The sequence below is a fragment of the Uruburuella suis genome (assembly GCF_004341385.1).
Classification (GTDB): domain Bacteria; phylum Pseudomonadota; class Gammaproteobacteria; order Burkholderiales; family Neisseriaceae; genus Neisseria; species Neisseria suis.
Genome location: NZ_SLXE01000012.1, coordinates 1 through 57,472 on the forward strand (window position 1 = coordinate 1; position 57,472 = coordinate 57,472).

The 57,472-nt window shown below is 55.6% G+C and carries 51 protein-coding genes, 4 tRNA genes and 1 riboswitch; of the genes, 28 read left to right on the forward strand and 27 right to left on the reverse strand.

What is annotated here, in order from left to right:
* Window positions 1-474: 474 nt before the first annotated feature.
* The 4 genes from EV680_RS05590 to EV680_RS05605 all read right to left on the reverse strand — a co-directional run bounded on the left by EV680_RS05590 (window position 475) and on the right by EV680_RS05605 (window position 2,093).
* Window positions 475-551: transfer RNA gene (locus EV680_RS05590), tRNA-Asp, on the reverse strand.
* A gap of 11 nt (window positions 552-562) precedes the next feature.
* A tRNA-Val gene (locus EV680_RS05595) sits at window positions 563-638 on the reverse strand.
* Window positions 639-826: 188 nt separating this feature from the next.
* Window positions 827-1,423 (reverse strand): GTP cyclohydrolase II, encoded by a 597-nt coding sequence (ribA, locus tag EV680_RS05600; protein ID WP_132953762.1) that lies wholly within the window; start codon window positions 1,421-1,423, stop codon window positions 827-829.
* On the reverse strand, window positions 1,416-2,093 hold the full coding sequence (locus EV680_RS05605) for a hypothetical protein (RefSeq protein WP_132953763.1): 678 nt from the start codon (window positions 2,091-2,093) through the stop codon (window positions 1,416-1,418). Before EV680_RS05605 ends, ribA begins: the two co-directional genes overlap by 8 nt.
* Window positions 2,094-2,357: 264 nt before the next feature.
* Here EV680_RS05605 and EV680_RS05610 point away from each other — a divergent pair.
* Together EV680_RS05610 and EV680_RS05615 are read left to right on the forward strand one after the other, a co-directional pair.
* A tRNA-Leu gene (locus tag EV680_RS05610) sits at window positions 2,358-2,442 on the forward strand.
* Between the two features lie 318 nt (window positions 2,443-2,760).
* Window positions 2,761-3,840 carry an ATP-binding protein gene (locus EV680_RS05615; RefSeq protein ID WP_132953764.1) on the forward strand — a complete coding sequence of 360 codons (1,080 nt, stop codon included), beginning with the start codon at window positions 2,761-2,763 and terminating at the stop codon, window positions 3,838-3,840.
* Window positions 3,841-4,426: 586 nt separating this feature from the next.
* Here the strand turns inward: EV680_RS05615 and EV680_RS05620 are convergent.
* The 7 genes from EV680_RS05620 to EV680_RS05650 all read right to left on the reverse strand — a co-directional run bounded on the left by EV680_RS05620 (window position 4,427) and on the right by EV680_RS05650 (window position 13,524).
* Window positions 4,427-5,788, reverse strand: a complete 1,362-nt coding sequence (locus EV680_RS05620) for a PFL family protein (protein WP_132953765.1) — start codon at window positions 5,786-5,788, stop codon at window positions 4,427-4,429.
* A gap of 12 nt (window positions 5,789-5,800) precedes the next feature.
* Window positions 5,801-6,073: an ACT domain-containing protein gene (locus EV680_RS05625; RefSeq protein ID WP_132953766.1), complete on the reverse strand. Its 273-nt coding sequence runs from the start codon at window positions 6,071-6,073 to the stop codon at window positions 5,801-5,803.
* Window positions 6,074-6,186: 113 nt separating this feature from the next.
* The gene (locus EV680_RS05630) at window positions 6,187-7,137 is read right to left on the reverse strand and encodes a tetratricopeptide repeat protein (protein WP_132953767.1); all 951 of its coding nucleotides are present in this window, start codon (window positions 7,135-7,137) and stop codon (window positions 6,187-6,189) included.
* Between the two features lie 462 nt (window positions 7,138-7,599).
* Window positions 7,600-8,802, reverse strand: coding sequence for a tryptophan synthase subunit beta (gene trpB, locus EV680_RS05635; RefSeq protein ID WP_132953768.1), 1,203 nt, complete (start codon window positions 8,800-8,802; stop codon window positions 7,600-7,602).
* Window positions 8,803-9,224: 422 nt separating this feature from the next.
* Window positions 9,225-9,854 (reverse strand): phosphoribosylanthranilate isomerase, encoded by a 630-nt coding sequence (locus EV680_RS05640; RefSeq protein WP_132953769.1) that lies wholly within the window; start codon window positions 9,852-9,854, stop codon window positions 9,225-9,227.
* Window positions 9,855-10,181: 327 nt separating this feature from the next.
* Window positions 10,182-10,997 carry a tRNA pseudouridine(38-40) synthase TruA gene (gene truA, locus EV680_RS05645; RefSeq protein ID WP_132953770.1) on the reverse strand — a complete coding sequence of 272 codons (816 nt, stop codon included), beginning with the start codon at window positions 10,995-10,997 and terminating at the stop codon, window positions 10,182-10,184.
* A gap of 487 nt (window positions 10,998-11,484) precedes the next feature.
* Window positions 11,485-13,524 carry a motility hub landmark protein FimV gene (locus EV680_RS05650; RefSeq protein WP_243650342.1) on the reverse strand — a complete coding sequence of 680 codons (2,040 nt, stop codon included), beginning with the start codon at window positions 13,522-13,524 and terminating at the stop codon, window positions 11,485-11,487.
* A gap of 309 nt (window positions 13,525-13,833) precedes the next feature.
* On the opposite strand from EV680_RS05650, the gene EV680_RS05655 reads away from it, so the two are divergent.
* The 7 genes from EV680_RS05655 (at window position 13,834) to EV680_RS05685 (ending at window position 18,246) form a co-directional block, all read left to right on the forward strand.
* Window positions 13,834-14,370 carry a septation protein A gene (locus EV680_RS05655; protein ID WP_132953772.1) on the forward strand — a complete coding sequence of 179 codons (537 nt, stop codon included), beginning with the start codon at window positions 13,834-13,836 and terminating at the stop codon, window positions 14,368-14,370.
* A complete protein-coding gene (locus EV680_RS05660) occupies window positions 14,370-14,660 on the forward strand; it encodes a YciI family protein (protein ID WP_132953773.1) in 291 nt (96 codons plus the stop codon). Before EV680_RS05655 ends, EV680_RS05660 begins: the two co-directional genes overlap by 1 nt.
* Complete coding sequence (locus EV680_RS05665) at window positions 14,657-14,929, forward strand: BolA family protein (RefSeq protein WP_132953774.1); 273 nt, start codon at window positions 14,657-14,659, stop codon at window positions 14,927-14,929. Before EV680_RS05660 ends, EV680_RS05665 begins: the two co-directional genes overlap by 4 nt.
* A gap of 34 nt (window positions 14,930-14,963) precedes the next feature.
* A complete protein-coding gene (locus EV680_RS05670) occupies window positions 14,964-15,839 on the forward strand; it encodes a peptidylprolyl isomerase (protein WP_132953775.1) in 876 nt (291 codons plus the stop codon).
* 12 nt (window positions 15,840-15,851) lie between these two features.
* Window positions 15,852-16,619, forward strand: a complete 768-nt coding sequence (locus EV680_RS05675) for a peptidyl-prolyl cis-trans isomerase (RefSeq protein ID WP_132953776.1) — start codon at window positions 15,852-15,854, stop codon at window positions 16,617-16,619.
* A 326-nt stretch (window positions 16,620-16,945) separates the two neighbouring features.
* The gene (locus tag EV680_RS05680) at window positions 16,946-17,275 is read left to right on the forward strand and encodes a rhodanese-like domain-containing protein (RefSeq protein WP_132953777.1); all 330 of its coding nucleotides are present in this window, start codon (window positions 16,946-16,948) and stop codon (window positions 17,273-17,275) included.
* A gap of 479 nt (window positions 17,276-17,754) precedes the next feature.
* Entirely contained in the window at window positions 17,755-18,246 is a 492-nt protein-coding gene (locus EV680_RS05685; RefSeq protein ID WP_132953824.1) for a DUF302 domain-containing protein, read from the forward strand.
* Window positions 18,247-18,318: 72 nt separating this feature from the next.
* On the opposite strand, the gene gtfA is transcribed toward EV680_RS05685, so the two are convergent.
* A complete protein-coding gene (gtfA, locus tag EV680_RS05690) occupies window positions 18,319-19,767 on the reverse strand; it encodes a sucrose phosphorylase (protein ID WP_132953778.1) in 1,449 nt (482 codons plus the stop codon).
* 458 nt (window positions 19,768-20,225) lie between these two features.
* On the opposite strand from gtfA, the gene EV680_RS05695 reads away from it, so the two are divergent.
* The 3 genes from EV680_RS05695 (at window position 20,226) to serB (ending at window position 22,416) form a co-directional block, all read left to right on the forward strand.
* Window positions 20,226-21,284 (forward strand): NAD(P)H-dependent flavin oxidoreductase, encoded by a 1,059-nt coding sequence (locus EV680_RS05695; protein WP_132953779.1) that lies wholly within the window; start codon window positions 20,226-20,228, stop codon window positions 21,282-21,284.
* A 106-nt stretch (window positions 21,285-21,390) separates the two neighbouring features.
* Window positions 21,391-21,466, forward strand: a tRNA-Glu gene (locus EV680_RS05700).
* Window positions 21,467-21,591: 125 nt separating this feature from the next.
* Window positions 21,592-22,416, forward strand: coding sequence for a phosphoserine phosphatase SerB (serB, locus tag EV680_RS05705; protein WP_132953780.1), 825 nt, complete (start codon window positions 21,592-21,594; stop codon window positions 22,414-22,416).
* A gap of 79 nt (window positions 22,417-22,495) precedes the next feature.
* Here the strand turns inward: serB and EV680_RS05710 are convergent, their stop codons facing one another.
* Together EV680_RS05710 and EV680_RS05715 are read right to left on the reverse strand one after the other, a co-directional pair.
* Complete coding sequence (locus EV680_RS05710) at window positions 22,496-23,110, reverse strand: glutathione binding-like protein (protein WP_207894297.1); 615 nt, start codon at window positions 23,108-23,110, stop codon at window positions 22,496-22,498.
* Between the two features lie 162 nt (window positions 23,111-23,272).
* Entirely contained in the window at window positions 23,273-23,737 is a 465-nt protein-coding gene (locus tag EV680_RS05715) for a universal stress protein (protein ID WP_132953781.1), read from the reverse strand.
* Between the two features lie 149 nt (window positions 23,738-23,886).
* Between EV680_RS05715 and EV680_RS05720 the strand changes: the two genes are divergently transcribed.
* The 4 genes from EV680_RS05720 (at window position 23,887) to pncB (ending at window position 27,934) form a co-directional block, all read left to right on the forward strand.
* Entirely contained in the window at window positions 23,887-24,663 is a 777-nt protein-coding gene (locus tag EV680_RS05720; RefSeq protein ID WP_132953782.1) for a tRNA threonylcarbamoyladenosine dehydratase, read from the forward strand.
* The gene (locus EV680_RS05725; protein WP_132953783.1) at window positions 24,660-25,526 is read left to right on the forward strand and encodes a segregation and condensation protein A; all 867 of its coding nucleotides are present in this window, start codon (window positions 24,660-24,662) and stop codon (window positions 25,524-25,526) included. Before EV680_RS05720 ends, EV680_RS05725 begins: the two co-directional genes overlap by 4 nt.
* 125 nt (window positions 25,527-25,651) lie before the next feature.
* On the forward strand, window positions 25,652-26,578 hold the full coding sequence (locus EV680_RS12085; RefSeq protein WP_243650343.1) for a PaaI family thioesterase: 927 nt from the start codon (window positions 25,652-25,654) through the stop codon (window positions 26,576-26,578).
* A 138-nt stretch (window positions 26,579-26,716) separates the two neighbouring features.
* A complete protein-coding gene (gene pncB / locus EV680_RS05735) occupies window positions 26,717-27,934 on the forward strand; it encodes a nicotinate phosphoribosyltransferase (RefSeq protein WP_132953784.1) in 1,218 nt (405 codons plus the stop codon).
* Window positions 27,935-28,020: 86 nt separating this feature from the next.
* Here the strand turns inward: pncB and EV680_RS05740 are convergent, their stop codons facing one another.
* The 3 genes from EV680_RS05740 to gabT all read right to left on the reverse strand — a co-directional run bounded on the left by EV680_RS05740 (window position 28,021) and on the right by gabT (window position 32,283).
* Window positions 28,021-29,223 (reverse strand): aromatic amino acid transport family protein, encoded by a 1,203-nt coding sequence (locus EV680_RS05740; protein ID WP_132953785.1) that lies wholly within the window; start codon window positions 29,221-29,223, stop codon window positions 28,021-28,023.
* Between the two features lie 327 nt (window positions 29,224-29,550).
* Entirely contained in the window at window positions 29,551-30,984 is a 1,434-nt protein-coding gene (locus EV680_RS05745; protein WP_132953786.1) for an NAD-dependent succinate-semialdehyde dehydrogenase, read from the reverse strand.
* A gap of 39 nt (window positions 30,985-31,023) precedes the next feature.
* Window positions 31,024-32,283: a 4-aminobutyrate--2-oxoglutarate transaminase gene (gene gabT, locus EV680_RS05750; RefSeq protein WP_132953787.1), complete on the reverse strand. Its 1,260-nt coding sequence runs from the start codon at window positions 32,281-32,283 to the stop codon at window positions 31,024-31,026.
* Window positions 32,284-32,467: 184 nt separating this feature from the next.
* Here gabT and EV680_RS05755 point away from each other — a divergent pair, with 184 nt between their 5' ends.
* Both EV680_RS05755 and dsbD read left to right on the forward strand, forming a co-directional pair.
* On the forward strand, window positions 32,468-33,241 hold the full coding sequence (locus EV680_RS05755; protein ID WP_132953788.1) for an IclR family transcriptional regulator: 774 nt from the start codon (window positions 32,468-32,470) through the stop codon (window positions 33,239-33,241).
* Between the two features lie 169 nt (window positions 33,242-33,410).
* A complete protein-coding gene (gene dsbD / locus EV680_RS05760) occupies window positions 33,411-35,201 on the forward strand; it encodes a protein-disulfide reductase DsbD (protein WP_132953789.1) in 1,791 nt (596 codons plus the stop codon).
* Window positions 35,202-35,264: 63 nt separating this feature from the next.
* Here dsbD and EV680_RS05765 read toward each other — a convergent pair whose 3' ends face one another.
* Together EV680_RS05765 and murI are read right to left on the reverse strand one after the other, a co-directional pair.
* On the reverse strand, window positions 35,265-35,513 hold the full coding sequence (locus EV680_RS05765; RefSeq protein WP_132953790.1) for a DUF1289 domain-containing protein: 249 nt from the start codon (window positions 35,511-35,513) through the stop codon (window positions 35,265-35,267).
* Between the two features lie 95 nt (window positions 35,514-35,608).
* Window positions 35,609-36,418 carry a glutamate racemase gene (murI, locus tag EV680_RS05770; RefSeq protein ID WP_132953791.1) on the reverse strand — a complete coding sequence of 270 codons (810 nt, stop codon included), beginning with the start codon at window positions 36,416-36,418 and terminating at the stop codon, window positions 35,609-35,611.
* 259 nt (window positions 36,419-36,677) lie between these two features.
* On the opposite strand from murI, the gene tsaE reads away from it, so the two are divergent.
* Window positions 36,678-37,151, forward strand: coding sequence for a tRNA (adenosine(37)-N6)-threonylcarbamoyltransferase complex ATPase subunit type 1 TsaE (gene tsaE / locus EV680_RS05775; protein WP_132953792.1), 474 nt, complete (start codon window positions 36,678-36,680; stop codon window positions 37,149-37,151).
* Window positions 37,136-38,437: an N-acetylmuramoyl-L-alanine amidase gene (locus tag EV680_RS05780; RefSeq protein WP_132953793.1), complete on the forward strand. Its 1,302-nt coding sequence runs from the start codon at window positions 37,136-37,138 to the stop codon at window positions 38,435-38,437. The genes tsaE and EV680_RS05780 overlap by 16 nt, the downstream gene beginning before the upstream one ends.
* Window positions 38,438-38,789: 352 nt before the next feature.
* On the opposite strand, the gene EV680_RS05785 is transcribed toward EV680_RS05780, so the two are convergent.
* The 3 genes from EV680_RS05785 to EV680_RS05795 form a co-directional block, all read right to left on the reverse strand.
* Window positions 38,790-39,224, reverse strand: coding sequence for a DNA polymerase III subunit chi (locus tag EV680_RS05785; RefSeq protein WP_132953794.1), 435 nt, complete (start codon window positions 39,222-39,224; stop codon window positions 38,790-38,792).
* A 30-nt stretch (window positions 39,225-39,254) separates the two neighbouring features.
* Window positions 39,255-39,824 (reverse strand): flavin reductase family protein, encoded by a 570-nt coding sequence (locus EV680_RS05790; protein WP_132953795.1) that lies wholly within the window; start codon window positions 39,822-39,824, stop codon window positions 39,255-39,257.
* 110 nt (window positions 39,825-39,934) lie between these two features.
* Window positions 39,935-41,350, reverse strand: coding sequence for a leucyl aminopeptidase (locus tag EV680_RS05795; protein WP_132953796.1), 1,416 nt, complete (start codon window positions 41,348-41,350; stop codon window positions 39,935-39,937).
* A gap of 146 nt (window positions 41,351-41,496) precedes the next feature.
* On the opposite strand from EV680_RS05795, the gene lptF reads away from it, so the two are divergent.
* The 6 genes from lptF (at window position 41,497) to betT (ending at window position 50,060) form a co-directional block, all read left to right on the forward strand.
* The gene (gene lptF / locus EV680_RS05800; RefSeq protein WP_132953797.1) at window positions 41,497-42,609 is read left to right on the forward strand and encodes an LPS export ABC transporter permease LptF; all 1,113 of its coding nucleotides are present in this window, start codon (window positions 41,497-41,499) and stop codon (window positions 42,607-42,609) included.
* Window positions 42,606-43,676, forward strand: coding sequence for an LPS export ABC transporter permease LptG (gene lptG, locus EV680_RS05805; RefSeq protein ID WP_132953798.1), 1,071 nt, complete (start codon window positions 42,606-42,608; stop codon window positions 43,674-43,676). Before lptF ends, lptG begins: the two co-directional genes overlap by 4 nt.
* A gap of 161 nt (window positions 43,677-43,837) precedes the next feature.
* Window positions 43,838-45,301, forward strand: a complete 1,464-nt coding sequence (gene betB, locus EV680_RS05810; RefSeq protein WP_132953799.1) for a betaine-aldehyde dehydrogenase — start codon at window positions 43,838-43,840, stop codon at window positions 45,299-45,301.
* 10 nt (window positions 45,302-45,311) lie between these two features.
* Window positions 45,312-46,064 (forward strand): hypothetical protein, encoded by a 753-nt coding sequence (locus EV680_RS05815; RefSeq protein WP_132953800.1) that lies wholly within the window; start codon window positions 45,312-45,314, stop codon window positions 46,062-46,064.
* 71 nt (window positions 46,065-46,135) lie between these two features.
* Entirely contained in the window at window positions 46,136-47,821 is a 1,686-nt protein-coding gene (betA, locus tag EV680_RS05820; RefSeq protein ID WP_132953801.1) for a choline dehydrogenase, read from the forward strand.
* A gap of 229 nt (window positions 47,822-48,050) precedes the next feature.
* Window positions 48,051-50,060: a choline BCCT transporter BetT gene (gene betT / locus EV680_RS05825; protein WP_132953802.1), complete on the forward strand. Its 2,010-nt coding sequence runs from the start codon at window positions 48,051-48,053 to the stop codon at window positions 50,058-50,060.
* Between the two features lie 118 nt (window positions 50,061-50,178).
* Here betT and EV680_RS05830 read toward each other — a convergent pair whose 3' ends face one another.
* The 5 genes from EV680_RS05830 to EV680_RS05850 all read right to left on the reverse strand — a co-directional run bounded on the left by EV680_RS05830 (window position 50,179) and on the right by EV680_RS05850 (window position 54,927).
* A complete protein-coding gene (locus EV680_RS05830) occupies window positions 50,179-51,192 on the reverse strand; it encodes a hypothetical protein (RefSeq protein WP_207894298.1) in 1,014 nt (337 codons plus the stop codon).
* A gap of 114 nt (window positions 51,193-51,306) precedes the next feature.
* The gene (locus tag EV680_RS05835) at window positions 51,307-52,710 is read right to left on the reverse strand and encodes a sodium:proton antiporter (RefSeq protein WP_132953803.1); all 1,404 of its coding nucleotides are present in this window, start codon (window positions 52,708-52,710) and stop codon (window positions 51,307-51,309) included.
* Window positions 52,711-53,068: 358 nt separating this feature from the next.
* Window positions 53,069-53,428 carry a YbaN family protein gene (locus EV680_RS05840; protein WP_207894299.1) on the reverse strand — a complete coding sequence of 120 codons (360 nt, stop codon included), beginning with the start codon at window positions 53,426-53,428 and terminating at the stop codon, window positions 53,069-53,071.
* Entirely contained in the window at window positions 53,428-54,018 is a 591-nt protein-coding gene (locus tag EV680_RS05845) for a DUF1415 domain-containing protein (protein ID WP_132953805.1), read from the reverse strand. The genes EV680_RS05840 and EV680_RS05845 overlap by 1 nt, the downstream gene beginning before the upstream one ends.
* A 423-nt stretch (window positions 54,019-54,441) precedes the next feature.
* A complete protein-coding gene (locus EV680_RS05850; RefSeq protein WP_132953806.1) occupies window positions 54,442-54,927 on the reverse strand; it encodes an Lrp/AsnC family transcriptional regulator in 486 nt (161 codons plus the stop codon).
* Between the two features lie 345 nt (window positions 54,928-55,272).
* Window positions 55,273-55,359, forward strand: a riboswitch (glycine riboswitch).
* Between the two features lie 149 nt (window positions 55,360-55,508).
* On the opposite strand from EV680_RS05850, the gene gcvT reads away from it, so the two are divergent.
* Together gcvT and gcvH are read left to right on the forward strand one after the other, a co-directional pair.
* Window positions 55,509-56,609, forward strand: a complete 1,101-nt coding sequence (gene gcvT / locus EV680_RS05855) for a glycine cleavage system aminomethyltransferase GcvT (RefSeq protein WP_132953807.1) — start codon at window positions 55,509-55,511, stop codon at window positions 56,607-56,609.
* A gap of 365 nt (window positions 56,610-56,974) precedes the next feature.
* On the forward strand, window positions 56,975-57,361 hold the full coding sequence (gene gcvH / locus EV680_RS05860; protein WP_207894300.1) for a glycine cleavage system protein GcvH: 387 nt from the start codon (window positions 56,975-56,977) through the stop codon (window positions 57,359-57,361).
* Window positions 57,362-57,472: the final 111 nt, after the last annotated feature.

Below are 57,472 nucleotides of genomic sequence, written 5' to 3' on the forward strand. Positions count from 1 at the left end.
TGGAGAACCATCCTCAACGGGTGGCTGCGTATTTTAGAGATCCGAAGGTGAAGTATGCTGCATAAACATTTCAATATTTAATTGCCGAATCAATAAGCATTAATTCATTCTTTACGAAAGCAATATTGGCCAATATAAAATTATTTCAGCAGCGCCCTATTTCTGAGCGCAACCACGCCGCGCTTTTGCATTTTCGCCAACACAAATAGGCCGTCTGAACATTCAGACGGCCTGTTTGATAATCACGAAATCCTACCCACCCTAAACAACCTTATTGAAACAACCTTATTGCATTGACCTGCCTTGCCGTGCGGATTGCACTATCTGCGGCCCGCCGCCTTGCAGACGCGCTTTTGCGCTTAAAATCTTACGCGCGGATGAATTGTGAATAGCCCCTAGCCAGCGTTTTCGCACAAATCATCCAACCAAAATAAAAAAAAGCACCGAAAAATCGGTGCTTTTTTTTATTTTGGTTGGCGGAGTGGACGGGACTCGAACCCGCGACCCCCGGCGTGACAGGCCGGTATTCTAACCAACTGAACTACCACTCCGCACAAAAAAATGGTGGGTGATGACGGAGTCGAACCGCCGACATTCTGCTTGTAAGGCAGACGCTCTACCAACTGAGCTAATCACCCGTTTTCTTTCGCGCTCATCGCTGCGAGAACGGAATTAAACCAAAATCCGGCCGGCGGCGCAAGCCTTTTGGCCGATATTTTTTCAGATTTATTGCAAACAATTGAAACAAAAATAAAATTATTTTTAAAATTTTACCTTTCAGACGGCCTGTTAATCAGCCTCACAGGCCGTCTGAATATCGGCTCGGTCAAATATCAAACCAATGGCCGAGTTTTTCCGCTTTGGTGTGCAAATAGCGCTCGTTTTCCGGATTTTCACCCACATGCAGCGGCACATGTTCGGCCACATTGATGCCGGCATCGGCCAACACCTGCACTTTTTGCGGATTATTGGTGAGCAGCTTCACCGAGCGCACGCCCAAATGGTCGAAAATATGCTTGGCCAACGTGAAATCGCGCGCATCCACCGGCAAGCCCAGCGCCACATTGGCTTCCACCGTGTCCAGCCCCTGGTCTTGCAATTGATAAGCGCGGATTTTATTAATCAGGCCGATGCCGCGCCCTTCTTGGCGCAAATACACAATCACCCCGCGCCCCGCCTGCTGCACCGCCTGCATCGCCGCCTGCAGCTGCGGGCCACAATCGCATTTTTGCGAAAAAAGCGCATCGCCGGTGAGGCATTCGGAATGCACCCGCGCCAACACCGGCGCATCGCTGCCGATATCGCCCATGCTCAGCGCCACATGCTCCTGCCCGCTGCGCACTTCTTCAAAACCGTGCAAGGTAAACACGCCCCACTCTGTGGGCAGGCGGCAGGCGGCCACAAATTTCAACGGCTTATTCATCCTGCGTCTCCTCTTCTTTTTCAGGCCGCAGCAAGGCTTGCAGCGGCGCGGCCAAAGCCAGCGCCAGCCCCACCCACACAATTTGGGCAGCCTCATCAAACCCGTTTTTCCCGGCATGCTCCAGCTGCAACACGCCCAGCACCGCGCCGTTTTCCAAGCAAATCGGCAGCGACATCTGGCTTTGGCTACGCAGGTTTTGCTCACCCCGAAGCTCATCCAGCGCGAGCCAGTGCGGCACATCCTGCACCAGATTCAGCCAGCCCGTTTGCGCCGTGCGGCTGGGCAGATCCGTCCACGCATGTGCCTCATCCAGCAGCAGCACTTGCGCCAAGGCCGCGCCCTGCTGCGCCAAGCGCAACAAATAAGGTGTGGTGTTTTCATTTTCAGACGGCATCAGGCCGTACACCACCGCGCTTTGACAAGGCGCGCGCTCAAATGCCGAATCGAGCGCCATAAAAATCTGCTTCAACAAAGCCTCGCTGCCCGCATCCGCTTCAATATGTTCGGCCAGCACCGCCTCGTCATTGGCATACCATAAAATACTGCGTTCAACCGAAGCCGCACCCATGCTGATCACCGCCTGCGCCAAACGCAGCGCCACCAGCACCTCATCTTGCGGCAATTGCAAACCTTGTGTTTGCAGATAATCTTGCACCAATAAAGCTGACATAAACGCTTTCTCTTTCTGTGTGATGCCGATTCAAAAAAAACAACCTTGCTGCATTGGCTCGCCTTACCATGCCATCTGCACGGCCTGCGCCACCGGCCTTATAAGCTTATTCTTTTGAATCGGCATACAGGCCGTCTGAAAAGTTTCAGACGGCCTTTGATGAATAACGCTTTAAACTATGGGCGCACAGCTTTCTTTTCAAGCCCGCAGCACCTTTTCATTTAACCCGGCTTTTGGTATAATTAAGCGCTTGCCCAAAAGCATGCGGACGTGGCGAAATTGGTAGACGCACCCGATTTAGGTTCTGGCGCCGAGAGGTGTGAGAGTTCGAGTCTCTCCGTCCGCACCACATAATTTATATAAATCAATGGTTTACAGAAATCCGGGACGAAACAGGGACACTTATTTTAATAAGCCGCCAAATTGGCGGCTTTTTTTACAAGCTAATCTTTACTCAACCACCCGTCCGTAAGCCTGCCATTCTGCCAAGTCGTTGCGCTGCTCATCTGCTACTTCTGCTATTTCTGTATAGCCGGCAACACATTAAATAAACAAAACTTTAGCCGTTTGGCAAACGATGGCGGTTATACATCGTTATACACAATTCGTATAATCAGCCATTCTATGTATAATCATAGCTAACAGCATTTAAATATCATCCAAAGCCATGCAAACCGATCCCTTATATTTCCACCGCCCGGAATATGCCGCAAAGTTGGTAAACAGCCTGAAAGGCGGCATCACACACGCATTCACATTGTTTGCACCGCGCCGCATGGGCAAAACGCAATTTCTGCTGAAAGACGTTGCACCGCTGGCAGAAGCAAACGGCTTTAATGTCTTTTACTTCTCATTCATGGCCGATGACCGCAATATCCCCGAGCGTTTTCAGACGGCCTTACAACAATTTGCCCAAAGCATTCAAACCGGCGGAAAAGCCAAATCGTTTATCAGCCAAATCAACAAAATCGAAGCTTTCGGCTTGGGCATAGAGCGGGAAAACGCCCCCGCGCCCACATTCAGCATTACCGAGCTCATCAGCGCCATAGCCAATACAAGCCGCCCCACTTTGCTCTTGCTGGATGAAGTGCAGGAGCTGGCGCGTTTCACCGGCGCGGCAGGGCTTATCCGCTCGCTTCGCACCGGCTTGGACATTCACCAAGACAACGTGAAAACCATCTTCACAGGCAGCAGCACCAACGGCCTGAAAACCATGTTCAACAACAGTAAAGCCCCGTTTTTCCACTTTGCACACGCATTGGATTTTCCCTTGCTCGGCAAAGATTTCACCGATTTTTTAGCCGACATCTACCACAGCCGCACGGGCAACAGCATCAACAAAACCGACCTATACCGCATGTTTGAGCGCTTAAACCACACGCCCATGTATATGCGCGCCATCATCCAAGACATGATTATCAACCCCGATTTACCGCTTGATGCAGCTGCCGACAACCGCATAGCGCAGATGAACACACAAAACACAGAATCAGGCGTATGGCAGAAATTGAAACCTTTGGAAAAAGCCATCATGCAGGACATAGCCGGCACAGACGACAGCAGCCCCTACAGCCATGAAAGCCGCCAAAAATACGCCGCCGCGCTCGGCATCGGCGAAATCAGCACCAGCAGCACACAAGGCGCCATCAGGCGGCTTGAGCGGCACGACCTCATCAGCAAAAACACCGCCGATAAATGGCAAATCAACAATCCGTTATTGAAAATGTGGATTTTGGAAAATGCATAAACAATACCAAGCCTAAAAAATAATCTATTGATTCGGCAATTAAATATTGAACATTTTCAGATGCCGGCAAACAAGCCAAAGGCTTGTTGCCCTCTCCCTAGCCCTCTCCCACGGGAGAGGGAACAGGTTTCTGCTGCGGGTAAGAGGATGTGAATATTCAATAATTAATTGCCGCATCTATAATTGCGTTATCCCGCTTTGCCGTACTGTCGCAGGCTTTTGCCTTGTTGTCTTGCTTTTTTAGGTTTGGTATAAAAGGCCGTCTGAAAGCCACTTCAGATGAAAACTTAGCAACAGCGTAGGTTGGGTTGATAAACCCAACATTTCAGACGGCTTGTGGATTTGTTGGGTTTATCAACCCAACCTACCCGCTGTCGCAGGCTTTTGCCTTGTTGTCTTGCTTTTTTTAGGTTTGGTATAAAAGGCCGTCTGAAAGCCACTTCAGATCAAAACTTAGCAGGCGTTCAGACGGCATCAAAGAGATTTGGATCACGAATGCAAACAGACCCATAGGGTCTGTTTGCATTTTATCGCGCGGCGATATTTTGGCTCAAAACCCTGCCCACAGATGAAATGTGCGCAGCGCTCAGTTTTTCATCGATTGCACCGGCGCGGGAATGCGGCCGCCGCGATTGACAAACACTTCGCACGAGCCTTCTTTCACCGGCATAATCGGCGCATAGCCGAGCAAGCCGCCGAATTCCACGCTCTCGCCCACATCTTTACCGGGCACGGGAATAATGCGCACGGCGGTGGTTTTGCTGTTGATCATGCCGATGGCCGCTTCATCGGCGATGATGCCGGAAAGAGTGGCGGCGCTGGTGCTGCCGGGCACGGCCACCATATCCAGGCCGACGGAGCACACGGCGGTCATGGCTTCGAGCTTGTCGAGCGTGAGCACGCCGCTTTGGGCGGCGGCAATCATGCCTTCGTCTTCCGACACGGGGATAAATGCGCCGCTCAAGCCGCCCACGGCGCTGCTGGCCATCATTCCGCCTTTTTTCACCGCATCGTTGAGCAAAGCCAGGGCGGCGGTGGTGCCGTGGGTGCCGCACACGCTCAGGCCCATTTCTTCGAGAATGCGCGCCACGCTGTCGCCCACCGCCGGCGTGGGGGCGAGCGACAAATCGAGAATGCCGAAGGGAATATCCAATAATTTGCTGGCTTCGTGGCCGATCAATTCACCCACGCGGGTGATTTTAAACGCGGTTTTCTTCACCACGTCGGCCACTTCGGTGAGCGTTTGCGCACCTGAATTTTCCAGCGCTGCTTTCACCACGCCGGGGCCGGACACGCCCACGTTGATTACCGCATCGGCCTCGCCCGAGCCGTGAAACGCGCCGGCCATAAACGGGTTGTCTTCCACCGCATTGCAAAACACCACGATTTTGGCGCAGCCGAAGCCCTCGGGCGTGATTTCGGCGGTGCGTTTGATGGTTTCGCCCGCCAGCTTCACCGCATCCATATTGATGCCGGCGCGGGTGGAGCCGATGTTGATGGAGCTGCACACAATCTCGGTGGTTTGCATGGCCTCGGGAATTGAGCGGATCAGCACTTCATCGGCGGGCGACATGCCTTTTTGCACCAGCGCGGAGAAGCCGCCGATAAACGACACGCCGATGGCTTTGGCGGCTTGATCGAGCGTTTGCGCAATGCTCACATAGCTGTCGGCGCCGGTGGCGGCGGCAATTTGGGCGATGGGCGTTACCGAAATGCGCTGGTTCACAATCGGCACGCCGTATTTGGCCGACAAATGCTTGGCGGTTTGCACCAAATCTTTGCCCACGCGGGTGATTTTGTTGTAGATATTTTGGTTTAACACTTCGATATCGGGGCTGATGCAATCGTGCAAATCGATGCCGATGGTGATGGTGCGCACATCGAAATTTTGGTCGGCCACCATTTTGACGGTTTCGAGGATTTCGTTGGACTGAATGCGGGTGCTCATGTGTTCAATCCTTTAAATGCGGTGCATGGCGTTGAAAATGTCTTCATTCTGCATGCGGATATCCAGCGCCAGCTTTTGACCCTCTGCGGCAAACAAATCGAGCATTTCCTGGCGGCTTTTCGGGCACTGCGCGGTGTCGACCAGAATAATCATGGTGAAGAAATTATCCATCAGCTGCTGGCTGATGTTGACGATATTCAAACGGTTGTCGGCCAATAATTTGGACACGTCGTAAACAATGCCGATGCGGTCTTTGCCGATCACGGTAATCACTGAATGGCTCATTTTTGCGCTTTCCTGATTGATTTGAGATTAATGTTTTAGAATATATTCAGACGGCCTTGAATAATAAAAGAGGCCGTCTGAAAACGTTTTGATATAAATAAAGCTTTACAGAATTAACGCCGCAATGCCAATTCTACCAAAATTTCGGCCGGCCGCCCTTTTGCCCAAAGATGGCCGCAATCTTGGCAATAAGTTACCATGGCCAAGCGGCTGCGGTTGAGCGGCGTTTCACCATCAGCCCATTCCCGCTCGTCTTCCAGCTCAAACCGCTCCAAGTCGGCATCCATTTCTTCAAGTGCCGCATCATATTCGGCCTCCAACTCTTCTTCCGAAGGCTGGCGCAGCAAAATTTCTGCCGCCTCGGGCATGGCAGCCACGGCAGCGGCCAAGTGTTTGCGCGCCTGATCTTGCTGCTCGAGCATGATGTGCGACAAGGCCTGCCCATAACGGAACAACACCAAATGCTCGCCTTTGTTTCTTTTGCACACGGCTTGCGCTTTGCGCCACTCACCCATCGTTTGATAGAGGCGCAGCAATTGCTGGTCTGTGCCCAAATCAGATTCAGGGCACACTTTATTCAGCCGCAGCAGCAGCTTTTCAGCCTGATGCCAATGCGCTTCTATCTCCAAATAAGCTTCGGCCAGCTGCGACATAGCCAACAGAAACAACTCATTCTCTTCGCTATTGGGCAGCTTGCAGGTATTCCAGTTGAAATCATCCGGCAAAGCCTGATAACCGGCTTCAACCGCCAGCCGCAGAAAATTGATTTGCGTGCCAACATTGGCGGCCACTTCGGAAGCACCAAGCAAGATATCGATATCGTCAGGCGCCAATTGGCAGAAAACATGCAACTTTTGCTGGTTGACGGCATCTAAAGAAAACACCATCATCGTTTTTTCTTGCTCACTGATATCCTCAGCTTGCAGCTGTTCCCACGCTTCCCAATATTCATCTTGCACCGCATCGAAATATTCGGACGCATCGATATCCGAGGGCGCGCTTTCATTGGGTGTGTATTGGAAAATATAGTGTTTGGGTTTGAATTCTATGCAGCGCAACATCATGCGCCTCCTTTCTTTAGCGGTTTAAATTAAAATTTCAGACGGCCTCATGCCATTCAAAAAAAGTAAGCTTATACCAAACCTAAAAAATAAGATAACAAGGCGGCGAGCCTCAAACAATAAAGATACTGCGGCAAGGTGCAACGTAGTTATAGTGGAATGCATAAAAAAGTGACACAACACGGGTTTGTTGGGTTGAAAACCCAACAAACCCACAGGCCGTCTGATACCAATTCAAAAAAGTAAGCTAACAAGGCGGAAGCCTGCGACAGTACAGATAGTACGGCAAGGCGAGGCAACGAAGTTAGGTTATTTTTTTGGATTGGTATGAAACGTTGGGTTTATCAACCCAAGCTACGCCGTTATAGTGCATAGTTTTGTATCACTTTTTCTTGCATTCCACTATAGGTTATTTTTAGGTTGGGTTTCAGACGGCCTGCTTCATCACAAGGCCGTCTGAAACCTTTACAGCTCGATGCCTTTGAGCTTGGCCACGGTGTTGATGTCTTTATCGCCGCGGCCGGAAAGGTTAACCAAAATCACCTGCTCTTTGCCCATCTTCGGTGCTTCGGCCACCGCCCACGCCAGCGCATGGCTGCTTTCGAGCGCGGGGATAATGCCTTCGTATTGGCACAGCAAATCAAAAGCCGCCAAGGCCGCATCGTCATCGGCGGCGTGATATTCCACCCGGCCGATGTCGGCCAAATGGCTGTGTTCGGGGCCGATGCCCGGGTAATCGAGGCCGGCAGACACCGAATGCGTGCCCAGCACCTGGCCGTTGTCATCCTGCATCAAATAGCTGCGAAAGCCGTGCAACACACCGATGGGTGCGTGGCTGGTAATCGGTGCGGCATGCTCGTGCGTGTCCACACCATGCCCGCCCGCTTCCACGCCCACCAAGCGCACGCCCGCCTCTTCGATATAAGGATAAAATAAGCCGATGGCATTGGAGCCGCCGCCCACGCAGGCCACGGCCACATCGGGCTGGCGGCCGATGGCTTCGAGCATTTGCGTTTTCGCTTCATTGCCGATCACACATTGAAAATCGCGCACCATCTCGGGATAAGGCGCGGGGCCCGCCGCCGTGCCGATGATGTAAAACGTGTCATCCACGCAGGCCACCCATTCGCGCATGGCTTCGTTCATCGCATCTTTGAGCGTGCGCGAGCCGCTTTCCACGCCCACCACATTGGCACCGAGCAGCTTCATCCGAAACACATTGGGTGCTTGACGCTGAATATCGTCCGCCCCCATATACACATGACATTCCATGCCGAAACGCGCCGCCACCGTGGCCGAAGCCACGCCGTGCTGGCCGGCGCCGGTTTCCGCAATCACGCGTTTTTTGCCCATGCGCCGCGCCAGCAAAGCCTGGCCGATGGTGTTGTTGACCTTATGCGCGCCGGTGTGGTTGAGGTCTTCGCGCTTCAGATAAATCTGTGCGCCGCCCAAATGCTCGCTCAGGCGCTGCGCATGATAAACCGGGCTGGGGCGGCCGACATAATGCTGCAAATCATGATGAAATTCTGCCCAAAAATCAGGGTCTTGCTTGGCTTCGCGATAAGCATCGGCCAATTCTTGCAGCGCCGGAATCAATGTTTCCGACACATACACACCGCCGTGTTCGCCAAAAAAACCCTGCTCGTTGGGAGAATGATAATTTTTCATGTTTTGTCCTTTGAAAATCAGCTTTTCAGACGGCCTTTTCCAAACAGGCCGTCTGAAAATAGAAAATGCGCCCTTTATTGCGCGGCGGCTGCGTGCTGCAAAACGTTTCACAAAACAGAGCCGCCGGCTGTGCAGTTGTGTAGGTGGGATGCTTAAATCCGACGCCTGCTCGAAGAACAAGTGCATATACGCTAAGTGTTCGGCCTTAAAAACCGAATATCGAGCTCAAGAATCTTATATAGTGGCCTGCATAAAAAAAGTGATGCGGCGGGTAGCTTGGGTTGAAAACCCAACAAATCCACAAGCCGTCTGAAACCTTGGGTTTCGCAACCCAACCCACGCTGTTTCAGAATGCAGTCGTGTCCCTTTTTCTTGCATTACACTATAATCGAAAAAGCGATATATGCTTAATCAAACTTTCCTCATTGCTTTTGCGCTTCCCGCACCACCGCCATAAAAGCCGCCATTTTTTGCGGGCATTTCACCCCCGGCGCGCTTTCCACGCCGCTGGAAATATCCACGGCGTCGGCACCGGCAATGCGCAGCGCCTCAGCCACATTTTCAGGCGTGAGCCCGCCCGACAATATCCAGTGGCCGCTCAAATTTTCCGGCAGCATCTGCCAATCGAAGCGCTGCCCTGTACCGCCATATTCGCCTTCCACATAAGCATCCAACAAAAGCGCGCGGGCATCGGCAAACTCAGCCGCCGCAGCGGCAATATCCTGCGCATGGCGTACGCGCACGGCTTTCAGATAAGGGCGCTCAAAGCGGCGGCAGAATTCGGGCGGCTCATCACCGTGAAACTGGATAATATCCACCGGCACCTGCCGCAACACTTCACGGATACGGGCTTCGGTTTCGTTCACAAACAAAGCCGCCACGCTCACAAACGGCGGCAAAGCGCGCACCACCGCCTGCGCAGCTTCAATCGTTACAAAACGGCGGCTTTTTTCATAAAACACCAGCCCCACCGCATCCACGCCGAGCCGGGCGGCTTCGGCAGCATCTTCGGGGCGGGTGAAGCCGCAAATTTTGGTGCGGATTTTCGACATAATATATCCACTCTCGCAGCCGCCCGCAGGCGGCTGACCATCATTTTGCTACAAAGGTAAAAGGCCGTCTGAAAGGATTGTTTCTTATTTCTTTCAACCCAAAGCTTTGCGTAGCAAGCACTTCATCCAAATCATTGTTTCAACGCACAGCCGCCCGAAGGCGACTGGGGCTGACGGGGATCGAACCCGCATATTCTGCTTGGTTTCAACTCACAGCCACCCGAAGGCGGCTGGTCGTTTTCTGCCGGCTATTGCTCCCAGTCGAACTTGTTTCAACGCACTGCCGCCCGCACCCCACTCGCTACCTTTTCAGACGGCCTATCTCACTCAAAACCACAGCCACTCCGGCGGCGGCGGCGTGGCCACGCCCCATTCCGGCGGGTAATCCACGCCGGTGAGGTAAAGGCCGTCGGGCATAAAAGTGGGCGGCGCTTTCAAGCGGCTTTTTTCGGCCAGCAAAGCGGCAAACCCGGCCACGCTCATGCGCCCGCTGCCCACATACACCAGCGCGCCGACAATATTGCGCACCATATGGTGCAAAAAAGCATTGCCGTGCAAATCCAGCGCCATCAGATCGGCGCTGCCTTGCAAGGAAGCGCTGTAGAGCGTTTTGACAGGCGATTTGGCCTGGCAGGCCGCAGCGCGAAAGCTGGAAAAATCATGTTTGCCCACCAAGAGCGCCACAGCCTCTTGCATCGCAGCCAGGCAAAGCGGCGTGTGCGTCCAGCCCACTTTGCCCAACAGCAGCGGCGGGCGCACCGGCGTGGATTGCAACACATAACGGTAGCGGCGGCCGAATGCATCAAAACGCGCGTGAAAACGCGCATCCACACGCTGCGCCCGCCACACCGCCACACCTTCAGGCAAATGTGCATTCACACCGCGTATCCATGCCTGCTCGCTGCGCTCGGCCGCGGTGTCGAAATGCACCACTTGCGCGGTGGCATGCACGCCGGTGTCGGTGCGCCCGGCGGCAATGGTGTGCATCGGCGCACATGCAATGCGGCTCAAAGCCTGCTCCAGCGCCGCTTGCACGGTAGCCACGCCGCCGGCCTGCTTTTGCCAGCCGTAAAAGCGGCTGCCGTCATACGAGAGGGTCAACGCCCAACGTTGAACGGGCGGCAGTGTGTGTTCGAGCGGCATGGCAGCGCTTTTAAAGTAAAGCGGCCATTATATCGCGAATCATGCGCACCATCCTACCGCGGCAAGGAATATGGCCGGATGGCACAGCGGAAAACCTGTCCGCCGGCACCGCCGCTCGGCTGCATTTTGCTTCACGCCTTACGTCAAGCCAAATAAATAAGCCATGATAAATATTACATGCGAGGCCGTCTGAAAACCTTTCAGACGGCCTTTGCTTCAGATTTCAAGCACAACACTTGCAAGTCGGAAGATTGTCTGCGGCTCTGCCGTTTGGCTGTTTTATACCAATTCAAAAAAGGAAGTTAACAAGGCGGAAGCCTGCGACAGTACAGATAGTACGGCAAGGCGAGACAACGAAGTTAGGTTATTTTTTTGGATTGGTATTATTTTTTAGAGCGGGTGCAATTGAGTTTCCTCACCACACCAATCAAAAGGCCGTCTGAAACATAAAAAGCCCGAGTGTTCACCCGGGCTTTTTCAAACAATATCAGGAAGCATCCAGCTCATCCAACAGCGCTTGGGCTTTCGCCAAAATGCCGCCGTCTGATTCTTCCATCAACTCCAGCAAAGTATCGCGTGCGGCTTCGGGGTCGCCGATTTCGATATACATTTTCGCCAACTCGTATTTGGCTTCCAACGGTGCAGTCATGCCCACCGATTCGGTGATAAAGCCGGTTTCGGCGCGCTCGCCTGCCGCTTCGGCAGCAGATTCATCCCACTCGATGACAGCCGGTGCGCCCTCATCAAGCGTAATGCCGCCTGCATCGGCAGCCACATCATCGCCCTCTTGCATGGCAATGGCGCTTTCCGCTTCGGCATACCAGCTTTCGGTGGCCGGCTCATCGGCCACACCGGCCATTTGGTCGGTGCGTTTCGCCTCGTCGGCTTCAGTGTCGAACTCGAGCGGCGCGAAAGGATCTTCTTCGGCAGCACTTGCTTTTTCGTCAACTGCAAAATCAGCATCTGCAATGTCCGCAGTTTTTGCATCAACCTCTGCCCAAGCAGCAGGTTCAACGGCTTCAGGCTCAGCCTGCACCGCAATATCAGCCACTGAGGCAGCCGCGGCCACAGGCGTTTCAAGCTGCGGCTCATCCGGCTCATACACGCTCTCGGTGGATTCAAGCTGCTCCCAATCCACTTCTTTGCGCTGCTCGGTGGCTTCATCACGCGTGATTGCGCCCGACAAAATACCGTTTTGCTGGCTGTCGATGCTGCCTAAATCCAAGTTGATGCTGTCATCAGCTTCTTTAACAACGGCAACTTTTTCTACATCGGTGAAGAAAATATCATCGTCAAAATCATCTTCCACTTCCAAGCCGCTGCTCTCGCTTTTGCCTTTGCCCTCTGTGGCGACTTTGCCGGCGGCCAAGGTGGCTGCGGCTTCTGCACGGGTAAGCGGCGCATTGTTGCTCGGGCGCGCAACCGGCTGATGGGTGCGAATGCCTTCTTCAGAAGCAGAAGCCTTCTCAACCGGCGCATCTGCTGCCGCACCGGATTGGGCGTCAAACGGAGAAGTCTCGTCCTCTTCTTCCTTAAACACCACCGTTTTGTGTTTTTTGCCCAACATTTTGGACAACATCCACAATGCAATCAAACCCAAACCGCCCAGCAGCAACCAGCGCCACCAAGAGCCGCTTTCGCGCGGCTCGGGCTCAGGCTCGGTTTGCGGCGCAGGCACCACCACCGGCTCGGAAGCCGGCTGCGCCACGGCCTCAGAAGCGGTTACAACGGGTGCAGAAGCCTCCATCGGTGCCGCAACAGGCGCTGATGCGGGCTCGGCAACCGGCTCGGAAGCCGCAGGCGTGGGCACAGGCTCTGCCGGTGTAACCGGCACCGGTTCACCCGGTTTCGCCAGACGGTGCAATTCTTCGGCAGCCGGAATATTCAGCACATTGCCCGGCCAAATGCGGTCGGGGCTGCCTGATTCGAAAATTTCAGGGTTGGCCTGCACCAAGGCCAGCATGGTTTGGCGTGTGCTCAGCCCGGCCGGCCGCACGCGGCTGGCGATGCCCATCAGGGTTTCACCCGAGCGCACCGTGTATTCTCCGGCGGCAACGCGGGTGTTTTGGCGCTCCGGCGCTTTGGCGGGTGCCGGGCGGTTTTGCGCTGCGCGGGGTGCAGCGGCGGCACGGCTGCCGTGCTCGCTTGCGCGCGTAGCCGGCTCATCGGCCTGGCGCACCGGCGCACGATTGGCGGTGCTGCCCGATGCATAGCCCGGCGGGTCGATAATGGCGGTGTATTGGCGCGCCTGTGCGCCCACACCCATTTGGAAAACCAGCACCGGATCGCGCACGGCGCCGCTGGAGCGGATGCTCACAATAGCATTGTCGCCCGATTTGCGCACACTGGTGCTCAAACGGTTGTCGGAAATGCTGGCTTTGCCGCCGCTCAGCAATATTTTGGCCTCATCGCCGGTAACCGTTACCGTGCCGGAAAAAGGCTCGCCTAAATGAGATTGAACGTTCAAACCACCCAGCCCGGCCACGGCACTGAATGAGGCCATCAGCGCCACCGAAGCGGCGATCATTTTGATTCGACGATTATTTTTCAAAACTTATGTCCCCTGTTGGATTGCAGCGCAGCTGCCAGACTTTTGCGTACCCTGCATGATATATTCGAATCGCTTACTCTGCCAAGCCATCTTGCTAATTTATGTTAAAACAAATGCCGCAATGCGGCTTTATAGCCACGCCAAGCAGGCATTGCGGCCGGCATAAAATGAAAAATCGGGTTAAGCGGGTACAAAAGGCGGCGCACTTTGCCAAGATAAATGATGCAAAAGCGGCCGCGTGAATGTATGATTATCGTTTGCATGCATTTCAACAACCCTGTTTACATGAAAATATTAAGCGATTTGCTGGCGGTTATCCTTTTTTTCGCCACCTACACTCTCACCAAAAATATCGTATGGGCCACGGCCGTGGCGCTGGTTATCGGCGTGTTGCAGGCGGCCTTTACCTGGATTCGGCACAAAAAGCTCGACACCATGCAGTGGGTAAGCTTGGCCCTGATTGTGGTGTTTGGCGGGGCCACCATTTTGCTGCACGATGCCCGTTTTATTATGTGGAAGCCGACGCTTTTGTTTTGGGTGGGTGCGCTGGTGCTGCTGGCCAGCCATTTGATGGGCAAAAACGGACTCAAAGCGATGATGGGCAAAGAAATCACCCTGCCGGAGGGCGTGTGGCGCAAGCTCACTTTTGCCTGGCTGGCTTTTTTGGTGCTGATGGGCTTGGTTAACCTTTTTGTCGCTTATACCTTCACCGAAGCCCAATGGGTAAATTACAAACTTTTCGGCTCCACCGCCCTGATGATTGTGTTTTTTATCGCTCAAGGCATGTATTTGAGCCGTTTTCTTCCGCAGGAGAACAAATAATGGAATATTATATGTTGTTGGCCACAGATGCCGATGATGCGCATGAAGCGCGCATGAGCGCACGTGCCGGCCATTTGCAGCGCCTCGAAGCGCTCAAAGCGGAAGGCCGGCTGCTTATCGCCGGCCCCAACCCGTTGCCCGACAATCCCGAGCGTTTTTCCGGCAGCCTGATTGTTGCCCAATTCGCTTCACTCGACGATGCACAAAGCTGGGCCGAGCAAGACCCTTATGTGGATGCCGGCGTGTATGACGAAATTTTGATCAAACCTTTCAAAGCCGTGTTCAAATGAGCCCCATGCAACAGCAAATCGAGCAACGCCTGCAACATTTGGCCGTAGAAGTGTTCGAATTTCGCGACGACAGCCACTTGCACGCCGGCCATGCCGGCAATCAGGGCGGCGGCCATTACGCCTTACTCGTGGTGAGCGAAAAGTTTAAAGATGTTTCGCGCATCAACCGCCAGCGCATGGTAAAAGAAGCCTTGCACGATTTGTTTTCAGACGGCCTCATTCATGCATTAAGCATCAAAGCCGCCACACCCGATGAATATTTCAGCTAAGCCGTTTTCATTTAAATTTACCGAGAATACCGACATGAAAAAAACTTATCTTACCTCTGCCCTGATGTTGGCCGCTTTTTCCGGCAGCCTGATGGCACAAACCCTGGTTACCGTAAACGGCACCAAAATCGACAGCAAAGAAATCGATGCGCAGGTGAAAATGCTGCAAAGCCAAAGCAACGGCCAGCTGCAAGACAGCCCGGCTCTGCGCCAAAACCTCACCCAACGCCAAGTAACCCAAACGCTGGTTACGCAAGAAGCCCGCCGCCTGAAGCTGGAGCAAAGCAGCCAATACAAGCAAGCGCTGGAGCAGGCTCGCGCAGCAGCCAAGCAAGACGGCTCCGACAAACAGCCCAACTTCAAACAACAATGGGCGGTTTATGAAGGCGATTTGCTCGCCCAAGCCTATATGGCGCATGTGCTCACCAACAATCCGGTTACCGACAGCGACGTGCAGCGCGCCTACACCGATTTCAGCAATTTCTATAAAGGCAGCCAAGAAGTGCAGCTGGGTGAAATCCTCACCCGCAGCAGCGCCGATGCCCAAAAAGCCGAAGCCGATCTGAAAGCCAAAAAAAGCTTTCAAACCGTGGCCCGCCAATACACCATCGATCCGCAAGGCAAGCAAAACGGCGGCATCGCCCAAAACTATGTGCGCCTGAAAGATTTGGAGCAAGGTGCGCCGGTGGTTTACGGCGCGGTGAAAGATTTGCGCAAAGGCGCTTACACCGCACCCCTGCAAAGCAACGACGGCCTTTATGCCATTTTTTATGTGAATGACAAACGCGCCGTGAAGCTGCCCACTTTCGACGAAGCCAAACAAGGCTTGGCACAAGATCTGCAAACCGCCCGTATCGACCAAGCCGTGGCCGCCCTTTACCAAAAAGCCGACATCAAGTCCGCCAACTAAAGGGGAGCTGAGATGAACAAACACACCACTTTGGCCGGCGCATTAGCGCTGGCTTTGGCCGGCTTTGCGCTCGCCCAAGCGCCGCAAATCGACAAAGGCCGCATCGACAGCATGGTGGCGCAAGTGCTCAAACAAGCCGATGCCGACCCCAACACCAGCCATCAGCCCGACGGCGCGCAAATCCGCCGCGAAGTGACGCTGCAACTGCAAAGCCTGGAAGTGCTGAAAAACGAAGCCTTCAAAGCCGGCCTCGATAAAAAGCCCGAAGTGCAAAACCAGCTTAAAAACGTAGAAGCCCAATTTTACGCGGCTCAATACGTCAACCATCTGGAAAACAGCACCGAAGTAAACGAGGCCGAAGTGCGCGCCGCCTACGAGCAGCAAACCCGCATCATCAAATTGCAGCAAGTGCAGTTTGACAGCGCCCAAGCCGCCCGCGAGGCGCAGCAATTGCTGCTCAAAGGTATGAGCTTCGAAGCGCTGATGAAGCGCTACCCCAACCCCGAACAGCAATTTGACGACTTTATCTCACCGCAACAGCTGCCGCCCGACATGACCGCGCTTGCCCAAATGACCCGCGGCGAAGTCACCCGCGAGCCGGTGCTGCTCAACGGCAAATATTATCTTTTCAAGCTGGCCGCTGCCGAGCGCAACCCCGAAGCGCCGCCTTATGAAGTGATTAAATCCCAGCTCACACAGCAAGCCAAGCAGCAAAAAGTGCAGGCGCAAATCGAGCAGCTTTTGAAAAGCAACGGCATCGTGCCGCCCGAGAGCCGCTAAAGCTCGCAAGGCCGTCTGAAAGCTTTCAGACGGCCTTTTATATCAAACCTGAAACAACCTGACTGCATTATCTTGCCTTGCAGCATTAGCTGGAGCTTATACCAATCTAAAAAAATAACCTGACTGCGTTGTCTCGCCTTGCCGTACTATCTGTACTGTCGCAGGCTTCCGCCTTGTTAGTTTGCTTTTTTGAAGGGTATTATTGCCAATTCCGCATATTTAATTTATCCAAACCCATCTGCACGCTTGAGCCAAACTTTATCAAGCCCCTTTTTTCTAAGGAGATGTTATGAAAAAAAACCTCCGCGCTCGCCTTCTTCGCCGCCTTGCTGCTGCCCGCTGCCTTGCCGGCCGCACCTAAAGCCGCCACCCCGCCGGCATCGGCGCAAGCGGCCAAAGCCAAAGGCGTGTGGATAGATGTGCGCTCGCCCGAAGAATTCAGCCAAGGCCATTTGCAAGGCGCCATCAATATCCCTGCCGACCAAATCGGCGCCAAAATCAGCAGCATCAGCCCCGACAAACAAGCCCCCATCCATCTCTATTGCCGCAGCGGCCGCCGTGCCGAAGCCGCCCTGCAAACCCTCAAGCAGCTCGGCTACAACAATGTGACCAACCACGGCGGCTATGAAGATTTGCGCAAACAAGGCTTGCGCTAAGGCTTATTGATCCGGCAATTAAACTTTGAAATTTAATTGTCGTTTCCATAGGCCGTCTGAAACATTCAGACGGCCTCAAACACTTAAGCAACCCGGCCTACGGCACTCAGATTTCGTTTTGCCTGCATAACGTATCGTGCCAAATAATACCAATTCAAAAAAATAATATACAAACAGGCAGCCTGTAGGTCGGATTCTCGAATCCGACACTTGTTCGCAGAACAAGGCACGCACATTGCTTTGGCCGTTGGCCAAACGTCGGATTCAAGAATCCGACCTACGCGGATGATGCTGCCAAACTGTTTTTATTTTGTAAGGTTATTTTTTAAAATTGGTATAAACCATCGGCGCAATGCATTCAAACCATGGCACACAGCAGCTTGAATGCACCGCCGCCCAAGCGCAAACCCTGCCGCCGCGCTGCCCAAACCACCCGCTTATCCGCCTTTTCTCTATGCAACATCCACTCAGGAGCCGCCATGAAAACCTTGTTCCGCCCCAGCCTCGCCGCCCTCGCCGCTGCTTTCACCCTGAGCGCCTGCAGCCACACACCACACCAGCCACCCCAACCGAGAGCCTACGCCGCCATGCCCAGCACCCACACCGTAGTCAGCCGCTATTCTTTCAACGACACCGTATCCCGTCTGGAAAACGCCATCACCTCACGCGGCATGACCGTGTTTGCCGTAATCGACCACCAAGCCGCCGCCCGCCAAAGCGGCCTTAACATGCAGCCGGCCAAAGTGATTATCTTCGGCACACCCAAAGCCGGCACGCCGCTGATGGCAAAAGACCCGGCTTTTGCGCTGCAACTGCCGCTGCGCGTGTTGGTCACGGAAAACGGCGGCCAAGTGCAAGTGGTGTTTAACGACACCCGCGCACTAATCAGCGGCAGCAACATCGGCTATGCCGAAGTGGAAAATACCCTGGCCGGCGCCGAAAAACTGATTCGTCACACCGTGAGCGAATAAAGCGGCGCCAATATTAAAAAGGCCGTCTGAAACCATTTTCAGACGGCCTTTTTAATATTTGACATCAAACACTTACAGCAATATTTCGCGGCTCACCCCATCAACGGTTTCCACAATTGAAAAGGTTTTCGCTTGCGTGTCGGCCCGCATCACGGCAGAAGTGCGCTCGGCGGCATTGTGCCAAGTGATTTCCATCTCGTTGGCATCCAACGCTTTCACCGCAAATTCGCCGTCAAACGCGCGGCTTGTGTTGCGGAATTTCAAAAGATTGAACAGCTGCTGCACCACATCGCGCTGCACTTCGCGCTCGATTTCTGCCAAAGTGTAGTAATGGCGGTTGATGTTGCGGCCTTCTTTGGTGTGTTCCAGCAATTCGATGTCGTTTTCACCCGCGAGCAGGCCCACATAATAGATTTGCGGAATGCCGGGGGCGAAGCATTGCAGCACGCGCGCGAGCAGATAGGCTTGGTCGTTGTTGCCCAAGGCCGAATAATAGGTGCAATTGATTTGATAGATATCGAGGTTGTTATACTCGGCGCTGCTGTATTTTTTCTTCACATTCGCGCCTTGCGCATAGAGTGCTTCGCGGGCGGCTTCTATTTCTTCGTCGCTCATCAAATCTTTCACATCCACCACGCCGATGCCGTCGTGGGTGTCGAGCGTGGTAAATTGTTTGCGCGGGCAGATTTCCATCCAGTGCACCAATCGGTCGACGCGGCCGCTGAATAAGGTGTGCAACACCAACATCGGCAGCGCGAAATCATACACATAGTAATCGTGCTCGGCGATTTTGAGCTGAATGGTGTAATGCTCGTGGATTTCGGGCAACACGCTCACATTGTGCGCATCGAGCACATCGGTGCATTCTTTCAGGGTTTCCCAAATTTCCGGCTCCACAAAAAAGCAGTTGGTGCCGATTTTTTTGTTGGCATAGGCAAAGGCATCAAGGCGGATAATGGATGCGCCCTGCTCCGACAAAAAGGTGAGGTTGTTTTTGATGAATTTTCGGGTGGTGGGCGTGGTCACGTCTAAATCCACCTGCTGCTCATCAAATGTGCACCACACTTTTTCCGCGCTGCCATCGGCAAATTCGGCCATGCGGTAAGGTGCGCGCGGTTTGCGTTTGTAGATTAGGTCAACCTGCTCTTCGGTCGGCTCGCCGTTGGGCCAGAAATCTTTATAGCGGATAAACAGATCGGCATATTCCGAAGCGTCTTTTTTCGCGAGGAAATCTTGGAAATAAGGCGATTGGGCAGAAATATGGTTCACCATAAAATCAAACATCAAATAATAATCTTTTGCCAGCGCATTCACATCAGCCCAGCTGCCGAATGCGGGATCGACCTTGGTGTAATCCATCGGCGCAAAGCCGCGGTCGCCCGATGAGGGGAAAAACGGCAGAATATGCACACCGCCCACCACATCTTTAAGCGGCCCTTGCAACACTTTTTGCAGATCGTTCAAATTGCTGCCCAGGCTGTCGGCATAGGTAATCAGCATGGCTTGGTTTTTTAACGGCATGGTTTTTTCCTGTGGTCGGTTTTGGGTTTAAGTGCGGCAGCACGCGCGTTTGCGCACAGGCTGAGCTATTATCATCATGATGTTTTTAAACGGCATTACTTAAAAGACATCGGTGTCATTTGCATGCATCATAGCAGCCCTGTGCCATAAGTCAATCACTTGAAATGGCTGAAACACCCTGCCGTTGCGCTTGCTTGATGTAGCGCAAGGTTTGTTATGCATGTGTTAACAAAAGAAACCGTCTGAACATTTTCAGACGGCCTTTGTGCACACCTTATGATTTCATTGCTGATGCCCACCAAAAAACGAGCCGCGTTGGTTTGCTTGGTAAGCGTGCTTTTCGAATGAATGCAATTCACCCGAGCCCACATCATGTCGTCTGAAACATTCAAACCAGCTTGCCGCAGCGCACCGCTTTATGCTACCTTTTTCAGCCTACGCATCCACAAAGAAAACCCATGAACCCCACCGCAAACCTGTTGCAGCTGCTCGGCTGCCGCCTGCCCGTGATTCAAGCGCCGATGGCCGGCGTGCAAGGTAGCCGGCTCGCTCTTGCCGCCTGCCGCGCCGGCGCACTCGGCTCGTTGCCGGCCGCCATGCTCACACCCGAAAAACTCTGCGCCGAGCTCGATGCCCTTCAAGCCGGCACTGATCAGCCTTACAACGTCAACTTTTTTGCCCACCGCCAGCCCGCGCCCGATGCGGCGCAACAAGCGCGCTGGTTGCAGGCATTGATGCCGTTTTACCGCGAATTCGGCCTCAGCGAACACGATATCGCCACCGGCGGCGGCCGACAGCCATTTAGCCGCGAGCAGGCCGATATCGTGGCAGCCTACCGCATTCCCGTGGTGAGCTTTCATTTCGGCCTGCCCGAACCTCAGCTGCTCGAGCAGGTGAAAGCCGCCGGCAGCGTGGTGATGTCCAGCGCCACCACCGTGGCCGAAGCGCGCTGGCTCGAAGAGCATGGTGCCGACATCATCATCGCCCAAGGCCTCGAAGCCGGCGGCCACCGCGGCATGTTTCTCAACCGCGATTTAAACACCCAAGCGGGCACATTCAGCCTGCTGCCGCAAATTTGCGCCGCCGTGCGCGTGCCGGTGGTGGCCACCGGCGGCGTCAGCAACGCCGCCACCGCGCACGCCGCGCGCCAATTGGGCGCCGCCGGCATCCAAATCGGCACCGCGCTGATGCTCGCCGACGAAGCCGACACCTCCGCCCTGCACCGCGCCGCCCTGCAAAGCCCGCGCGCCGAACACACTGCGCTCACCAATCTTTTCAGCGGCGGCTATGCGCGCGGCATCGTCAACCGCTTTATGCGCGAAGCCGGCCCCATCAGCGCCGCCGCCCCGCCCTTTCCGCTGGCCCAAGCCGCTTCAGCGCCATTGAAAGCCGCCGCCGAAGCGCAAGGCTCGGATGAATTTTCATCGTTGTGGGCCGGCCAAAACGCCCCCTTGGCACAAAGCGGCAGCACAGCCAACATTATTGAGCAGCTCGCAGCAGGCTTTGCCGCGCCATAAACCAAACCGACTCAAACCGCACCGCACCCGACTATTGCCGCACTATTCCTCCCGCCGCCACATTGACAATAACAGGCGCTTTCGTTATAGTTCGCGATTCGGTTACGCGCCCATCGTCTAGAGGCCTAGGACACTGCCCTTTCACGGCGGCAACCGGGGTTCGAATCCCCGTGGGCGTGCCAACTTGCCAAACGCTTTTTACGCTGTGTAAAAAGCGTTTTTGCTTATGCAAGTTGCTGTTTCAAACGGCCATGTTCTTCACTTTGGCGCTATAATCCTACTGTTTTATCTTGAAAAGAGACGCATCATGCCGCATGTTTTGGTTTTGCAACACCCTGATATTGCTTCTTGCGATTTGTCTGATTTCCCCAAGCTTGTCCCTTATTCCGAGCGCGTGGTGCGCATTGATGTGCCGGCAGGATTTGTGCTACCCGAGGCAGCCAAGGCCATTTTGGCACGCCAGCAGATTGATTATGCGCTCTTGCCCGACCAATCGTTTGCCGATTTGGGGTTGATTGTGAGCGATATGGATTCCACGCTGATTACCATTGAATGTGTGGATGAAATTGCCGCCGGCGTGGGCTTGAAAGCGGAAGTGGCCGAGATTACCGAGCGTTCGATGCGCGGCGAATTGGATTTCGAACAGTCGCTGCGCCAGCGCGTGGCTTTGCTCAAAGGTTTGCCTGAAGAGGTGTTGCAGAATGTGTATGACAACGTGCTTTCACTCTCACCCGGCGCGGAATATCTGCTGGCCGAATGCAAGCGCCATGATGTGAAATTTATGTTGGTGTCGGGCGGTTTCACCTTTTTCACCGAACGTTTGCAGCAGCAATTGGGGCTGGATTATGCGTTTGCCAATGTGTTGGAAATCGAAGGCGGCGTGCTCACCGGCCGCTTGACAGGCCGCATTATCGATGCCCAAGCCAAGGCCGATTTATTGCTGCAACACCGCCACATGCTGGGCTTGCAGCCGCAGCAAGTGCTGGCCATGGGCGATGGTGCCAACGATATTCCGATGTTGCGCGCCGCCGGCATAGGCGTGGCTTATCGCGCCAAACCCAAGACGCAGGCTGCGGCCGATGTGTGCATTCAGTTTGGCGGGCTGGAAGCCGTGCGCGGCTGCTTTCGCTGAGCATCGGCGGATTAAATCAAACCTTATCAAACAGGCCGTCTGAAGCTTCAGACGGCCTGTTTTGGTGCATTCAAACCAATCACAGCAAACCTTGCTGCTTGAGCGCGGCCTGCACACCGGCATCGGCTTCTATGCGCTCGAAAAAGCCCGGCAATGCGCTCATGCCGCTCAAATCGAGCTTGAGCGCATATGCCCAGCGCAAAATCACATACAGATACACATCGGCAATGGTGCGTTCGCCGGTCAGATAATCTTGCGCGGCCAGCGCACGGTCGGTGCGCGCCAGCAGCGTGAGCGCTTGTGCGGTGGCAGCCTGGCGCACGGCGTTTTGCACGCTTTCATCTTCGGAAAAACGCGCCGCGCCGAAAATCAGGCTGAAGGCTTTGTGCAAATCGGCGTTTAAAAATGCCAGCCATTCGCGGGCGCGAGCCACGGCGCGGGCATCGCCGCTGCCGTAGAGCTTGGCCTGCGGATAAACATCGTTCAGGTAATCGAGAATCGCCACGTTTTGCGTGAGCGTCCAGCTGCCTTCTTGCAGCAGCGGCACTTGGCCGTTGGGGTTGAGGGCAAGATATTCGGGCGATTTGATGATGGTGTGGTCGACGGCTTGTGCGTCAAAATCCACACCGATCCATTCCAGCGCGGTGTGCGGCACCAACGAGCAGGCGCCGGGCAGGTAATAGAGTTTCAACATGGCGGTATCCTTTATTCAAGTATTCAAGCAGACAAACATGGTATCAGACGGCCTGCTTATCGTGTTATCAAGCAAGCCCCATTGAATGCTGTTCAGAAGCAAAACAGGCCGTCTGAATCGCTTTCAGACGGCCTCTGCTTTTTTCATAGCCCGAAATCGGGCTTATTCATCTTCATCTTCGCTGCGGATTACCAGCAGCGGCAGATGGCTTTGGCGCATCACGGTTTCGGCAAAGCTGCCCATCAGCAAATGCATCAGGCCGGTGCGGCCGTGGGTGCCGAGCACAAGCAGATTGGCGCCTTGCTCATCGGCATAATCCACCAGCTCTTGCGCCATTTCGCGTGCGCCTTTGTTGGCCACCAGCAAATGCTTCTGCACATCGGCCACGCCTAAGTCTTGCGCGGTTTTCACGGCAAAATCCAGCACTTCGTTGCCCTGCGCCACGGCGGCGGCTTCATAGCTTTCGTGTTGCAGAAATTCCGGCGCCAGCGCCATATATTCGGCGGGATTGGCCACGTTCACCAGCGTAAGCTTGGCGTTGATTGCGCTGGCCAGATCGGCGGCGTGTTTGAGGGCATTGAGCGCAGTGGCGCTGCCGTCTACCGCAACAACTAAATGTTTGTACATATTTTTCTCCTTATTGCTTGAATCAGAATGGGCGGCGGCTGCCGGCCTGTGTGGTGAAAGTGGGATTCGTTTCAGGCTTGCAGTATAATACGCGTTGGCCGATTTGCCACCCTTTTTTCATTTAATTTTGATTTATCACAAGGCTTGTTATGTCTGCACCTGTTTGCGCCCCCGGCCGCCGCTTCGGCGGCATCGCCCGTTTATATGGCAACGAAGCTTTGGCACGTTTTGCCGCGGCGCATGTGTGCGTGGTGGGCGTGGGCGGCGTGGGCTCGTGGGCTGTGGAAGCGCTGGCGCGCTCGGGCATCGGCCGTCTTACGCTGATTGATTTGGACAATATTGCCGAATCGAATGTCAACCGCCAGTTGCACGCGCTCACCGATGATTTCGGCAAGGCCAAAGTGGCGGCGCTGCACGAGCGCATTGTGCAGATCAACCCGGCTTGCGAAGTGGTGGAAATCGAAGATTTTGTGAGCGAAGAAAACCTGCCGGCGCTTTTCAGACGGCCTTTTGATTTTGTGATAGACGCCATCGACCAAGTGCGCGTGAAAGCGGCGATGGCCGATTATTTTGTGCGCCACAAGCAGCCTTTTGTGCTCAGCGGCGGCGCGGGCGGCCAGAAAAATCCGGCGCTGATTCAAAGCGCCGATTTGAGCCGCGTCACCCACGACCCTTTATTGGCCAACCTGCGCTACACCTTGCGCAAGCGCTATGGTTTCCCGCGCGACACCCAAGCGAAAATGCGCGTGCCCTGCGTGTATTCCACCGAAAACATCACCCCGCCGCAAGCCGGCGAGGCCTGCGAAACCGATGCCGCGCCGCAAGGTTTGTCGTGCGCAGGCTACGGCGCCAGCATGCTGGTAACGGCTTCATTCGGCCTGCATTGTGCGCAAGCGGCCATCGATCATATCGGCGGCCGGCCATGAGCACCGCTGTCGAGCGTGCCGAAATCAGGCCGTCTGAACACGCATTGGCGTGGGTGTTCGGCCAGCCCGTTACCGATATGCCGCAAGATTTGTTTATCCCGCCCGATGCCTTGAAAGTGGTGTTACACAGCTTTCAGGGGCCGCTGGATTTGCTTTTGTATCTCATCCGCAAGCAAAACATCGATGTGCTCGATATTCCGATGATGAAAATCACCGAGCAATATCTGCACTACATCGCACAGATGGACACGCACCAATTCGATCTTGCCGCCGAATATCTTTTGATGGCGGCGGTGCTCATCGAAATCAAATCGCGGCTGTTGCTGCCGCAGCCTGAAAATATCGAAGAAGACGAAGCCGCCGACCCGCGCGCCGAATTGGTGCGCCGCCTCTTGGCTTATGAGCAGATGAAGCGCGCCGCCGCCGGCCTCGATGCGCTGCCGCGCGCCGGCCGCGATTTCGCCTGGGCTTATCTGCCGCTGGAAATCGCCGTGGAAGCGCGCCTGCCCGATGTGCAGATTGCCGACCTCAGCCAAGCCTGGCTGGCGATTTTATCGCGCGCCAAACACACCCGCAGCCACGAAGTGGTGCGCGAAGCGCTATCGGTGCGCGCGCAGATGAGCGCCATTTTGCGCCGCCTGCGCGAGGGCGGCTGCCTGTTTCACCAATTATTCCGCCCCGAACAAGGCGTGGCTTTGGTGGTGGTGAACTTTATCGCGCTTTTGGAATTGGCCAAAGAAGGCTTGGTGCGCATCACCCAAGCCGAGGGCTTTGCCGAAATCGAAATCCACAGCCAAGACGGCGGCGCAGCGTGGCCGCTTTCAGACGGCACCGAAGCCGAAACCGAATCGCATCCAATCTGAAAATAAGGTAACGAAGCAACGCTTTCGCTTATTTTCGGTTGGCGATAAAAATAAGCCCGAGGCCGTCTGAAAGCTTTCAGACGGCCTCGGGCAACAACAAAACAACAATCTGCAAAGGAGCAGCCATGCCGCAAAATCCGGCCGTTTACCGGCATTTATCCGACCACTATCTGAGCCTGCCGCATTGCCGCGCCATCGATTTGCAGGCCGTGTGCACCGAACACGACCAACCCGTACTCAGCGTGGCCAACCGCGCCGACTTGGCCGGCCGAGGCTCTGAGGGCACCATACACGGCGGTGTAATCACCGCGCTGGTGGACGTGGCCTCTGCCAGCGCCGTGGCCGCGCACCTGCCCGATTACGAAGTGCTTGCCACACTCGATATGCGCATCGACTATATGCACCCCGCCCTCACCGACCGCGCCGTGCAGGCCAAATCCACCTGCTACCGCTTGGCCGGCCAAGTGGCGTTTGTGCGCACGCTGTGTTATCAGGAAGGCCAAAGCGATCCCGTGGCGCTGGGCACCGCCACCTTTATGCGCACGCCGCTGGAAAATGCTGAAAAGCAGCAGCTGGCCGCCTTTTTGGCGCAACAGCAAAACAGCCCCGCGCCGTTTCCCCCGCCATCTGCCACCGGTGCCCATTTTCATGCCGATGCCGAACTCATTGCAAAGAGCGCCACCCTGATGCCTTATGCCGCCTTTATCGGCCTGCAAACCGGCACCGACGCCGCCGGCCGCCTTTATGCCCTGCCTTACCGGCCCGATTTAATCGGCAATATATTCCTGCCCGCGCTGCACGGCGGCCTGATCGGCGGCTTTATGGAAAGCTGCGCCGCGCTTTATTTATACGAGCAAGCCGAGCTTAGCGAATTGCCGAAAATGATTGATTTCTCGCTCGACTATCTGCGCTCGGCCAAAGCCGACACCGCCTACGCCCGCTGCATTCTCACCCGCCAAGGCAGCCGCATCACCAACATCGCCGTCGAAGCTTGGCAGGCCGACGAAAGCAAACCTTTTGCCGTGGCACGCTGCCATTTCCAAATGCCGTAATCAAGTAAATCAAGAGGCCGTCTGAAACCTTTCAGACGGCCTCTTGATTAAACCTTGCCTTTTGGTCATATCGCATACCCAAACAAGCCGAAACATGGTTTAATAGCCCATCACCAACCGACAAGAATCATTCTCATCATGTCGCACACGCCCATTATCCATTCCCTGCTCGACACCGATTTATACAAATTCACCATGCTGCAAGTGGTGCTGCACCAATTTCCACAAGCGCACGGCGTGTATGAATTCCGCTGCCGCAACAACGATGAAACCGTTTACCCGCTGGCCGACATCAAAGAAGAGCTCGAACGCGAGCTGGATGCTTTGTGCGAATTGAAGTTGGCGCAGGATGAATTGGCCTATCTGCGCAAAATGCGCTTTATCAAAAGCGATTTTGTGGATTATTTGGAATTGTTCCAGCTCAAGCGCCGCTTTATCAAAGTGCACACCGATGAGCACGGCCGCCTCAATATCAAAGTAGAAGGCCCGATTATTCAGGCGATGTTTTTTGAGATTTTCACGCTGGCAATTGTAAACGAGCTTTATTTCCGCCGCCTCGAAACCCCCGAAGTGCTCAAAGAAGGCCGCCGCCGCCTTGAGGCCAAAGTGGCGCTGCTCGAAGCGCTCGACAGCCGCCAAGACCCGCGCGAGCCGCCTTTTCTGATTTCCGATTTCGGCACCCGCCGCCGCTACACGCTGGCCTGGCAGGAGCATGTGGTGAAAACCCTGCACGAAGCCGTGCCCGATATTTTCCGCGGCACCAGCAATGTTTATCTGGCCAAAAAGCTCGGCATCACCCCCATCGGCACCATGGCGCACGAATTTTTGCAGGCTTTTCAGGCGCTGGATGTGCGCTTGCGCGATTTCCAAAAAGCCGCGCTCGAAGCCTGGGTGCACGAATACCGCGGCGACTTGGGCATCGCGCTCACCGATGTGGTGGGCATGGATGCTTTCTTGCGCGATTTCGACCTTTATTTCGCCAAACTCTTCGACGGCTTGCGCCACGACAGCGGCGACCCTTATGCCTGGGGCGACAAAGCCTACCGCCACTACAAAAAGCTGAAAATCGACAGCCGCACCAAAATGCTCACTTTCAGCGACAGCCTCACCATCGAAAAATCATGGGGCTTGCACGAATATTTCAAAAGCCGCTTCAAAACCAGCTTCGGCATCGGCACCAACCTCACCAACGACATGGGCCACACCCCGCTCAACATCGTGTTGAAACTCGTGGAATGCAACGGCCAATCAGTGGCCAAGCTCTCCGACAGCCCCGGCAAAACCATGACCGACAACGACACCTTCTTGGCTTATCTGCGCCAAGTATTTGAAATCCCGGCGCCGAAAACCGAATAATATCTGCTTGTTATCCAAACTTTTTTATCCAAACCAAACAGGCCGTCTGAAACCTTTCAGACGGCCTGTTTTCAATCTGCCAATCCTTACCAACCCGACGGCAGCAAGCTCATTTTCGCCAACACGGCATACACCGCGCTCGAGCTGTAGAGCAGGAAAATGGTGAGATAAATCAGCGGGTGCGTCATCCAGGCCGGGCAATGCCATTCGGGCGTTTTATTGCCGGTGCGGCGTGCGCCGCGCACAATCAGATAAGGCACGATGCTCAGCACCACGCCGCTGAACACGCCCACGAAATAAAGCGCATCCACAAAGCCCACCAAGCCGCTGTAAGCCAAGATAAAGGGCGGTATCACCACCAACGCCACCACGCCTAAGCGCACGTTCATTTTGCTGTCGATGGGCAGGCTGAAGCGGTCGGCGATATTGCTCAAAAAGCTGCCGCCTATGCCCCAATAAGAAGTGAGCATCGCGCACAAGGCAAAGCTGTTGGCCATGAAAAACGCCCAGCTACCCAGCGCCGTGCCCCAGCTAATGGTGGCCACTTGGCTGATGTGGTCGAGGCCGTTGAGCGAAATCACCGACAAAGGCACCAACGCAATCAGCGCAAAAGTCACAAACATGCCGGTAATGATGGCACGCGGCAGCTTTTTGGGCGCATGCGACAAGCCGCGCGCCATTTCCGGCACGATATATTGGGCGCAATAAATAAACACCACCAAGTTAAACACCGGCACCATATAAAGCCAGTTGCCATCGAGCAAATGGCTGAAATCGGTGGTGGGAAACACCAAAGTTGCGCCAATCAGCACGGCGAGCATGGCAATCATCAGCGAGGTAATCACTTTTTCACTGCGCCCCAGCGCTTTCAGGCCCAGCACCAGAATCAGCGCGGCCGGAATAAAAAACAACACGCTGCCCAAACGCCGATCGATGCCGAAAAGCGCGTGCATCAAATCGCCGCTGCCGCTCATATAGGCAATCAGCGCGCCCAGCGCATTCACCGTCACCGATGCAAACATCAGCCACGAGCCGAAGCCGCCCACATAGCGGCGTGCCAGGCCGCTGAGCTGCTCGTGCTGGCGGGTGCGCAACGTGGCCTCGGCCACATAAAGCATGGTGATGGTGGTGATGATGCCCACCACCACCAGCCAAAACAGCAAAGGCAGATAGCCCGCTTTTCGCGCCGCATACGACACCGACAAAATGCCCGCGCCGATATTGGTGCCCACAATCATAAACACCCCTTCGGCAAAGGTGATTTTTTCTGCTTTTAATACGTCTGACATCTTATTGCTCCTTTATCTTGCTGATGATTTATCTTGCTGATGAAATCCCAACGTTTTCTTGTTATATCCGTTTGTTTTCAAGGCCGTCTGAAAATGCAGAATACAAACAGCCCCGCGTGTTGCATCAACAGCGCAACACACTGATTTATATTAAAAGTTAAAATTCCGGTAAATGCTGTCGCGCCAACATGCAGTCTTGTTCAGACGGCCTGTTTCAAATGAAAAGAATACCGGACTAAAGACAGGCGCTTATCACGCCCGATAGATTTTCAGACGGCCTCAAGCTTTTATTGCATAGCCATAAAGGCCGTCTGAACCAACATCAAATCAGCCCACATCCAAACACATATATTTCATCTCCAGATATTCTTCCACGCCGTATTTGCTGCCCTCGCGCCCCAAGCCGCTGAGCTTCACGCCGCCGAAAGGTGCTACTTCGTTGCTGATTAAGCCGGTGTTGATGCCCACCATGCCGTATTCCAGCGCTTCGGCCACGCGCCATTGGCGGGCGGCATCTTGGGTGTAGAAATAGCTGGCCAAGCCGAATTCGGTGTTGTTTGCCGCTGCCACCGCTTCTGCTTCGCTGTGAAACTTAAACACGGGGCACAAAGGGCCGAAGGTTTCATCGTGCGCCACCAGCATTTGGGCGGTGACATCACGCAGCACCGTGGGCTCGAAAAAAGTGCCGCCCAAGCTGCTTCGCTGTCCGCCGGCGATGCAGCTTGCGCCTTTGGCCAACGCATCGGCAATATGTGCTTCCACTTTTTGCACCGCTTTTTCTTCAATCAGCGGCCCTTGGTTCACACCTTCGTCCAGGCCGTTGCCCAGCTTGAACGCGGCCACTTTTTCGGCCAGGCGCGCGCAAAACGCTTCATACACGCCCGCCTGCACATACACGCGGTTGCTGCACACACAGGTTTGGCCGCTGTTGCGGAATTTGCTTGCCAGCGCGCCTTCCACCGCTTTATCCAAATCGGCATCGTCAAACACGATAAAGGGCGCGTTGCCCCCCAATTCGAGGCTGAGCTTTTTGATTTGGTCGGCACCGTTGCGGAAAATCTTGATGCCCACTTCGGTAGAACCGGTGAAGCTGATTTTGCGGATAATCGGGTTTTGCGCAAACACATCGCTGATTTCGGCGGCGCTGCCGTTGACAATCACAAACAAGTCTTCAGGAATGCCCGCTTCATAAGCCAGCACGGCTTGCGCATAAGCGCTCAGCGGCGTTTGGCTGGCCGGCTTCACCAACATGGCGCAGCCCACCGCCAGCGCCGGCGCGGCTTTGCGGGTGATCATGGCGGCGGGGAAATTCCACGGCGTGATGGCGGCGGTAACGCCCACCGGCTGCTTGATTACCAGCATTTTCTGCGAAGGTTTCACGCTGGTGAGGATATCGCCGTCGATGCGGCGCGCTTCTTCGGCAAACCAGCGGATAAAGCCTGCGGCATAATCGATTTCACCGCGCGATTCGGTGAGGCTTTTGCCCTGCTCCATGGTCATGATGCGGGCGAGGTTTTCTTTGTTTTCCTTCAGCAACCGATACCAGTTCCACAAAATATCGGCCCGCTCCAGCGCGGTTTGCGCCGCCCACGCTTTTTGCGCGGCAGCGGCGCGGCCGATCAACTCGTTGAGCGCTGCGGCCGAGGTTTTGCGCACAAACGCCACCGTGCCGCCTGTGGCTGGGTTGGTTACTTCTATGCCGTCTGAAAGCGCTTCAAACGACACATCGGCATGATTCAATAATTGCTCTATGCTTTTCATGGCTTCTGCCTTTTTAAAATGAATTTGAGGCCGTCTGAATCAAACTTGGCGCGCTTGTTCGATGGCTTTTTCCAACACCGCCAAGCCTTGCTCGAACAGCTCATCTTCAATGGTGAGCGGGTATAAAAAGCGGATCACATTGCCGTGCGCGCCACAAGTGAGCAGCAGCAGGTTGTTTTGCATGGCGATCTTCTGCACCTTGGCGGCAAATTCACCGTTGGGCGCTTCATCATCGCCGAATTCCGCCGCCACCATCGAGCCCAGCCCGCGCACTTCGCTGATTTCGGGCGCATTCAGATTGCGCAGAAAATCGGTGAGCCGCGCGCCCAAAGCTTGCGAGCGCTCGAGCAGCTTTTCTTCTTCAATCACATCCAGCACCGCCATCGCCGCCGCCACGCCCAGCGGGTTGCCGGCATAAGTGCCGCCGAGGCCGCCTTTGCGCGGCGCATCCATGATTTCCGCCTTGCCGGCCACGCCGCTCAACACAAAGCCGCCGGCCATGCTTTTGGCCATGGTGATGATGTCGGGCTGCACATCATAGTGCTCCATCGCAAACAATTTGCCGGTGCGGCCGAAGCCGGCCTGCACTTCGTCGGCAATCATCACAATGCCGTGTTCATCGCAAATTTCGCGCACCGCACGCATAAATTCGGGCGGGCACACATTAAAGCCGCCCTCGCCCTGCACCGGCTCCAGAATAATCGCCGCAACATCGGTGGGCAGAATATCGCTTTTGAAAATGCGTTTGATGCTTTTCACCGCATCGGCCACGCTGATGTTTTGCGTGTCGGCCGGATAAAGCGCGTGAAACACACCGGCCGGCATGGCGCCGAAATCGGCTTGATAAGGCAGCACCTTGCCGGTAAGTGCCAGCGTCATCATGGTGCGGCCGTGAAAAGCACCGCCAAAGGCAATCACGCCGTTGCGGCGCGTGGCCGAGCGGGCGATTTTCACCGCGTTTTCCACCGCCTCTGCGCCGCTGGAGAAGAATTGGCTTTTCACTTTGCCGCCAATCGGCACCAGCTTATTGATGCGCTCGGCCAGCAACACATAGCTTTCATACGGCACCACCTGAAAAGCGGTGTGGGTGAATTTTTCCAATTGCGCCGCCACAGCAGCAGCCACTTTCGGGTGGCGGTGGCCGGTGTTCAACACACCGATGCCGCCGGCAAAATCAATGATCTTGCGGCCGTCGGCGGCGGTGATGGTGGCATTTTCGGCACTTTGGGCAAACCAGTCGCACATCACGCTGGCGCCGTTGGGCAGAGCCTCACGCATACGGGTAATCAAATCGCTCATGGCACTTCCTTTCAATCGGGTCAATCGGAATAAACGCAGCGCACAAGGTAAAGGTTTGTACACCGCATGAAATATTAACGCAGATTCAGTACAATATCTAAATCAGCTTATTGTTCGATATATTGAACAACAATTTCAAATACTGAACAAATGTAACCCCATCTTATAAAAATAGTCAATAAAAATGTCTGAAAAATCTGCCTCCACCGTGCCCGCCCTTGATAAAGCGGTGCGCATTCTCGATTTGCTTGCCCGTGAAGCCACACCTTTGAGCGGCGCGGAAATCGCCAAATTGCTTGATTTGCCGCGCAGCTCGGTGCACGGCCTCATCGGCAGCCTGCTGGCCGCCGGCCTGTTGCGCAAAGCCGACGAGCGCCATTTTGTGCTGGGTGCGCATGTGATGTATTGGGCCAACGGCTTTTTGGCACAGCAAGATATTGTGGCCGAATTTCACGAAGCCATCGCCCGCCTGCCCGAGCTTGATCCCTACACGCTCACGCTCTCCACCCTCAGCAACGACCAAGTGGTGTATTTGGCCTGCCGCAACAGCCAATCGCCGCTGGGCTTCACTTTCCGCATCGGCATGCAGCTGCCGGCGGTGTTTACCGCCACCGGCAAAATGATGCTGAGCGCCTTGAGCGCGGCCGAAGTGCAGGCGCTGCTGCCGCAATTTCCGCCGCCCTACACCGAGCGCAGCGTGCAAAGCCACACTGAGCTGGCCGACGAGCTGGCCGGCTGCCGCCGCCAAGGCTATGCACTCGACGATGGCCAGCTGCGCCGCGGCATGCACTGCTTCGGCACGGCGGTGTTTGACCACGCAGGGCAGGCGCGCTTCGGCGTGGCGGCCAGCCTGATTGAAGCGGAAGCCGATGAAAAAACCCGCCAACATTTGGTGGACGGGTTGAAAAAGCTGGCCGCGCAGCTCACACGCACCTTGGGCGGCCAGTTGCCGGCATAGCAATGCTTGGCTGCCGCACTACTTTCGGCTAAGTGCCACGGCAGCCCGATGCGCTTATAATCGCTCATCCGGCGCAAACCTTATGCCGCCCTTGCCATTTGACGCCGCCTCAATAAGGCTTTATAACCACACCTTCATTCAGGCCGTCTGAACTTTTGATTTGCACAATATGAAAAAACTCTTTTACTTTTTGGCCGCTTTTTTCGCGCTGGCCGGCAGCGCCCACGCCATTGACGCATCGAAGCTCTTGCCGGCCGAGCAGGCTTTTGTGCCGCAGGTTAACGCCACCGAGCAAGGCATCAACGTGCAGTTTGCCATTGCCGATGGTTATTATATGTATCAATCGAAAATGCTGGCCGACACCGCTCCTGCCGGGCTGCTTGCCGCGCCGCAATTCAGCCCCGGCGAAATGAAAGAAGACGAATTTTTCGGCAGACAAACGGTTTACCATCAAGCCGCGCAAATCAACTGGGCTTATCGGCAGCCTGCGCCGCCGCCCTACACGCTCACGCTGAGCTACCAAGGCTGCGCCGATGTGGGCGTGTGCTATCCGCCGGTGGAAACCACGTTTGATATCGACGGCAACGGCCTCTATCAAGCGCCGGATGCAGCACCCGCCAGCGCCAAAGAGCGTTTTTTGCAGCCTGCTCCGGCATCGCGCCCGACCGACGGCGCACCTGAGAGCAGCCGCTTCAAGCTTTCATGGGATACGCTCAACGCCAATTTATTGGCGTTTTTTCTCGCGGGCTTGGGGCTGAGCTTCACCGCCTGTATGTATCCGCTGATTCCGATTGTGTCGAGCATTGTGGTGGGCGACAAAGCCGCTTCCAAAGGGCGCGCATTTGCGCTCTCGATGGTGTATGTGCAGGGGCTGGCGCTCACTTACACTTTGGTCGGCGTGATAGCCGGCCTCACCGGCGCGCTGCTCACCGTGTGGCTGCAACAGCCGTGGGTGGTGCTGGCGGCCGCTGCGTTGATGGTCGTGCTTGCGCTCTCGATGTTCGGCCTCTTCAGCATCCAGCTGCCCGCCGCCGTGCAAAGCTATTTCCAAAACCAAAGCAATAAATTGAGCGGCGGCAAAATCGCCTCGGTGTTTGTGATGGGCATGCTCTCGGCGCTGATTATCGGCCCTTGCGTGGCGCCTCCTTTGGCTTTTGCATTGGGCTATATCGGCCAAACCGGCGATGCCGCGCTCGGCGGCTTGGCGCTTTATGCCTTGGCGCTCGGCACCGGCCTGCCGCTGATTATCATCGGCACCTTCGGCGGCCATATTCTGCCCAAAGCCGGTGTGTGGATGAACGGCATCAAATATGCTTTCGGCTTTGTGCTCTTGGCGGTGGCGGTGTATTTGGCCACGCCTTTTCTGCCCTATTTGCTGGTGGTGGCACTCTACACGCTGCTGATGCTGCTGCCCGCCGGCCTGTTGCTTGCTCAAGCGCCGAAAATGGCCGGCCGCTTGAAAAACGTGTGCCTCTTTTTGGGCACGGCGCTGCTGCTGGGCGGCGCATGGTTTGCCTGGCAGAGCAGCCAACAGCAAACCACCACGCTGCACCGCTTTCTCACCCTCACGCCGCCGGCCGCGATGGCCGAAGCCGACAGCCATGGCCATGTCTACACCGATGTGGGCGAATTGAAAGCCGCCATGCAGGCCGCTTTGGCGGCAGACCCAAGCCGGCCGGTGCTGCTCGATTTTTATGCCGACTGGTGCATTTCGTGCAAAGAAATGGCCGCCTACACGCTCAACCAGCCCGAAGTGCATGATGCGGTGGACATGAACCGCTTCTTCCAAATCGACGTCACCGCCAACACGCCCGAACAACAAGCCTTGCTAAAAGAATACGGCCTGTTCGGCCCGCCCGGCGTGTTTGTGCTGCATGCCGACGGCCGCCGCAGCGAAGCGCTGCTGGGCTTTGTGAAACCGGCCGCGTTTGTTGAATGGTATCGGCAAAACGCGCAATAAAAGCAGCAAACAATAAGGCCGTCTGAAAGCATTTTCAGACGGCCTTATCAACAAAAAATCAAACTAAAACTCAAACTCCATCTGCTCGGGCAATTCCACCCGCGCCTGCCCCCGCTCCCACGCCAGCCGCTGGATTTTCTGGCGGCGCAAGCCCACCAGTCGCAGCACTTGCTGCTTTTGCACATCGTTCATCTTCAGCCAATACAAGCGCTCTTCGCGGCTGCGCAGGCAGCCTTTGCAATAGCCCTTGCTGTTGGCTGCACACACGCCGATGCAGGGGCTGGGGATGCTGAAAAATTCCAGTTGCTCCATAAGCTTGGCAGTATCATTGAGTGAGGCGGCTATTGTGTGCCGCAAACCTTTTTTATTTCAAGCGGATATTGTTTGAGGCCGTCTGAAAGTGGTGCTCAACCCAACGACACCATTTCAATCTGTTCCATGCTGCGGCCGAGAAAGCGCTCGCCTATGGTGCGGAAACGCAGCGGAATATCGCTCACATAAAAGCGGTAATCCGCGCTGCCGTTGCCGCTGTTGAGCAAATCGGCCGCGGCCAAAGCCTGCGCCGCCGCCTCGGCGGTGGTGAGCGCCGAATCCACCAGCGTGATGCCGGGCGCTTCTGCTTTCAGCAAAGGCTTGAGCAGCGGATAATGCGTACAGCCGAGCACCAAGGTGTCGATATCGTCGGCCAACAAGGGCTTGAGGTATTCGCGCGCGGTGAGGCGGGTAACTTCGTGATCGAGCCAGCCCTCTTCCACCAGCGGCACCAGCAGCGGGCAGGCCTGCGATTGCACACGCACATCGGGGTTGCGGCTGTGGATGGCGCGGGCATAAGCATTGCTGTTTACCGTGGTGCTGGTGGCCATCACGCCGATATGGTTGGTGCGCGTGGTGGCAAGCGCCGCTTCGGCGCCGGCGGTGATCACGTCGAGCACCGGCATATTGCCCGCCATCGCGCGCACTTTCTGGCCGGCCACGGCGGCAATGGTGTTGCAGGCAATCACCAGCGCCTTCACATCGTTTTGCAGCAGAAATTCAACGATTTGGGCGGTAAAGGTTTCAATGGTGGCGCGCGATTTCACACCGTAAGGCACACGGGCGGTGTCGCCGAAATACACGATATTTTCCATCGGCAGCCGCTCCATCAGCGCGCGCACATTGGTGAGACCGCCCACCCCCGAATCGAACACGCCGATAGGGCGTTGTTTGTTGTTGCTCATATTGTTGACTTTATCCAAAACCATTAAAGGCCGTCTGAACTTTTTCAGACGGCATCGTTATTATTTCCATTCAAAAAAACAGGCCGCCTCAATAATGCCGTCTGAATGCTTTTAAACGAATATCCGGCGATTGTACACCGATTCCCGCCTTGCAAACGTTTCTACCGCCTGAAACTTTAATCAAATTTAGCAATCAATGAGGTTTGCAAAGCCTTTGAATTAAAGCATAATCGGCATTTATTGTTTTTTCAGGTGATGCATGAGCCCGAGCGCGCCTTTTTTCCGCTTTTTGCCCGATGAAGAAGCCACCCTGCAATGGGGCGGCAGCTGGGCGGCCACGCTCTCTGCGCCGCTGGTGGTTTATCTGCAAGGCGATTTGGGTGCCGGCAAAACCACCTTCACACGCGGCCTGTTGCGCGGCCTAGGCTACGACGGCGCGGTAAAAAGCCCCACTTATGCCATTGTGGAATCTTACCCGCTGCCCGCATTCACCCTGCACCATTTCGATCTTTACCGATTCACCGCCCCCGAAGAATGGGACGATGCCGGCTTAGACGATTTGGCCGACGGGCACAGCATCTGCCTGATTGAATGGCCGCAGCTGGGCGAGGGCTTTGCGCCGCTGCCCGATATCGACATCCACCTGGGCCACACCGAAACCGGCCGCCGCGCCACCTTGAATGCCCACACTGAAACCGGTCAGAAAAGTTTAGAAGCATGGTTCAAAAATTAACCCGCCGTCAAATTGTCCGCAGCGCCGCCACCGGCCTGCTTTTCACCGTCACCCCGCTGGCCGCGCTGGCCAAGGCCGCCGCCGCACCGCAATTCGTGGCCGTGCGCATCTGGCCTGCCAGCGCCTACACCCGCATCACCCTTGAAGCCTCGAGCGCGATGAAATACAAACATTTCACGCTCGACAACCCCGCCCGACTGGTGGTGGATATCGAGGGTGCCACGCTCAATAATGTGCTGCAAACCATCAGCAGCAAAGTGCAGCAAAACGATCCCTATATCGCCAACATCCGCGTGGGCCAAAATACCGCCACCACCGTGCGCGTGGTGATTGATCTGAAGCAGGCGGTGAATCCACAAGTGTTTACGCTCGCGCCGGTGGCCAATTTCCGCAACCGCCTGGTGGTGGATCTTTACCCCTCCAGCGCCACGGCCTTGGCGGCAGAAGCCAACGACCCGCTGATGGCGCTGCTCAACGATTATTCCCAAGGCCGCATCCGCAGCGACGGCACCGGCAGCGGCAGCGTGCCGCCGGTGAAAGAGCGCCAGCCCGCCATTATCGACACCCCGCCGCCCACCAGCCCGCGCGGCAGCAGCCGCAAGCCGATTATCGTGCTCGACCCCGGCCACGGCGGTGAAGACCCGGGCGCCATCGGCCCCAGCGGCCTGCGCGAAAAAGACGTGGTGCTCGCCATCGCCCGCGAAACCAAAAAACGCCTCGATGCCATGGGCTACCGCACATACATGACCCGCAACGAAGATGTGTTTATCCCCCTGGGCGTGCGCGTGGCCAAAGCCCGCAGCCTCAAAGCCGATTTATTTGTGTCGATACACGCCGATGCCTTCACCAGCCCAAGCGCGCGCGGCACCGGCGTGTATGCGCTCAGCACCAAAGGCGCCAGCAGCGCCGCCGCCCGCTTTTTGGCGCAAACGCAAAACAGCGCCGACTTAATCGGCGGCGTGCAAAAAGTGGGCAATAAAAATGTGGACAACGCCATTCTCGACATGACCCAAACCGCCACCATCAAAGACAGCCTCGTGCTCGGCCGCCGCGTGCTCGACGAATTGGGCAAGCTCAACAAGCTGCACAAAGGCCATGTGGATCAAGCCAACTTTGCCGTGTTGCGCGCGCCGGATATTCCGTCGATTTTGGTGGAAACCGCCTTTTTGTCCAACCCCACCGAAGAGAGGCTTTTGGCCAGTAGCTCATTCCGCCAACAAAGTGCGGCAGCCATTGCCCAAGGTGTGCGCAATTATCTCAACACCGCCGTGCTCGCGCGCCGCTGATGGATTTTGTATAGGTGCTTGGATAATGGGAAAGGCCGTCTGAAAGCGTTTTCAGACGGCCTTTCCCATATCATGCAATGATGGTCTTTGAATAGGCAATGGGTATATGAAATACAAGAAAAAGTGACACAAAACTACACTTTGCAACGGCGTAGGTTGGGTTGATAAACCCAACCTTTCAGACGGCTTGTGGATTTGTTGGGTTTGCAACCCAACCTACCCGCGTATCACTTTTTTATGCATTTCACTATAGAAGGCCGTCTGAACGCGTTTTCAGACGGCCATGTTGTTTCATGCAGCTGTTTTCTATCATGAGGCGGTTGCCGGTTGCAGCGCCATCCCGCCGCGAGCATCAGGCTTTGCCCTGCATATTGTGGTGCTCAATCTCAAAGCCTTGCTGTTTGTAAGCCTTGAAGCGCTCGCGTGCTTCGGCCAATTCTTCCAAGCTGCTGCCGACGATTTCCAGCACCCGCGCCGGCGGTCGGGCGGCATCGCACCAAAATTCGGGCGACACGTTGAGCACCACCCAATCGGTCGGCACGGCGGGCAAATCGGCGCCCGCACCCAAAAGCAGCGGCACATCTTGCGGCCACTCGCCACCCTGCCACATTTCATGCGCCAAAAAGCCGGCCGGCTCAAAGCGCCACAATTCGGCATCGAGCCGCTCGGCGGCAGCGGCGCCCTCTGCCCACACCAACACGCGGCCGCTTTGCACGGCGCGTTGCGCCAGGCGGCAGATAAAGGCTTCAGCGTGGCTGACATGGGTGTAAAACGTGGCTTTGGGCATGGTTTTTCTCAAAATAAGCAGCGGCAGGACTCAGCTGATTTGGCATTGCGGCGGCAGTTTTTCGTTCATCAGGGCGCGGTAGTCGAAGCGCTCGCCTTCGGTGAAAAAACGGCCGTCGCCCACCGAATGGATTTTCGACTTGCGGTTTTCGGCCTCATTCACACCGGCGGACACAGGGCGCAGAATCACGATGCCGTGCTGCTCGATATCGTCCACCACGCGGCATTCGATATAGGCGGCGCAGCCTTTGATGATGGCGCAATCCACTTGTTTGGCTTCTTCACGCGCCAGGCCGAAGCGGTCGAATTTATCCACTTGCGCGCCGCTCACGGTGCCGATGGCGATGGTGTCGGCCATGCGCTCGGCGGTGGGCACATGCAGCACGCATTGTTTGTTTTTCAGCATGGCGCGGGCGGAATGGTTCCAGCGGCCAGTCATGATGGCGATGTTGCAGCAGCCGCTGTCGTCGTCAAAGCCCAGCGGCATCAGCAATGAGAGGGTGAACACATTGTCTTTGCCTTGGTCGCGCGTGGTAATCAACACCACCGGCGAGGGCTCGACAAGGGTAAACGCCAAGTTGAGGTTAAGCGTTTGATACATAAATCATCCTTATGGTTTGTGAAAGCATGGCTCAGGATGTGTGAGGACTTGATATTTTGTTATAGGCAAAAGGCCGTCTGAAGCCGCTTTCAGACGGCCTTTCCTTCTTTTTATACGTTGCGCAGATAATTGAGCAACAAAGGCACGGGGCGGCCGGTGGCGCCTTTTTCTTTGCCCGATTTCCAGGCGGTGCCGGCGATATCGAGGTGCGCCCACGGGTAATCTTCGGTGAAGTTGGCTAAAAACATGGCCGCGGTGATGGTGCCTGCGCCGGGCGTGCCGATATTGGGCAGGTCGGCAAAGTTGGATTTGAGCTGCTCTTTATAAGTGTCAAACAGCGGCAGCTGCCAGGCTTTGTCGTTTACTTCCAGCGAAGCGGCGAGCAAATCGTCGACCAGCGCCTGATTGTTGCCCATCAGGCCGCTCACATCGTGGCCGAGCGCCACAATGCAGGCGCCGGTGAGCGTGGCCACATCAATCACGGCTTTGGGCTTGAATTGCTCGGCATAGGTGAGCGCGTCGCACAAAATCAGGCGGCCTTCGGCATCGGTGTTGAGCACTTCGATGGTGAGCCCTTTCATGCTGGTCACCACATCGCCGGGCTTGTTGGCCACGCCGCTGGGCATGTTTTCGCAAGTGGGCACAATGGCAATCAGATTAATCGGCAATTGCAGCTTCACGGCGGCGCAAAAAGTGCCGATTACGCTTGCCGCGCCGCACATGTCGAATTTCATTTCATCCATATTCAGGCCGGGCTTGAGCGAGATGCCGCCGCTGTCGAAGGTGATGCCTTTGCCCACCAGCACGGTGGGCGCTTCGTTTTTATCGGCCGCGCCGAAATAGCTCAATTCCACCAGATAAGGCTTTTGCCTGCTGCCTTTGGCCACCGACCAAAATGAGCCCATATTGGCTTTGATATAATCTTTGCCGCGGATTTTCACTTTGGCGCCGAGCTTTTTGGCTTCGGCCTTGGCGGTGTCGGCCAAAAATTCGGGTGTGCATTCGTTGGGCGCGGCGTTGCCCAAATCTTTGGCGATGTTCATGCCGTAGGTTTGCGCTTCGGCCACGGCCAGCGCGGCGGCCAAGTTGCTATCGGGGTGGTAAAACTCGGCTTGCTGCAATTTGGCCGGCTTGGCTTCTTTTTTATAGCGCTCGAAACGGTAAACCGCCTCGCCCAACGCCAACGCCAACACTTCGGCCACACGCGGCGCTTCCACCCCGTCAAACGCGCTCACGTCGATTTTTACATTTTCTTGCTTTTGCGCCCAGGCGGCGGCTTCTTTGGCGGCTTTTTCCAGCGTGGCGCGTTCTTCGTCTTTCACGCGCAGCACCGCTACCGCCTGCAAGCCGCCTTGGTGCGCGATTTGGGTGCAGGCAAAGCTTTGCCCCTCTTCCAGCGCTGCGCACAATAATTGGGCGGCCTCATGCGCACTGTGTTGTGCACACGGGCAGGCATCGCTGCACACATAAAGCAACGCGCCCGCGCTGCCCGGCTGCAATTTTTCGGCTTTTGTGCTAAATTCCACGTTCATTCTCCTGGCTCGATATCGGTTATATGTTTCAGACGGCCTGGTTATCCCGCACAGGCCGTCTGAAAACGGAATACCGGCTGATTGTACTCCAATACAGCGGCCGTCTGAAACCCTGCACCGCTACGGCAAACCCATTATTTATGATATATCAACGTAATTTCATTAAAGAGCTCTCGTTCACCGCGGTGGGCATCTTTGTCGTGCTGTTGGCGATTCTGGTTTCCACACAGGCCATCAACCTGCTCGGCCGCGCGGCCGACGGGCGCGTGGCGATTGATGCCGTGGTGGCGCTGGTGGGCTTCTGGATTATCGGCATGACACCGCTTTTGCTGGTGCTCACCGCCTATATCAGCACGCTCACCGTGCTCACGCGCTATTGGCGCGACAGCGAAATGTCGGTGTGGCTCTCATGCGGGCTGGCCTTGAAGCAATGGGTGCGCCCGGTGCTGCAATTTGCCGTGCCGTTTGCCATTTTGATTGCGCTGATGCAGCTTTGGGTGATGCCGTGGGCTGAATTGCGCAGCCGCGAATATGCGGAAATCCTCAAGCAAAAGCAGGAATTATCGATGGTGGAAGCCGGCGAATTCCGCGCCTTGGGCAAAAGCCGCGGCCGCGTGTATTTTGTGGAAACCTTCGACACCGACTCGGGCGTGATGAAAAACCTGTTTTTGCGCGAACGCGACGATAAAGGCAACGACAACATCGTGTTTGCCAAAGCCGGCGAATTTTCACTGAAAAACAACCAGCGCACACTCGAGCTCAAGCAAGGCTACCGCTACAGCGGCACGCCCGGGCAGGCCGACTACAATCAGGTGTCGTTTCAAAGCCTCAGCCTGGTGATCAGCGCCGCGCCCAAAATCATCGACCCGGTGTCGCACCGGCGCACCATCCCCACCGCGCAGCTTTTCGGCAGCAGCAACCCGCAATATCAGGCCGAATTGATGTGGCGCTTATCGCTGCCCATCAGCGTGTTGATTCTGAGTATTCTGGCCGTGCCGCTTTCCTATTTCAACCCGCGCACCGGCCACACTTATAATATATTGATTGCCATCGGCTTTTATCTGATTTATCAAAACGGCCTCACCTTTTTGCGCAACGCGGTTGAAGAGGGCAAGCTCAATTTCTGGCTGGGCATGCTGCCGCTGCATCTGCTTATTCTGGCAGCGGCCATTCTGTTGCTGCGTGTGCGCAGCCTGCCCGCGCAGCCGTTTTGGCAGGCCTTGAAAAACAGCCTGAAAGGGGGCGCTGAATGAAGCTGCTCACCCGCTATTTAATCCGCCAGCTGTGCAGCATGACGCTTTATGCCCTGCTCGCGCTGCTGGCGCTTTACAGCTTTTTCGACATCATCAGCGAAGTGGGCGACATCGGCCAGGGCAGCTACAACGGCGCCAAAATGATGCAATATGTGCTGATGCAAATGCCGGCGCATGCTTACGAGCTGCTGCCGCTGGCGGTGCTAATCGGCGGCCTGATTGCCTTGAGCCAGCTCGCTTCGGGCAGCGAGCTCACGGTGATGAAAGCCAGCGGCATGAGCACCAAAAAACTGATTGCCGTTTTGCTGCAATTCGGCCTGATATTCGCCGTGGCCACCGCCCTTTTGGGCGAATGGCTCGCGCCGGCGATGAGCCAGCGCGCCGAAAATCTCAAAGCCAGCGCCATCAGCGGCAAAATCAGCACCGGCAGCCAGGGCTTGTGGCTCAAAGAGGGTAACCACATCATCAATGTGCGCGAAATGCTGCCCGACCATACTTTGCTTGATGTGAAAGTGTGGCGCCACGATGCGCAATTCCGGCTGGCCGAGGCCACCGCCGCCGATTCGGCCACCGTTGGCAGCAATCACCATTGGTTGCTCAAAAACGTGCGCAGCAGCATTTTGGAAGACGATCAGGTGCGCACCGAGCATCAACCGGAAAAAGAGTGGGCCATCGGCCTGCAACGCAATCTTTTGGATGTGCTCTTGGTCGATCCCGAGCAAATGTCGGTGTCGGCGCTCACCACTTACATCACCCATTTGAAAGACAACCAGCAGCAAACCCGCACCTACGAAATCGCTTGGTGGCGCAAGCTGATGTATCCGGTAGCGGCCATGATTATGGCGCTGGTGGCGCTCTCGTTCACCCCGCAATCCACCCGCCACGGCAATATGGGCTTGAAGCTTTTCTTCGGCATTTGCCTGGGGCTGGCTTTTCACTTTGCCGGCCGCCTGTTTGGCTTTACCAGCCAGCTCTATAACGTGCCGCCGTTTATCGCCGCCGTGTTGCCCACTCTATTATTCGGCTTGCTGGGCGTGTATTTAATCCGTCGGCAAGAGCGGCGCTAAACATCTGCTCCGCTTGCCGCCAAGGCCGTCTGAAAGCGCTTTCAGACGGCCTTTCCTTATCGGCGCGGTGTGACAAGCCGAAAAATCTGTGTTAGGGTAAAAGAAAGTAATAAGCAGCAACTTCATTTATTTGCTGCCAATTTCATCAGAAAGCAAAAATTATGACCACACACACCGCCTACATCAACGGCCGCTACGCCGAGCCCAATCCCCAAGCCGACACCTTTGCCAGCATCAACCCAGCCAACGGCGAAACCCTTGCCACGCTCCAGCAAAGCACGCCCGCAGAAATCGATGCCGCCGTGGCCGCTGCGCGCGCCGGCCAAAAAGCGTGGGCGGCATACACCGCCGTCGAGCGCAGCCGTGTGTTGCTCAACGCCGTGGCGATTCTGCGCGCGCGCAACGATGAATTGGCGCAACTCGAAACGCTCGACACCGGCAAGCCGCTCTCAGAAACCTTATATGTGGATATCGTTACCGGTGCCGATGTGATTGAATATTATGCCGGCCTCGCCGCCGCCATCGAAGGCCGCCAGATTCCGCTGCGCGAGAGCAGCTTTGTTTACACCCGCCAAGAGCCTTTGGGCGTGGTGGGCGGCATCGGCGCATGGAATTATCCGATTCAGATTGCCATGTGGAAAGCCGCGCCGGCGCTGGCCGCCGGCAATGCGATGGTGTTCAAACCCAGCGAAATCACGCCCTTGGGCGCGCTCAAGCTGGCGGAAATCTTCACCGAAGCCGGCTTGCCGGATGGTGTGTTCAACGTGGTGCTGGGCGATTACCGTGTGGGTGCGGCGCTGAGCGAGCACCCCGATATTGCCAAAATCTCCTTCACCGGCGGCGTGGCCACCGGCAAAAAAGTGATGGCGCAAGCCGCCGCATCCAGCCTGAAAGATGTCACCATGGAATTGGGCGGCAAATCGCCGCTGATTATTTGCACCGATGCCGACATTAATTTGGCTGCCGACATCGCCATGATGGCCAATTTCTACAGCGCCGGCCAAGTGTGCACCAACGGCACGCGCGTGTTTGTGCCGGCCAAAATGAAAGAAGCTTTCGAGGCCGCGATTTTAGAGCGCGTGGCGCGCATCCGCATTGGCAACCCGCTTGATGCGCACACCAATTTCGGCCCCTTGGCGAGCTTTCCCCATATGGAAAAAGTGCTCGCCTATATCGAAAAAGGCCGCGCCGAAGGTGCGCGCCTGCTTGCGGGCGGGCAGCGCCTCGATGCACACCCGTTTGACGAAGGCGCTTACGTTGCCCCCACTGTGTTTACCGACTGCCTCGACGACATGACCATCGTGCGCGAAGAAATCTTCGGCCCGGTGATGAGCATTTTGAGCTACACCACCGAAGAAGAAGTGATTGTGCGCGCCAACGCCATCGCCTACGGCCTGGCTGCCGGCGTGGTAACGCCCGATTTGAAACGCGCCCACCGCATCATCGGCCAGATCGAAGCCGGCATCTGCTGGATCAACAGCTGGGGCGAATCGCCCGCACAAATGCCCGTGGGCGGCTACAAGCAAAGCGGCATCGGCCGCGAAAACGGCATCCAAACCCTGCTGCACTACACGCAAACCAAATCAGTGCAGGTGGAATTGGGCGATTTTCAATCTGTGTTTTGAGGCCGTCTGAATGAATCGCACATACTGGTATGCTGGTTTATTTCTCAGCTTGCTGCTGCCCGCCGCTCATGCCGACACACCGTTTATGCTGCTCAATGATGCCGACGGCTTTGTCAATCTGCGCGATGTGCACCGGCCGGATAAAATCATTGCCCGTTTGCACACGCCGCAAGTGGTGGCTTCTTACGGAGAAGATTATCCCGACCGCATGCAATACCACCAAATCAGCTACAGCGCCACAAAAGCACCAGCCCACTTTCGCCGCTACGCCCCGCTCAACCCGCCCGGCGGCCTGATACACGCCAGCCGTCTGAAAGCGCTGGACGAGTTGCCGCAATTTGAAACAGGCGCACAAAGCAGCAGACAGCAAATTTTCCGTCACGGCAGCCACCGTATCGAAATCGATTATGAGCCGTTGACACGCCACCGCTTCGACGGCCTGAAAAACGGCTTTTACCACACGCTTGAGGGGCGGCCGTTTTTCGGTTTCGACGGCGGCATCAGCGTGGCGCAGCTAAACAATTTATCAGTCAACCCGATTCGGCAGATTAAGGCCATCACCGTGCACCATCGCAGCCAAAGCCTGCCTTTCCCGCCTGCCGCCATCGGGCAGATGCTGAATTTCAACATTCAAGGCGCCGCCATCGGCGATGAAAACACCTGGTATCTCTACGGCCGCGGCGGCGATGGCGCCGGCGCCTATTACAGCGTGTGGACGCTGCAACAAGGCCGCCCGACCAGCCAATTTATCTGGCAATATTGACCCACCGCTTTTCAGACGGCCTTGCTGTGTGATACCAAGGCCGTCTGAAAGATGCTCAAAAGGATGGAAACATGACCTTCAAACCCACCTACGACTACATCATCATCGGTGCCGGCAGCGCCGGCAACGTGCTGGCTGCGCGCCTCACGGAAGACGCCAACGTTTCCGTGCTGCTGCTCGAAGCCGGCCTGCCCGACTACCGCTTCGATTTCCGCACCCAAATGCCCGCCGCGCTGGCCATGCCCTTGCAAGGCACCACCTATAATTGGGGCTACAAAACCGAGCCCGAGCCCTTTATGAACAACCGCGTGATGGATTGCGGGCGCGGCAAAGGTTTGGGCGGTTCATCCTTAATCAACGGCATGTGCTATATCCGCGGCAATGCGCTCGATTTCGACCATTGGGCGCAAAAGCCCGGGCTGGCCAACTGGACATATCTCGATTGCCTGCCCTATTTCAAAAAAGCCGAAAACCGCGATGCCGGTGCCAACACCTATCACGGCACAGGCGGCCCGATTGATGTGGCCACCGCCAAGCCCGGCACCAATCCGCTATTTGAAGCCATGATTCAGGCCGGCGTGGATGCCGGCTATCCGCGCACCGACGATCTCAACGGCTATCAGCAAGAAGGCTTCGGCCCGATGGACCGCTTCGTCACCCCCAAAGGCCGCCGCGCCTCCACCGCCCGCGGCTATCTTGATACCGCCAAAGCGCGTGAAGCGCTCACCATCGTCACCGGCGCGCTCACCGATGTGATTTTGTTTGACGGCAAACGCGCGCGCGGCGTGCGCTTTGCCCACCAAAAGCAAATGCACAGCATTGAAGCACGCCAAGAAGTGATTGTGTGCGCCGGCGCCATTGCTTCGCCGCAATTGCTGCAACGAAGCGGCATCGGTCCCGGCGCGTGGCTGGCCGAAGCCGGCGTGAGCGAGATTCTGGATTTGCCGGGCGTGGGCAACAATCTGCAGGATCACCTCGAGCTCTATATGCAATATGAATGCACACAACCCGTGTCTATCGCCCCCGCCACGCAATGGTGGAACAAGCCCGCTATCGGCGCAGAATGGCTCTTTCAAGGCACAGGCTTGGGCGCTACCAACCATTTCGAAGGCGGCGGCTTTATCCGCAGCGATGAAAAATTTGCCTGGCCCAATATCCAATATCACTTTTTGCCCATCGCCGTGCGCTACGACGGCCGCAACGCCAGCAAAGCGCACAGCTTTCAGGCGCACGTAGGCTCGATGCGCTCGAAAAGCCGCGGCCGCATCAAGCTCAAATCGAAAAACCCGGCCGAGCACCCGAGCATTTTGTTCAACTACATGAGCGATGCGCAAGATTGGGAAGAATTCCGCGCCGCCATCCGCATCACCCGCGACATCATGCGCCAACCCGCGCTCGACCCTTATCGCGGCAAAGTCATCACGCCGTCTGAAAGCCTGCAAAGCGATGCCGAGCTAGATGAATATGTACGCAATCACGCCGAAACCGCTTATCACCCTTCCTGCACCTGCGCCATGGGCGAAGGCAGCGATGCCGTGGTGGACGGCCAAGGCCGCGTGCACGGCATCACCGCCCTGCGCGTGGTGGATGCCTCGATTATGCCTGACATCATCACCGGCAACCTCAACGCCACCACCATTATGCTGGCCGAAAAAATCGCCGACCAAATCCGCGGCCGCACGCCCCTGCCCCGCGCCGATGCCGATTATTATGTGGCCGATGGCGCACCGGTACACGGCGAAGCCAAACGGGTTTAGGCATGGACAGACACTGCCAAATCAAGACGCAGCTTCGGTTTTCAGACGGCCTTTGGCTCTATCCGACAAATGTGTTGATATTGATTTGAAAGTTACCCAACCCGAAGTTTTCTAGGCGCCTGCCTGAATCGCCGGATTCAGCTTTCAGACGGCCTGCAAACAAACACAGGCCGTCTGAAAGCCGACACACACCACAACAAGCCACACCACAACAAGAAAGCGAGTATCCATGCACAGCCCGCCCAATCCTGCCGACGCAGCGCCTACGCTCTCGGTCAACAAAACCGTGTTTCTGGCTTCATCGCTGGTTTCCATCTTATTAATTGTGTTCACCATCCTCTTCCCGCAGGCGAGTGAAGCGGTGCTCGGCAATGCCTTGCGCTGGGTGTCAGACCATTTCGGCTGGTATTACATGCTGGTGGTGGCGGCCTACAGCCTGTTTGCGCTTTATGTGGGGCTGTCGCGCTATGGCGACATCAAGCTCGGGCAAGATCACGATAAGCCCGATTTTCCGTTTCTCACTTGGGCGGCGATGCTGTTTTCCGCCGGCATCGGCATTGATTTGCTGTTTTTCGGCGCATCCGAGCCGCTGGCGCATTACCTCACCCCGCCCGATGGCAGCGGCGGCACGCCCGAAGCGGCGCGTGCGGCCATTGCGCAGGCATTTTTGCATTGGGGTTTGCACGGCTGGGGCATTTATGCGCTGATTGGCATGGCGCTGGCTTATTTCGCCTACCGTCAAAACCTGCCGCTGGCTCTGCGATCGGCTTTGGTGCCGGTGTTCGGCAGGCGGCGCACCGATGGCTGGCTCGGCCACAGCGTGGATATTTTCGGCGTGGTGTGCACGCTTTTGGGCATTGCCACGAGCCTCGGCATCGGCGTATTGCAGGCCAATGCGGGCTTGAGCCATGTGTTCGGCATTGAAACCAGCAAGCTTGTGCAAACGGTGATTATCGTGGCGGTGGTGGCGGCAGCGGCTTTATCGGCCATGTCGGGCGTGGAACGCGGCGTGCGCCGTTTGTCGGAAATCAATATGCTGGGCGCCACTTTTTTGCTGATTGCGCTCTTGGTGATGGGGCCGACGGTGTTTTTGCTCAATGCGTTCACGCAAAATGTGGGCGATTATTTCCAAACCCTCATCGGCAAAACTTTTGACGTTTACGCCTATCAGGGCGCGGCCGGTGCCGAATGGAAAGCGGGCTGGACGATTTTCTTCTGGGCCTGGTGGGTGGCGTGGGCGCCGTTTGTGGGGCTTTTTATCGCCCGCATTTCGCGCGGGCGCACCTTGCGCGAATTTGTGCTGGGGGTGATGTTTATCCCGCTGGGCTTTATCTTTGCCTGGTTTTCGATTTTCGGCAACAGCGCCATCGAATTGGTGAGCCACGGCGCAACGGCTTTGGGTGAAACCGCGCTGGCCGACCCGGCGATGGGCATGTTTGCCTTGTTTGAACACTATCCTTTCGCCGCCACTTGGTCGCTGTTTGCCGTGTTGATCGGGTTGATTTTCTTTGTAACTTCGGCCGACTCGGGCGCTTTGGTGCTGGCCAATTTAAGCAGCAAAAACCTCGCCTCGGGTGCGGATGCGCCGATTTGGCTGCGCCTTTTCTGGGCTGCGGCCACGGGGCTGATTACGCTGGGGCTTTTGTTTGCCGGCGGCTTCTCTTCGCTGCAATCGGTGAGCGTGGTGGCTGGGCTGCCCTTTTCGCTGGTGTTGGTGGTGTATATGGTGTCGATGTGGAAAAGCCTGCGCCAAGAGGGCAACAAGCGCAAAGCCAATGCGGTGGATAAAGCGATGGTGTTGGACGACGGGCGCAATTGGCGCAACCGCCTCAACCGCTTGGTGAGCTTTCCCGGTGCCAAAACCGCGCTGCGCTTTATGGTAAAAACCCTGCCACCGGCCATGCTGGAGGTGGCGCACGAGCTGCAAGCCAAAGGCATCGACAGCACGCTCGCGCAAGACAAGCAAAACCACCGCCTGCGCCTGGAAATCCTACACGGCGAAGAAGTGGATTTTGTGTATGAAGTGCGCCTGATTGAAGGCATCAAGCCCGTGTTTGCGCTCGGCCAGGCCGGCAATCTGGCCTCTGCCGGCGAGCAGGAAAAATATTACCGCGCCGAAGTGTTTCTGCAAGACGGCAGCCAGGATTACGATATTGTCGGCTACACCAAAGAGCAGATTATTATCGATATTTTGAGCCAATATGAGCGGCATATGCAGTTTCTGCATTTGGAGCGCTGAGTGACATAACGAAGCCTATTTGTATGTCATCTCGCGGTAATGTAAACAGGCTTCGATATCAATATGCCAAAGGCCGTCTGAAAACTTTCAGACGGCCTTTGCATATTGCCGGCAAGCATCAAAACAAAGCTTCCAGCCGCAACAACACGCCCACATGATGGCTGCGGTTTTCGCGGCGGTCGTTATAATAATTCAGCTCGGTTTGCGCAAACAGCCAATCGCGCCAAAACGGCTGGCGGTAGCCCACAAACGGGCCGTAGCCGTTGATGTCGGCTTTTTTGTTTTCGATAAAGCCGCCGGCATACAGGCCGTAGTTCAACCATTTACCGGGCGCAAAATCGTGCTGGCGGTAGAGGCTGTTGCCCCATTCCCATTCTTCATCATTATCGTGCGTGTATTGCACATGCAGATGGTTGGCCACAAACGGCTCGCCCACCGGCGCGCGTTTCACCTCGAAATTAGTGCGCACATAATGCTTGCTGTCGATGCCGTAGCGGTAAATCTGCTCGAGCCGCGTGTTGTAATCGTTGTCCAGCTGCCAGTTTTTGCCGGCTTTGAAGCGCACATAAATATCATTGCCCGAGCGCACGCCCAAATCCACATCGGTGTCGAGCCCCGTGCGCCGGGTGATGTCGGACCAGCGCAGCGCCAGCGAGCTGTTTTCATCGCGGCTCTGGCGGCGGTCGAAACGTTTGTCTGAGCTGTCGTGCAGGCGGCCGTCGGCGCCCAGATGCGCTTCATCCTGCAATTCGTTGTCAAGCGAATCATCGCCAAACACCACGCTCAAGCGCTCTTCCAGCACCGGCAGCCGCAAGCGCCCGCGAATGCGCGGTTTGAAAGAAACATCATCGTATTTGTTCCAATTGGTGTCCAAAATAATACGCAGATTAGCCGAAGCCGGATCATCGGGATCGGGCTCGCCAAACCAATCGTCCAGCTGATGCGCCAGCCCTTTGATGCCGCGGCGCACGGAAGAATGCTGCTCATCCACCCAAGTGGCTTCTGCGGCCGTTTCGGTTGCGCTGGGTGCTTCGGCCGTTTCCGGCGCATCGGCAGCAAAAGCGGCAGCAGGCGCCAGGCAAAGCAGCAAAGACAAGGGCAGCTGCCGCGCCCTTAGATTTTGATAAGCCATTTGCTTCTCCTTTATATTTTATCTTTTCTATGATTCAGTATAGCCCGATTAACTTATACAAACAAACAAGCCGTCTGAAACTTTTCGTTTCAGACGGCTTGTTTATGCCCATATTTACAGGAAGAAAATAAAGGTGTGCAACACAAAAAGCGGTGCCAAAATGCCGAACGACCAAGCCATATAGCCGAAGAAGCTGGGCATTTTCACCTTGCGCTGCTCGGCAATGGCTTTCACCATAAAGTTGGGCGCGTTACCGATATAGCTGAGCGCACCCATAAACACCGAGCCCATCGAGATGGCCAGCAGCGTATGGAAAAGCGGGCCGGTCATCAAGGCCTGGGCATCGCCGCCGGCCATATTGAAAAACACCAAATAGGTGGGCGCATTATCCAAAAAGGCGGAAAGCAGGCCGGTCATCCAGAAATACATGCTGTTGATGGGCGCGCCGTCGGGCGTGTGCACCAGCGAAATCAGCTCGCGGAAATGGCCGGCCTCGCCCGCTTTCAAAATGGCAATCACCGGCGAAATGGTGATGAAAATGCCCAAAAAGAGCTTGCCCACTTCGAGAATCGGATCCCAGTTGAATTCATTACCCGCGCGCACCTGCGTGGGGGTGATTTTCAGCGAAATCAGCGCCAGCGCCAGCAAAATGCCGTCGCGCACCAAGTTTTGCAGCGCATAATGGCTGCCGAAAATTTCAAATGAAATGCCCGGCTTCCAAATGCCCGACATCAGCACCGCGCTCACCACGCCGCCCAAAAGCAGGAAATTCCATTTGCCGAAAATCTGCAATTTGCTGTCTGCCGTGGGGTCGACCGGCAAAATTTCATCTTCTTTAGAAAAGAAATAGCGGTCGAGAAAATAAAATGCAGTCAGCAAAATCACGCTGCTGATAAACACCGGCGGCAGCATATGCTGCACCGTCCACATAAAATCCACGCCTTTCAAGAAGCCCAGAAACAGCGGCGGATCGCCCAGCGGCGTGAGGCCGCCGCCGATATTGGCCACCAAAAAGATGAAAAACACCACCACGTGCACGCGGTGTTTGCGGTTATCGTTGGCTTTTAAAAGCGGGCGGATCAGCAGCATTGCCGCGCCGGTGGTGCCCATAAAAGAAGCAAGCACCGTGCCGATGGCCAAAATCGTGGTGTTGAGCCTGGGGCTGCCGTGCAGATTACCCCACACCAAAATGCCGCCCGAAATAGTGTAGAGTGCGAGAAGCAGCAAAATAAAAGGAATGTATTCTTCCACCAGCGCGTGGACAACGGTTTCCACACCGGCGCTAAAGCCGTATATCGCCACCAGCGGCACCAAAAAGAGCAGGGTCCAAAAAGCGGTGATGGTGCCGAAATAATGGTGCCACATACGCGGCATCAGCAAAGGGCCGATGGCAATCGACAGCAGCACCATAGCAAAAGGGATACCCCACAGCAAGCTCAGCTCGGCGCCGTCAAAAGCGGCGGCCAGCGCCGGCAGCGGCGCGAGGAGCAAGGGCAGAAGAGCGGATTGAACACGCATTGATTTTCCTTCACGATTGTTATTATAAACACGCTTATGCCGTCTGAAAAAAACCGCAACAGCATCAGCAGACAATGTGTCAAGATGGTGTGTTTGAATACAATTTGAATACAAATAGCACTCAAAAAACCATCTGATTGTAAAGGAAAAGCCACATTGATGCCAGTTTGGCCGGCTTTTTGTGAAACTTTTTTACATTCCCGAGCCGGCGCAATGCCCACAATGCACCCACAAGCAAGATTTTGAACGCAAAAGCGTGCCAATAAGGCACGAATTGCAGCAAGTTAAGCATTTTGCGCGCATTTCCAACGCAATAGACACGTTTTTGATTCACTATTGCCGCGCGATGAATGCAGGCTCAAGCATCGGGCAGCCGCCACATCCACACCGCCACGCTCAAACAAAAAGCCGCCGACACCGCCGCTATCCACCATTGCGCCGGAAAGCGCCACAGCAGCAACAGGCAGGAAAACGTCATCATCGAAAAAGCCAGATATTTGGCCTTCTTCGGCACCGCGCGGCGCGCTTCCCAATTTTGCACCATCGGCCCGAAATAATGATGCGCATGCAGCCAACGGTGAAAGCGCGGCGAGGCTTTGGCCCAGCAGGCCGCCGCCAGCAACACAAACGGCGTGGTGGGCAGCACCGGCAGAAAAATGCCGATCACGCCCAGCGCCAATGCCACAGCACCGGCCAGCCACAGCAGCGGCCGCATAATCATTGCGGCTTATCCGCTTCACCGCCCTGCCGCATCGGGCAGCGCGGAATCTCCAGTGCATCCCAGCCGGCCTGCCCCATTTTTTCCAAGCGCGCAATATTGCGCTCGAAAATCGCCGCCGCATCGGGAAACGCTTCACTCGCCCGCGCGATGCTCTCTTCCCGAATCAGATGCAGAGTGGGATAAGGCGAGCGGTTGGTGTAGTTGCCGATATCGTCGGCTTCGGTGCCTTCAAACTGAAAATCAGGGTGAAACGGCGCAATCTGCACCACGCCTTCCAAATCATTATCGGCTATCGCCGCATCAGCCACATCCAACACATCGTTAAACAGCAGAAAATCGCCAAACAAAGCCGGATGCACCAATAAAGTGGTTTCCAACTCATCGGCCGGCGTGCTGCCCAATAATTGCAGCTCGCGATCCAAATCTTCCAAAAAGCCGTCTAAATGGCGGGCATGGCTTACGCTGATGCGCACCAGCCCTTTGGTATACGGCGCTTTGGCAAACGGGCACAGATTCAGCCCAATCACGGCTTTTTCCAGCCAGCGGCGGGTGTGTTCGATAATGGTTTGGTCGTCGGGCGCGGTCATGATGTTTACTCAGTTAAAAATTGTTCTCAATTATAAGCGCACAGCGGCGCACTTGCCTATCTGCACGAGGCCGTCTGAAAAGAAATTCAAACGAACCATAATCAAGTAATACCAATTCGAAAAAATAATCTTACAAAATAAAAGCAATTCGGCAGCATCATCCGCGTAGGTCGGATTCTTGAATCCGACGTTTGGCCACCGGCCAAAGCAATGTGCGCGCCTTGTTCTGCAAACAAGTGTCGGATTCGAGAATCCGACCTACAGGCTACCTGTTTGTATATTATTTTTTTGAATGGGTATAACAAAAAAGCGCTCTTAAAAACTTTTCAGACGGCCTTGCGCTTCAAATTCAAAACCAGGCCGTCTGAAACAAAAAAGCAGGCCGTCGGCCTGCCTGCAAACATATTATGATGATGCCGCGCATCAATCAAAATGCTGCAAATGCCCCAGCGGCAAAGCCGTGGTGTTTTTAATTTCTTTGAGCACAAAGCTCGATTTGGCGTCTTGCACGCCCGGGTGCGAGAGCAAGGTATCGAGCACAAAATGCGAAAACGCATTCATATCGGTGAAAAATGTGTGCAGCAGATAATCGGTTTCGCCCGTGAGCGCAAAGCAGCTCAACACCTCGGGCCAGGTTTGCACCGCATCCGAGAAATGATCGCGCGCCTCGCTGGCCTTATTGATCGACACGCGGATAAAAGCCTGCAAGCCCAGCTGCACCGCCACCGGCGAGAGCAGCGCCGCATATTGGCGGATAATGCCCGCGTCTTCCAATTGCTTCAAACGGCGCAAACAGGGCGACGGCGATAAAGCCACGCGCTCCGACAGCTCCACATTGGTGAGGCGACCGTTTTCCTGCAACACCTGCAAAATTTTCAAATCGGTTTTATCGAGTGTGATTTGTGCCATGGCTATTTCCCTTTAGTTTTTCTCATCGTTCGTATTCAAAGAGGCTCTGAATAACTCATCATGACGGCTTTTACCGCCCTTTTATTCCGGCAAAATCCATACACCAGCGTTTTTCAGAGCCTCTTTAAGCTATCCAAAATGGAAGCTTAATATATTCTAATTCAAATTAACGCACAATAGTTTAAAAAAATTAATTTTTTAAAATAAAGTAGGGAAAATTATTTTATTAAAGGGCTGCATATTGTTGCAAATGCTCGAAAAGCCCCAATCGCTGCCACAAGCGCCGTTTTTTACGTTAAGGCCACGTAAAGAGGGGCTTGCCCGAAAGCCCGATTGCCGCCATAATCCGCCTGTGCAGGAGAGATTACAGCCAGTAACACCGAAGGCGCATACACCCTTAAATCGCTCAGGTAAACGGACTGCACACATCAACACAACATCTGGAGAGCGGCGCGGCTGCGCCCACCGAAGGGGAAAAGGCCGTCTGAAAAGGCAGCCGAAAATCTCAGGTCACAGGACAGATAGGGGCGCGTGCCAAGCACGCTGCCATGCCTATTCTGATTACCGCGGAGCGCCGAGAAATGAACAACCCCCAAACCACCCCTTTTTATCAAGCCCATCAAAATGCCGGCGGCAAGCTGGTGGATTTCGCCGGCTGGATGCTGCCGGTCAACTACGGCTCGCAAATCGCCGAACACGAAGCCGTGCGCACCGATGCCGGCATGTTTGACGTGTCCCATATGTTGGTTTCCGACATCACCGGCGCTCAGGCCAAAGCCTGGCTGCAAAAGCTGCTTGCCAACGATGTGGCCAAACTCTCTTTTGTCGGCAAAGCCCTCTATTCCGCCATGCTCAACGACAACGGCGGCGTGATGGACGACTTGATTGTGTATCGCGCCAACGAAGCCGAAACCGCCTACCGCATTGTGTCCAACGCCGCCACCCGCGCCAAAGATTTGGCGCAATTTGCCGAAGTGGGCAAAGCTTTCGGCATCGAAATCACCCCGCGCTACGATTTGGCCATGCTGGCCGTGCAAGGCCCCAAAGCCATTGAAAAACTGCTCAGCGTCAAACCCGAATGGGCCGACACCGTCAACAAGCTCAAACCCTTTCAGGGCGCCGATTTGGGCGACAACTGGTTTGTTGCCCGCACCGGCTACACCGGTGAAGACGGCGTGGAAGTGATTCTGCCTGCCACCGAAGCCTGTGCCTTTTTCCAAGCCCTGCAAGCGGCCGGCGTGCAGCCTTGCGGCTTGGGCGCGCGCGACACCTTGCGCATGGAAGCCGGCATGAACCTCTACGGCAACGATATGAATGATGAAACCAGCCCCTTGCAAGCCGGTATGGGCTGGACGGTAGACTTAAAAGACGAAGCCCGCGATTTCGTCGGCAAAGCCGCGCTGGTGGCGTTGAAAGAACAAGGCGTAGACGTAAAACAAGTCGGCCTGCTGCTGGAAAAAGGCGGTATCTTGCGCGACGGCATGGAAGTGATTACCGAAACGGGCAACGGCATCACCACCAGCGGCGTGTTTTCACCCAGCCTGAAACAATCCATCGCCATCGCCCGCGTGCCCAAAACCTTTGAAGGCGACGCGGCTAAAGTGTTGCTGCGCGGCAAAGAAGTGGACGTGCGCGTGTTGAAGCTGCCGTTTGTGCGCAATGGGCAGAAGCAGTTTGATTGAGGCCGTCTGAAAGTTGTGCGTAGGTCGGATACTCGTATCCGACATTTAGCCGAAGGCTGAAAATAAAACTGGTTCTGCGAACAAGCGTCGGATTCGAGAGCCCGACCTATGGCGGCTTTTGCACCATGTGTAGGGTGTGTGGCGCAAGCCACGCACGCGGTTGCAGAGAATCGAACAACGCGTGCGTGCCATAGGTGCACACCCTACTCACGCATGCTGCGCTTGCTACGGTGGTAACACAAGCCAATGTCTGTCTGAAAAGACACACCCTTTCAGACAGGCATCATTAACCGATAAAGCCGTTTTCATTCCTTTCAGACGGCCTTATCTTTAAAACCCCCTTTAAATCCAAACATGGAGAACACATCATGAGCAATATCCCTGCCGAACTGAAATACGTATCCAGCCACGAATGGTTGCGCGCCGAAGCCGACGGCACCATCACCGTGGGCATCACCGAGCACGCGCAAGAATTGTTGGGCGACATCGTGTTTGTCGAGCTGCCTGCCGTGGGCGCGGTGCTGGCTGCCGACGAGCAAGCGGGTGTGGTGGAATCGGTAAAAGCCGCATCCGATGTGTATGCGCCGATTGCCGGTGAAATTGTGGCCGTGAACCAAGATTTGGTGGATGCGCCGGAAACGGCCAACAGCGAGCCTTACGGCGCGGGCTGGTTTTTCCGCATCAAACCGGCCGATGCCGCTGCTTTAGACGGTTTGCTGACTGCCGAGCAATACGCTGCCGAAATCGGCTGATGATTGAGAAGGCCGTCTGAAAGCAGTTTTGCGTTCAGACGGCCTTTTTTATCATACAAAGGCGCGCCCAAAGGCCGTCTGAAAGCAGCGTATGCATTCAAACGGCCTTTT

Coding starts and splice junctions, on each gene's coding strand:
- ribA (WP_132953762.1), bottom strand. CDS start 1,423: ATGAATAAGCCGTTGAAATTTGTGGCCGCCTGCCGCCTGCCCACAGAG.
- EV680_RS05605 (WP_132953763.1), bottom strand. CDS start 2,093: ATGTCAGCTTTATTGGTGCAAGATTATCTGCAAACACAAGGTTTGCAA.
- EV680_RS05615 (WP_132953764.1), top strand. CDS start 2,761: ATGCAAACCGATCCCTTATATTTCCACCGCCCGGAATATGCCGCAAAG.
- EV680_RS05620 (WP_132953765.1), bottom strand. CDS start 5,788: ATGAGCACCCGCATTCAGTCCAACGAAATCCTCGAAACCGTCAAAATG.
- EV680_RS05625 (WP_132953766.1), bottom strand. CDS start 6,073: ATGAGCCATTCAGTGATTACCGTGATCGGCAAAGACCGCATCGGCATT.
- EV680_RS05630 (WP_132953767.1), bottom strand. CDS start 7,137: ATGATGTTGCGCTGCATAGAATTCAAACCCAAACACTATATTTTCCAA.
- trpB (WP_132953768.1), bottom strand. CDS start 8,802: ATGAAAAATTATCATTCTCCCAACGAGCAGGGTTTTTTTGGCGAACAC.
- EV680_RS05640 (WP_132953769.1), bottom strand. CDS start 9,854: ATGTCGAAAATCCGCACCAAAATTTGCGGCTTCACCCGCCCCGAAGAT.
- truA (WP_132953770.1), bottom strand. CDS start 10,997: ATGCCGCTCGAACACACACTGCCGCCCGTTCAACGTTGGGCGTTGACC.
- EV680_RS05650 (WP_243650342.1), bottom strand. CDS start 13,524: ATGATCGCCGCTTCGGTGGCGCTGATGGCCTCATTCAGTGCCGTGGCC.
- EV680_RS05655 (WP_132953772.1), top strand. CDS start 13,834: ATGAAAATATTAAGCGATTTGCTGGCGGTTATCCTTTTTTTCGCCACC.
- EV680_RS05660 (WP_132953773.1), top strand. CDS start 14,370: ATGGAATATTATATGTTGTTGGCCACAGATGCCGATGATGCGCATGAA.
- EV680_RS05665 (WP_132953774.1), top strand. CDS start 14,657: ATGAGCCCCATGCAACAGCAAATCGAGCAACGCCTGCAACATTTGGCC.
- EV680_RS05670 (WP_132953775.1), top strand. CDS start 14,964: ATGAAAAAAACTTATCTTACCTCTGCCCTGATGTTGGCCGCTTTTTCC.
- EV680_RS05675 (WP_132953776.1), top strand. CDS start 15,852: ATGAACAAACACACCACTTTGGCCGGCGCATTAGCGCTGGCTTTGGCC.
- EV680_RS05685 (WP_132953824.1), top strand. CDS start 17,755: ATGAAAACCTTGTTCCGCCCCAGCCTCGCCGCCCTCGCCGCTGCTTTC.
- gtfA (WP_132953778.1), bottom strand. CDS start 19,767: ATGCCGTTAAAAAACCAAGCCATGCTGATTACCTATGCCGACAGCCTG.
- EV680_RS05695 (WP_132953779.1), top strand. CDS start 20,226: ATGAACCCCACCGCAAACCTGTTGCAGCTGCTCGGCTGCCGCCTGCCC.
- serB (WP_132953780.1), top strand. CDS start 21,592: ATGCCGCATGTTTTGGTTTTGCAACACCCTGATATTGCTTCTTGCGAT.
- EV680_RS05710 (WP_207894297.1), bottom strand. CDS start 23,110: ATGTTGAAACTCTATTACCTGCCCGGCGCCTGCTCGTTGGTGCCGCAC.
- EV680_RS05715 (WP_132953781.1), bottom strand. CDS start 23,737: ATGTACAAACATTTAGTTGTTGCGGTAGACGGCAGCGCCACTGCGCTC.
- EV680_RS05720 (WP_132953782.1), top strand. CDS start 23,887: ATGTCTGCACCTGTTTGCGCCCCCGGCCGCCGCTTCGGCGGCATCGCC.
- EV680_RS05725 (WP_132953783.1), top strand. CDS start 24,660: ATGAGCACCGCTGTCGAGCGTGCCGAAATCAGGCCGTCTGAACACGCA.
- EV680_RS12085 (WP_243650343.1), top strand. CDS start 25,652: ATGCCGCAAAATCCGGCCGTTTACCGGCATTTATCCGACCACTATCTG.
- pncB (WP_132953784.1), top strand. CDS start 26,717: ATGTCGCACACGCCCATTATCCATTCCCTGCTCGACACCGATTTATAC.
- EV680_RS05740 (WP_132953785.1), bottom strand. CDS start 29,223: ATGTCAGACGTATTAAAAGCAGAAAAAATCACCTTTGCCGAAGGGGTG.
- EV680_RS05745 (WP_132953786.1), bottom strand. CDS start 30,984: ATGAAAAGCATAGAGCAATTATTGAATCATGCCGATGTGTCGTTTGAA.
- gabT (WP_132953787.1), bottom strand. CDS start 32,283: ATGAGCGATTTGATTACCCGTATGCGTGAGGCTCTGCCCAACGGCGCC.
- EV680_RS05755 (WP_132953788.1), top strand. CDS start 32,468: ATGTCTGAAAAATCTGCCTCCACCGTGCCCGCCCTTGATAAAGCGGTG.
- dsbD (WP_132953789.1), top strand. CDS start 33,411: ATGAAAAAACTCTTTTACTTTTTGGCCGCTTTTTTCGCGCTGGCCGGC.
- EV680_RS05765 (WP_132953790.1), bottom strand. CDS start 35,513: ATGGAGCAACTGGAATTTTTCAGCATCCCCAGCCCCTGCATCGGCGTG.
- murI (WP_132953791.1), bottom strand. CDS start 36,418: ATGAGCAACAACAAACAACGCCCTATCGGCGTGTTCGATTCGGGGGTG.
- tsaE (WP_132953792.1), top strand. CDS start 36,678: ATGAGCCCGAGCGCGCCTTTTTTCCGCTTTTTGCCCGATGAAGAAGCC.
- EV680_RS05780 (WP_132953793.1), top strand. CDS start 37,136: ATGGTTCAAAAATTAACCCGCCGTCAAATTGTCCGCAGCGCCGCCACC.
- EV680_RS05785 (WP_132953794.1), bottom strand. CDS start 39,224: ATGCCCAAAGCCACGTTTTACACCCATGTCAGCCACGCTGAAGCCTTT.
- EV680_RS05790 (WP_132953795.1), bottom strand. CDS start 39,824: ATGTATCAAACGCTTAACCTCAACTTGGCGTTTACCCTTGTCGAGCCC.
- lptF (WP_132953797.1), top strand. CDS start 41,497: ATGATATATCAACGTAATTTCATTAAAGAGCTCTCGTTCACCGCGGTG.
- lptG (WP_132953798.1), top strand. CDS start 42,606: ATGAAGCTGCTCACCCGCTATTTAATCCGCCAGCTGTGCAGCATGACG.
- betB (WP_132953799.1), top strand. CDS start 43,838: ATGACCACACACACCGCCTACATCAACGGCCGCTACGCCGAGCCCAAT.
- EV680_RS05815 (WP_132953800.1), top strand. CDS start 45,312: ATGAATCGCACATACTGGTATGCTGGTTTATTTCTCAGCTTGCTGCTG.
- betA (WP_132953801.1), top strand. CDS start 46,136: ATGACCTTCAAACCCACCTACGACTACATCATCATCGGTGCCGGCAGC.
- betT (WP_132953802.1), top strand. CDS start 48,051: ATGCACAGCCCGCCCAATCCTGCCGACGCAGCGCCTACGCTCTCGGTC.
- EV680_RS05830 (WP_207894298.1), bottom strand. CDS start 51,192: ATGGCTTATCAAAATCTAAGGGCGCGGCAGCTGCCCTTGTCTTTGCTG.
- EV680_RS05835 (WP_132953803.1), bottom strand. CDS start 52,710: ATGCGTGTTCAATCCGCTCTTCTGCCCTTGCTCCTCGCGCCGCTGCCG.
- EV680_RS05845 (WP_132953805.1), bottom strand. CDS start 54,018: ATGACCGCGCCCGACGACCAAACCATTATCGAACACACCCGCCGCTGG.
- EV680_RS05850 (WP_132953806.1), bottom strand. CDS start 54,927: ATGGCACAAATCACACTCGATAAAACCGATTTGAAAATTTTGCAGGTG.
- gcvT (WP_132953807.1), top strand. CDS start 55,509: ATGAACAACCCCCAAACCACCCCTTTTTATCAAGCCCATCAAAATGCC.